Origin of the sequence: Pseudomonas sp. D2002 (assembly GCF_013385735.1) — a bacterium.
Lineage (GTDB): Bacteria > Pseudomonadota > Gammaproteobacteria > Pseudomonadales > Pseudomonadaceae > Aquipseudomonas.
In genome coordinates, this window is the sequence record NZ_JACAPL010000009.1 from 218,164 (window position 1) to 275,834 (window position 57,671).

Sequence of the window (57,671 nt, forward strand, 5' to 3'; positions counted from 1 at the left end):
GGGAGCGGGCCGGCTGCTTAGTAGCGGTAAGCGTGCGGCTTGAACGGACCTTCAACCGTCACGCCGATGTAGTCGGCCTGGGTCTTGGTCAGTTGAGTCACTACGCCGCCGAAGCCGCGGACCATTTCCAGGGCCACTTCTTCGTCGAGTTTCTTCGGCAGTACTTCTACGGTCAGGCGCTCGGCTTTCTGGGCTGGCGACAGGTCGGCGTATTTCTGGCCGAACAGGAAGATCTGCGCCAGTACCTGGTTGGCGAACGAGCCATCCATGATGCGGCTTGGGTGGCCGGTGGCGTTGCCCAGGTTAACCAAGCGGCCTTCGGCCAGCAGGATCAGGTAGTCATCGTTCTGCGGGTCGAATTCGCCAGCACCGGTACGGTGAACCTTGTGTACCTGTGGCTTCACTTCTTCCCATGCCCAGTTTTTGCGCATGAAAGCGGTGTCGATTTCGTTGTCGAAGTGACCGATGTTGCAGACCACGGCGCGCTTTTTCAGGGCTTTGAGCATGTTCGCGTCGCACACATTCACGTTACCGGTGGTGGTCACGATCAGGTCGATCTTGCCCAGCAGGGCTTTGTCGATGCTCGCTTCGGTGCCGTCATTGACGCCATCGATGAACGGCGAAACCACTTCGAAGCCGTCCATGCAGGCTTGCATGGCGCAGATCGGGTCAACTTCGGAAACTTTAACGATCATGCCTTCCTGACGCAGCGACTGGGACGAACCCTTGCCCACGTCACCATAGCCGATCACCAGGGCTTGCTTGCCCGACAGCAGGTGGTCGGTGCCGCGCTTGATCGCATCGTTCAGGCTGTGACGGCAGCCGTACTTGTTGTCGTTCTTGCTCTTGGTCACCGAGTCGTTGACGTTGATGGCCGGGATTTTCAGCTCGCCCTTGGCCAGCATGTCCAGCAGGCGGTGAACGCCAGTGGTGGTTTCTTCGGTCACGCCGTGAACGCGCTCGAGCACCTGCGGATAATCTTTGTGCAACAGTTCGGTCAAGTCGCCGCCATCGTCGAGAATCATGTTGGCGTCCCATGGCTTGCCATCCTTGAGGATGGTTTGCTTCAGGCACCACTCGTACTCTTCTTCGGTCTCGCCTTTCCAGGCGAATACCGGAATGCCGGCTGCAGCGATAGCGGCAGCGGCCTGGTCTTGAGTCGAGAAAATGTTGCAGGAGGACCAGCGTACTTCGGCGCCCAGGGCAACCAGGGTTTCGATCAGCACGGCAGTCTGGATGGTCATGTGGATGCAGCCGAGAATCTTCGCGCCCTTGAGCGGCTGCTCAGCGGCATACTTGCGACGCAGACCCATCAGGGCCGGCATTTCGGATTCGGCGATAAAGGTTTCGCGACGGCCCCATGCAGCGAGGGACATGTCGGCGACTTTGTAGTCGGTAAAATCTGCAGGCGTGATTACAGCGCTCATGAAGAGCCTCCATTCGTAGTGTGCGAATGGGCGCCGTTGTGCGTTTAGTATCCAGCTGGCTAACCAGGCCGGACAACGCCCCATCCGAGCCTGACAGGTCGAGCCTGCTGCAGCGCCCCTCGGACAGGTGGCGGGAGAACGGTATCAATCAGAGATGACCGTTTTGAAGCGGTGGCGATTATAGCTGTGTGCGCCAGACTTCCCAAGCCTTTCTGTCAGCCATATGAAGATCGCTCATCGGCTTGATAGGCAATGGTTCATAGAGCTTGGGCCCGCGCTCTGCCATGATGTTGCCCATCATTCGGCAAGACGCTTTGGAGTGACCATGAACTTCCACACCCGCAAATGGGTAAAACCCGAAGACCTCAACCCCAACGGCACCCTGTTCGGCGGCAGCCTGCTGCGCTGGATCGACGAAGAAGCGGCCATCTACGCGATTGTCCAATTGGGCAACCAGCGCGTGGTGACCAAGTACATCTCCGAAATCAACTTCGTCAGCGCCTCGCGCCAGGGCGACATCATCGAACTGGGCATCACCGCCACCGAGTTCGGCCGCACCTCCATCACCCTGACCTGTGAAGTGCGCAACAAGATCACCCGCAAAAGTATCTTGACCGTGGAAAAAATGGTTTTCGTCAACCTGGGGGAAGACGGCCTGCCGGCACCTCACGGCCGTACCGAGATCAAGTACGTGAAGGACCAGTTTCAGGAAGACGGCATCAGCGAATAACCCCGCTTCGGTTTGATTCGTTTCGGGATCATTCCCGACGGATTCTTTTTGGGCTCTCTCGTCACTCAGGACTACAACCTGTAGAGAGAGCCATGTATGAAAGTTTCCAATTCGTCTGCACCGAATCAACCTTCATTGCCTCAAAGCACCGGCCAGGACGTGAAAACGCCTCTGGTAAAAGGCGTGGGCGAGCGCAACCTGAGTGTGTATCGCCATAGCGATGGTCGGGTGGAGGTGATGCTGTCGCCGCCCCCTCCGGCCCATCTTGTGCTCAGCGGCGGTGGCGCCAAGGGCATCGCCTTTCCAGGGGTGGTGCAGGCGCTTGAAGAGGCCAACAAACTCTCGGGCATCAAGGTGATTTCCGGCTCTTCAGCCGGTGCTATTTCCGCAACGTTGCTCGCCAGTGGCATGGGCGCCAAGGCGTTTGGCACGCTGTCGAACAGCATTGACTTGCCCAGCCTGCTCAACAGCAAAGACCCTTTGACTGCCAAGCTGCAAACGCTCAGCTCCGAGCTGGGCAAGCTCGCCGGTCGTCTGCCCGGCCCTCCCGGCAATATTTCCCAACTGCTGCTGACGATGCTGCCGCGCCTGCAGACCGAGGCGCAGCCCTTGGAAGAGATGATGCGCAACGAATCGCGCAAATCGATTCTTGCCCATATCGCGGGCATGCCCCAGGCCACCCGACCCGCCGACGTCATGAAAATCGCCGACCGGCTCAACGCGGGCGGGGCGCCGACGTTTCGCGACCTTGAGGTGCTGAGCCGTCACATCCCGGCGATCAAGCAGCTCAACATCACCGGTACGGGCATGTTCGATGGGCGACCGCAGTTGGTGGTGTTCAACGCCAGCCTCACCCCGGATATGGACATCGCCCACGCAGCACGTATCTCGGGTTCGCTGCCGGGGCTGTTCAAGAGCCCGGCCGAGCAGGGCCATGAGTTCCAGGCGGCGGCCGAAGTCACGGCCTTTCAGGACGGTGGGCTGCTCGTCAACACCCCGGCTCCCGGCGTCATTGAGCGTTCGTTTCCGGAGAGCTCGTTGGGCAAGGACGAATCGTTGATCGTCAAATTCGAGCCCGAAAAGGCGACGACGGCCCAAACAAGCGGCGGTTTTTTCAGTCATCTTGGCGACCTCTTTACCGGTACGCCGCACGCGGCGGCAGATGCCTACCAAGAGGAACGGCTCGAATCGTATGCCGATCAGTCCGTCACGTTGCCGCTGAACACGGACAAAGGCGACTTTCGCGGCCTGCTCAATGGCACCGTCAACTTCACCATGACCCCCGAGCAAAAACAGCGGCTGCAGACCCTGGCTCGTCAAACGGTGGAGGGGCACCTGGAAAAGCGCGCACTGGTGCGTGAGCAGCATCCGTTCGCCTCCTTGGAAGATGCCGTGTTGGCGATGGACGATAAAATGCTGGCCAGTGTGCAGGATCAACTGCAGAAGGACCCGGCAGGCGCTGCGGCGTTGTTGTTTCGAAAGAACGCGCAGCAGGCGCTGCAAACGTTGGACAGTGCGATCACGCAAGCGAATCAAACCGGTACGTCTCTGGTGTTCACGCCACAGGTGACCTCGGCACTCCGTAATCTGGATGCGCTCGCGCGTCGGCCCGAGCATATCGAGTGGTTGGGGCGGCGGCTTAATGCCGCGGGCCAGCACAATTTTCAGCAATTGCTGCAAGTGGCGGCTAAACAGAAATCGGGCACTGACTCTGCGCTGTCCAAGGTCATGGCCAGTGGCGTGGCGCACATGCGCCGACGCGATATTGCGGTGAAGGCTGAAAACTTTGTGCGAGAGGTCATTTACCCATCGCTGTACCGTCCCGGCCAGCCGAAGTCCAATGTCGAGCTGTTGCGGCGTGCGGCGCGTGACTTGGGTGACGCAACCACGCCGGCGGAGTTCAACAGTGTGCTTGACGGCATCATTAAGCACTATAAAGCACGCAATAAGCCCTGGAGTAAGCCGCACAGCTCTACCACCGTAGAAATGGCTAAAGCCTGGCGCATACCGGTTTAGTCGTCTGGCCACTGAACAGCCACCGCCGCGGCGTGTCGTAGCTAAAAGCACCCCTCGGACTCGGTAAATCATGGCCACTCAAGCAGACGGTAAAACCCCCAACCTGTCGCAGGAAGAACAGCAAGACGTTGACAAGAACCAGCCGCCCCGCGCGGCGGTTCTGCATGAAATCATCCGTACTCAGGGTGATCAGGAACTGGAGCGCAGTGTCGCCGCCTTGTGGTGGTCGGCACTGGCGGCCGGGCTGACCATGGGCCTTTCGCTGATGGCCATGGGGTTGCTCAATTCCCGACTGCCCCAGGGCGAGGCCTTTAAGGTGATCGCCAGCTTCGGCTACTGCGCGGGCTTCCTCGCGGTGATCCTTGCGCGCCAGCAGCTGTTCACTGAAAACACCCTGACCGCCGTATTGCCGGTGATGAGCAAACCTACATGGAGCAATGCCGGGCGATTGCTACGGTTGTGGACAGTGGTGCTGGTGGGCAACCTGTGCGGCACCTTGCTGGTGGCCTATGTGATGCTGCACCTGCCGATCTTCGACACCAAGACCGACATGGCCTTTCTCGAAATCGGCCGCAAGATCATGGAAAACGACGCCGGCCAGATGTTTGCCAAGGGCATCATTTCGGGCTGGATGATCGCCACCATGGTGTGGATGATCCCGTCGATGGAAAGCGCCAAGATGTGGATCATCATCCTGATCACTTACTTGATGGCGTTAGGGGATTTCACCCACATCGTCGTCGGCTCGGCGGAAGTGTCTTACCTGGTGTTTGCCGGTGAGTTGCCGTGGAAGGACTTCTGGCTGGTGTTCGCCGGGCCGACCCTGGCGGGCAATATCATCGGTGGCAGTTTTATCTTTGCCCTGATCAGCCACGCGCAGATTCGCAGCGAAAGCAGCCTGCCAGGGAAAAAGGCTGCGGACCCGAGGCATCCGCAGCAGATCAACAAGGATCAGTGATGCTCAGGCGTGGCTTGGGGCTCGTCCCGGGTCACGCGCTTGACCAGCTTGCCGATGCTCAAACCCTGCAACAGGATCGACGACAGCACCACGATGTAGGTGATGCTCAGCAGCAGGTCGCGTTCCGGGCCCAGCGGCAAGGCCAGCGCCAGCGCCACTGAAACCCCGCCGCGCAAACCACCCCAGGTGAGAATGCGGATAGTGCCGCGCGGCACCGTGCGCCAGCGGCGCAGCAGCAGGATCGCCGGGGCCACGGTCAGCAGGCGTGAAAGCAGGATCGCCACGGCCAGCAAACTGGCGGCCAACACGTGCAGCCAGTTGAACGGCAACAGCAACAGCTCCATGCCGATCAGCGCAAACAGCAGGGCGTTGAGCATGTCATCGAGCAGCTCCCAGAAGCCGTCCAGGTAGCGCCGGGTCATGTCGTTCATCGCCAGCTTGCGCCCCAGGTTGCCGATGATCAGCCCGGCCACCACCATCGCAATGGGCGCCGATACATGCAGTTCGGTGGCCATTGCCGAGCCGCCAATCACTAGCGCGAGGGTCAGCATCACTTCGATCTGGTGTTGCTCGATGCTCTTGATCATCAAGTACACCAGGTAGCCGATCAGCCCGCCGAACACCACGCCGCCAACCGCCTCATGGGCGAACAGCATGGCGGTGGCGCCCACGGTCGGTGTTTCGCCCAGTTGCGCAATCCCCAGCAGCACGGTGAACACCACCACCGCCGTACCGTCGTTGAACAGCGACTCGCCGACGATGGTGGTTTTCAGCGGTTTCGATGCGTTGGCGGTTCGCAGCACGCCCAATACGGCGATCGGGTCGGTGGGCGAAATCAGTGCGCCGAACAGCAGGCAGTAAAGGAAGCTCACATGCCAGCCGAACAGGGCGAAGATGTAGTACGCCAAGCTGCCGATCACCACGGTGGCAATCAACACGCCGAAGGTCGCGAGCAGGCCAATGGGCCAGCGATAACTGCGCAAGTCATTCAAGTTGACGTGCAAGGCGCCGGCGAACAGCAGGAACGACAGCATCCAGTTCATCAGCAGATCGCCGAAGTCGATCTGGCCGATCAATTGTTGAATGCGCTCTTCCAGGCCTGGATAGCCGATGAAGCTCAGGCCTTGCAGGATCAGCGAAAACAGCAGGGCCGTGACCATCACACCGATGGTGGGTGGCAGGCCGATAAAGCGGTAGTTCACATACGTGAGCAGCGTGGTGAGGCAAATGAAGGCGGCGACAAGTTCAAGCATCCGGGGTCCTTGGAAGGTGGAGTGAGCGTTGGTTAGTGGGTGGATGGACCGCAGCAGTGGCGGGATGTTGCAAGCCAAGGGGCAAAAGGCCGGCAGAACCTTTTGCGGTGGCGTGGTTCATAGCGGTTAAGTGCGGTGTGGCATTTTTAGTGCTAAAACTCTAACCGCTGGCTAAAACTACAAAAGGAATCAGTGATGACGGTGGCTTTCTGGTGTGTGTTGATCGCAATTTTCCTGCCTTACCTGTGCACGGGTGTGGCCAAGTTCAGCGGCGGCAAGTTCGGGCCACGCCAGAACCACGACCCGCGTGCTTTCCTGGACACGCTCGAAGGGTTCGCCAAACGCGCCCACAGTGCGCAACTCAACAGCTTTGAAGTGACGCCGGCATTTGCGGCGGCGGTGATCATTGCGCACTTGGCCGGCACGGCGTCGCTGGTGACTATCAATGTGCTGGCGGTGATGTTTATCACCAGCCGCTTGCTGTACATCATTTGCTACCTGGCGGACTGGGCGATGCTGCGCTCGCTGGTGTGGTTCGTGGGCATGGCGCTGATTGCGAGTTTCTTCTTTGTTTCGATCTAAGGCGTAACACGAACACTCTGTGGGAGCGGGCTTGCTCGCGAATACGGTATGTCAGTCACCCGTTATGTTGGCTGATGCACCGTATTCGCGAGCAAGCCCGCTCCCACATTTGATCTTCAGTGCTCCTCAGGTCCCGGCAGGCGCGTCCGGCACATGCGGCAGCGCCGCGCCTTTTGGCCACAGCATCCAGATCTGCCCTTGCTGTTTCATATTTCCGGCCAATTCACCCGCCGCCTCACCGGTGCCCCAGAACAAGTCTGCGCGCACTTCGCCGGTGATTGCCCCGCCGGTGTCTTGGGCCGCGACAGGTCGGGCGATCGGCGAACCGTCGGGTTTGGTAGTCGATAACCACAACAGGCTGCCCAGCGGAATCACCTTGCGATCCACTGCCACGCTGTAACCGGCGGTCAGCGGCACATTCAGCGAACCGCGCGGGCCTTCGTTGCTGTCCGGGCGCGCGCTGAAAAACACATAGCTGGGGTTGCTCGCCAACAGCTGCGGAATACGTTGCGGGTTAGCCTTCGCCCAGGCGCTGATGGCGCCCATGGTCACGTCTTCTTTTTTCAGCTCGCCTTGCTCCACCAGCCAGCGGCCGATAGGGCGGTAGGGGTAGCCGTTCTGGTCGCCGTAACCCACACGCAGTTGGCGCCCACCGGCCAGTTGAATGCGCCCGGAGCCCTGGATTTGCAGGAATTGCAGGTCCATCGGGTTGGTCAGCCAGGCAATCGGTTTAGCGGTGGAGCCTTGGCCGTTGATGGTGCTGGCATCGTCATAAGGCTTGAGCACGCGACCTTCGAGGCGACCGCGCAGGCGCTTGCCCTTGAGTTCCGGGTAGATGCTTTCCAGGTTGACGATGATCAGGTCATCCGGCACGCCATACACCGGCACATGGGCGGTGGCGGTTTCGGTCAGGCTGCCGGGGTACACCGGTTCGTAGTAGCCGGTGATCAAGCCATTCGGCGTGTTGTCAGCCGAGCGCAGGCCGAACACATCCAGGCGTTCCTTGAGAAAGCCGCGAACCGCCACGGCATTGCCCGGCACGGCGGCGGCGGCTGCACAGGTCGCGCCCCAGACCGGGTCAGCCTTGAGGCGTTGGCAGGCGCTACGCCAGGATTCAAACCCGGCCAGCAGGTCGCTGTCGGAAACGGTGGGTAGCGCCTCCCACGGTGCGCTCACGTAGGTGGCGACAGCGTGGGGCTTAACGGTTTCATCTTTGCCGGCGTCTTTGCCGCCATCGCAGCCGGCGAGCAACGCGATCATCGGCAGAGCCCATACCAGGCGGCGGCTCCAAGGTTTCGAGGTGACATTCATGCACGTAATTCCTGAAGCGATTGCCCGCGCTTCAACGGCGGCGGGCAACCCTTATTATTAATAGGGCTATTGGTCTTTGCGGGCGGGGCGAGGATACTGGCCGCCGTTTCCCGTGACCTTGAAGCCATGATGACTTTTAAAAAACTGACCCTGGTATTGCTGGCCTGCCTGACCTTGTCCGCCTGCGGCGGTGTCGATCCGAACTCGCCTTTGGGTCAGCGCAAGGCGATTTTCAAACAGATGCTCAAGACCGGTGAAGACCTGGGCGGCATGTTGCGTGGGCGTATCCCGTTCGACGGGGCTAAATTCGCCGAAGGCGCAGTCAAGCTCGATGCGTTGTCCCACGAACCGTGGAAGCATTTCCCAAGCGTACGCGAGGAAGATCACACCAGCGCCAAGGATGACGTGTGGCAGCAACAGGCACGCTTCCAGGAGCTGGCCCGAAACCTTGAAGCGGCCACCGGTGAATTGGTGGTCGCAAGCCAGGTGCAGCCTTACAAGGCCAGCAACCTGGGGCCTGCCGTGCAGAAAGTCGAAGATGCCTGCACGGCCTGCCATAAACAGTTCCGGGACCACTGACCGGGTTTACTGGTCGAGTTCTTCGACGGCGTTCTGCAGGTCTTTGCGCGACTGGGCGAGCTTGTCTTTGCGTTTGTTGATCTTGTCGGCGTCGCCTTTTTTCATCGCTTTGTCGAGGTCGGCCTGACGGCGGCTGACTTCGTGCTTGGCGTCGAGCACTTTGTTTTCACGCTCTTTGCGCAAGGATGCGTCGGTGCAGTTGGCGGTGACTTCGCTCAGGGCTTTTTCCAGGCCGGCTTGCTGTTCACTGTTGCCATGGGCCTTGGCTTGGTCGATCTGAGCACTGATGGCCTGGCGCTTGGCGGCGCAGCCTGTCAGTTGTGGCGCTTCTTCGGCAGCCAGCAGCGGGGCGCTCATGAGGCTTGCAAAGGTGAGCAGGGCAAACGGTGCGAGGAATTTCATGTAAGGCTCCAGAGTCGCAATCAAATGGCAGGATGAATTCTGCCGGGGGTTAAAGGTGGCGAGCCGGGTTCAAAACCCGTCGATTCCCGCCACACGTAATGTTTCAGCCAATGCTTGTACCTGCGGGTCGCGAAAAAAAGCGCTCAGTTGCGCCGCGCGGCCCGCGCCGATGCCGTCGGTAGCCAGCCAGGCCTGGGTGTCTTTGGCAGCCAGGGTTTGCCAGCCGCCATCCAGATCGTTGCGTGCTGAAGGCGGTAAGCCCAAGGCTTTGAGCCATTGTGCAAAAGGCCGTTGCCGTGCGCTTTGAATGCTCTCGAGCAATCGCGCACGGCTGCGATCACCGAAGCCATCAATGTTAGCAAGCTCTGCCGCATCCAGGGTCAACCAATCGAGAAAGCCTGCGATTAGACCGGCCTGGATCAATATGTTCCACGTTTCGCGCCCTACGTGCGGCAAGGCCAAACCCTGGTTACCGCTCAGCCAGGTCAGGCGAGCGAGCAGTTGCTCCTCGCAGCCGGGGGCCAGCTGAAAGCAGCTCAAGGAATGAAAGTCTCGAGGGTTGGGTACTTGCACCGGCACCCTTGTCTCGTTGCGCAGAATCACTTGGTCCAGTCGAGGAATCACTTGGCCGGCCAGGGTGATGGACACCTGGTCACCGGGCCGGATATCCAGCGCATGCCAGCGTTTCAGGGAGCCGACGCTGACACGACTGATGTGTCGATCGTCCAGTCGCACCGGCTCCAGCTCCAGGATCGGGGTAATGCGCCCTGTGCGGCCGATTTTGAATTGAACCTTGCGCACCAGCGCCAGTGCCTTGGCGGCCGGGTACTTCCAGGCGACCGCCCAGTAAGGCGCGCTGACTTGCCAGCGTTTGGCTGGCGCGCGCGACGCCTGGTGCAACACCACGCCATCGCTGGCGAAGGGCAAAGGTTGGTTGTACCAGTAGGTGCGCCAGTGTGCGACGTCAGCGATGTTTCGGATCGACTGGCTGTAGCGGCTGCTGTCGGTGAAGCCCCATCGTGCCAGTCTCGCCAGGCGCTCGGTAAAGTCAGCTGGGCCGTCAGGCCAGGCCCAGACAAACAAGCCGATGCCGGCCGCCTCGGCGTGGCTCAGCTGTCGGCGGTGCATCAGCCCGGCCACTTTGCTGCGTGCATTCACCCCGCCGTCGGTTGACTGCACATGCTCGTCGAGGCGCCAATAGAGTTCGCCTTGCAGCACCAGGTCGATGGGGTCAGGCAGTTGCTGGACGATGCCGGGGATTTGGCGCGCGGCAGTCGACCAATCCTGGCCGAGCAGGCCGTTGCCTCGGCTGATGAGTTGGCTCAACTTGCCCTTGCGATACACCAATGTCACCGCAACACCGTCGACTTTGGGTTGAATCCACACGTCTTGGCGGGTCTTGAGCCAGTCATCGACAGCCTGCTCGTCAAGCAGCTTTTCCAGGCCGGTATGAGCGATCGGGTGAGCCTGCGTGCCCCGCGCGGTGGCCAGGGGGTTATCCGCCGCTGGCGCGGGTTGGGCAAAGCATTCTCGCCAGTGCGCCAGGCGCAGTCGGGCCTGATCGTAGAGCTCATCACTGACGGGGGATTGGCCGAGTCGATGATAGCTGTCATCCCACAGCTTGATCTGTTCAGCGAGGGTGCTGACCTGTGATCGAGCGTCCTCGGGGCAAACTTCAGCCCACGCCGAAAAAGGCAGGGCGCTGAGTAAAAGAGCAATCAGTAACCGCATCATGAGCATCCTTGCTCGGAAAGGGTGCCCAGCCTAAATGATCCAGACAGCCACAAAAAAGCCCCGACGGCGCGGGGCTTTTTACCGGGTGTTTCTGCTTACTTGAACAGACCGCCCAAGGCTTTCACTGGATCGTTCTTGTCAGCCTTGGCTTCCTGCGTTTGCTGCTTGGCGTCGACTTTTGCCTGGGACTCAGCCAATTTGTTGCAACCTTTGTTGACCTGGTCCTGCGCCGCTTTAAAGGCTTTCACTTTCAGCGTGTCGTTGGCAGCCTCGGCAGCATCGATCTTGGCTTGCAGGTCTTTGGCTTGCTGCTGGCAATTGCCGGAAGTGCCGCTCAGTTGGGAGCTCAGGGCACCACCCAGGGCGCTCAGGTCGGCGGCGTGGGCAGGCAGGGCCAACAGGTTGAGCAGAAGGGCGGCAGGGGCGAGCGTGGAAATGCGCATGAAAACCTCAATGTTCGATTGCCTGCGCGCTTATGTATCCCGGGCTGGCGCAGGGCAATATCCAAGTAAGGTGAAGGGCCCGAGAGGGCGCGGATTCTAGAGGGCCATCATTTGGCCTGCAAGTATTGGATCCAAAAATGTAAGCGCCCTCCGCAAATCATTCGACAATAAAAAGCCCCGCCGGGCGAACCCGGCGGGGCTTTTGGTGTGACGCGTGCTTACAGGCCGGCAGCAGTGCGCAGGTCGTTGGCGCGGTCGGTTTTTTCCCAGGTGAACGTGGTGAAGGTGTCGTTACCGACGGTCTTCTGCGCAGGGGTACGACCGAAGTGGCCGTAGGCTGCGGTTTCCTGGTACATCGGGTGCAGCAGGTCGAGCATGGTGGTGATCGCGTAAGGGCGCAGGTCGAAGATCTCACGCACCAGCTTGACGATCTTGTCATCGCTGATCTTGCCGGTACCGAAGGTATTCAGCGAGATCGACGTAGGCTGGGCCACGCCGATAGCGTAGGACACCTGGATTTCGCAACGCTCGGCCAGGCCGGCCGCGACGATGTTCTTGGCCACGTAACGACCGGCGTAGGCGGCGGAACGGTCAACCTTGGACGGGTCTTTGCCGGAGAACGCGCCACCGCCGTGACGGGCCATGCCGCCGTAGCTGTCGACGATGATCTTGCGACCGGTCAGGCCGCAGTCGCCCACCGGGCCGCCGATGATGAACTGGCCGGTCGGGTTGATGTGGAACTGGGTGTCCTTGGTCAGCAGTTCGGCAGGCAGCACGTGCTTGACGATCAGCTCCATCACGCCTTCGCGCAGGTCGGCGTAGGACACATCCGGGTTGTGCTGGGTCGACAGCACGACAGCGTCGATACCGACGACTTTGCCGCCTTCGTAGCGGCAGGTCACCTGGGACTTGGCGTCCGGGCGCAGCCATGGCAAGGCCCCCGATTTACGCGCTTCGGCCTGACGCTGCACCAGTTGGTGCGAGAAAGTGATCGGTGCCGGCATCAGCACGTTGGTTTCGTTGCTGGCATAGCCGAACATCAAGCCTTGGTCGCCGGCGCCCTGATCTTCAGGCTTGGCACGGTCTACACCTTGGTTGATGTCGGGCGACTGCTTGCCGATGATGTTCATCACGCCGCAGGTCGCGCCGTCGAAGCCGACGTCGGAGCTGTTGTAGCCAATCTTGGTGATTACGTCACGGACGATCTGTTCCAGGTCGACCCAGGCCGTGGTGGTCACTTCGCCGGCGATGATCGCCACGCCCGTTTTCACCAGAGTCTCGCACGCCACACGGGCGAACTTGTCTTCAGCAATGATGGCGTCCAGCACCGCATCAGAAATCTGGTCGGCGATTTTGTCCGGATGCCCTTCAGACACGGACTCGGAGGTGAAAAGGGAGTATTCGCTCATCTCGATGTTTTCCTGATATTTACCGATGGTGAGTGTCGCCAGCCGGCCGCTGAAAGTGGCGGACCTGAATCTGGAAACCATTACGTAAACCTACATAGAGGCTTTCCCCGGGAACGAGTCCCGCAGCGGTGGCCCAACGGGCCAGATCGTCCTGTTCAAACCCCAACCAGAGATCACCGCAGGCCTCCTTGGCCCAACTCTGGTTGTGGCTGCATAAATCTGTGACCAGCAGGCTACCGCCGGGTTGCAGCAAATTTGCCATCTGCTTCAGGGCGTCGGCGGGGGCGGCAAAATGGTGCAAGACCATGTTCAGCACCACGCAGTCGGCCCGCAGGTTTGTGTCATTCAACGCGTCGGCCAGCTGCAGGCTGACGTTGCTCAACGCTTCGCGCTCGCAGAGCTGGCGCGCCAATTCAAGCATCGCCGGGCTGTTGTCCAGCGCCGTGACCTGGGCAAAGCGGCGCGCCAGTTCCGGCAGGAAACCGCCGTCGCCAGGGCCGACTTCCAACGCCGTCGCCTCATCACTGAAGACCAGCTTGTCCAACAGCGCCAGTACGCTTTCACGGTATTGGGGCAAGCCGGCGATCAGGTCCTGTTGGGCGCGAAACTTCTCGGCAACCCGTGAGAAAAAGTCCTGGCTGGCCGCAGCGCGTTGCCCGTGGACCTGGGCGATGCGCGACTGCACATCGCTGGGCAACCCCAACCCGTCCACCTCTTCAAGCAGCGCGGCGTGCAGCTTGCCGCCAAGCAACTCGGTGTGGGGCAGGGCGCGGCGGTAAAAAATCGCGTTGCCTTCACGGCGTGTGGCCACCAGGTCGGCCTGGGACAGGACCTTGAGGTGGTGGCTCATCCCGGACTGGCCGATGGCGAAGATTTGCGCCAGCTCCAGCACGCCGAAAGAATCGTTGGAGAGCGCGCGTAATACGTTCAGGCGCAACGGATCACCCGCGGCCTTGCACAAGGCTGCCAGTTCATCGCCGTCGTCGGGACGCAAGGTGGGCGCAGATAGGTTCATAAGGCCAGCAGTCTAGTGACGGGTGGAAATCACCGCAAGGCCAATATCAAAAAGTTTTGATATTGGTCGATAATCGGTGGTTATAAGCAGCCGCTATAACCTTTAGACGAAGCAGTGGCGCTTTTCTGCAAGCGATTGCCGGCCAAACCGCAGGAAAAACACCGTCAAGTGACTATCTGTCATTGCCCGCAGGCGGTGGCTGAGGGAAAATGCCGGTCCTTTTTTCCGTTTCTTTTTCTCAAACCCCAGGAGATCAGCGATGCCCAGCCGTCGTGAGCGTGCCAACGCCATTCGTGCCCTCAGCATGGATGCCGTGCAAAAAGCCAACAGCGGCCATCCCGGTGCCCCGATGGGCATGGCGGATATCGCCGAGGTACTTTGGCGTGACTACCTGAAACACAACCCTAGCAACCCGTCGTTCGCCGACCGTGACCGCTTCGTGCTGTCCAACGGCCACGGCTCGATGCTGATCTACTCGCTGCTGCACCTGACCGGCTACGACGTCACCATTGATGACCTCAAGAGCTTCCGCCAGCTGCACAGCCGCACGCCGGGCCACCCTGAATTCGGCTACACCCCAGGCGTCGAGACCACCACCGGTCCCCTGGGCCAAGGCCTGGCCAACGCTGTCGGCTTCGCGCTGGCTGAAAAAGTGCTGGGCGCGCAGTTCAACCGTCCTGGCCACAACATCGTCGACCACCACACCTACGTGTTCCTGGGTGATGGCTGCATGATGGAAGGCATTTCCCACGAAGTCGCTTCCCTGGCCGGTACCCTGGGCCTGGGCAAGCTGATCGCCTTCTACGATGACAACGGCATCTCCATCGACGGCGAAGTCGAAGGCTGGTTCACCGACGACACCCCGAAGCGTTTTGAAGCCTACAACTGGCAAGTCATCCGCAACGTCGACGGCCACGATCCGGAAGAGATCAAGACCGCCATCGACACTGCCCGCAAGAGCGAGCAGCCGACCCTGATCTGCTGCAAGACCACCATCGGTTTCGGTTCGCCGAACAAGCAAGGTAAAGAAGACTGCCACGGCGCCCCATTGGGTGACGCGGAAATCGCCTTGACCCGCGAAGCGCTGAAGTGGAACCACGGCCCGTTCGAAATCCCTGCCGACATCTACGCCGAGTGGAGCGCCAAGGAAAAAGGCCTGGCGACCGAAGCCGAGTGGGACCAGCGTTTCGCTGCCTACTCCGCCGAATTCCCGGAGCTGGCCAACGAATTGGTTCGCCGCCTCGCCGGTGACCTGCCTGCCGACTTCTCGGAAAAAGCCTCGGCCTACATCGCCGAAGTCGCGGCCAAGGGCGAGACCATCGCCAGCCGTAAAGCCAGCCAGAACACCCTGAACGCCTTCGGCCCGTTGCTGCCGGAAATTCTCGGCGGTTCGGCTGACCTGGCCGGTTCCAACCTGACCCTGTGGAAAGGTTGCAAAGGTGTCTCGGCTGAAGACGCCAGCGGCAACTACATGTACTACGGCGTGCGCGAATTCGGCATGAGCGCGATCATGAACGGCGTGTCCCTGCACGGCGGCCTGGTGCCTTACGGCGCGACCTTCCTGATGTTCATGGAATACGCACGTAACGCGGTACGTATGGCTGCGCTGATGAAGAAGCGTGTGATTCATGTGTACACCCACGACTCCATCGGCCTGGGCGAAGACGGCCCGACGCACCAGCCGGTCGAGCAACTGACCAGCCTGCGTACCACGCCGAACCTGGATTGCTGGCGCCCAGCCGACGCGGTCGAATCCGCAGTGGCCTGGAAGCACGCCATCGAGCGTAAGGACGGCCCTTCGGCGCTGATCTTCTCGCGTCAGAACCTGCAGCACCAAGTGCGTACCGACGCGCAGATCGCCGACATCAGCCGTGGCGGTTATGTGCTGAAAGACTGCATTGGCGAGCCGGAGCTGATCCTGATCTCCACCGGTTCCGAAGTGGGCCTGACTGTTCAGGCGTACGACAAACTGACTGCCCAAGGCCGCAACGTCCGTGTTGTGTCCATGCCGTGCACCAGCGTGTTCGAAGCCCAGGACGCCGGCTACAAGCAATCGGTTCTGCCTTTGCAGGTCAGCGCGCGTATCGCCATCGAAGCGGCTCACGCCGACTACTGGTACAAGTACGTGGGCCTGGAAGGCCGCGTGATCGGCATGACCACCTACGGTGAGTCGGCGCCGGCGCCAGCGTTGTTCGAAGAGTTCGGTTTCACCCTGGAAAACATCCTGGGTCAGGCTGAAGAGCTGCTGGAAGACTAAGGCTGTAAATTGAGGTGGCTGTACTGGCCCCTTCGCGAGCAAGCCCGCTCCCACATTAGATCGGGTTCACATAGTTTCAATTGTGAACCCATTCCAAATGTGGGAGCGGGCTTGCTCGCGAAAGCGGTCTAACAGCCACCCCATTACCCAAGGTAATCGAGAACCCCATGCCCCAACCGCGTCCCTACAAAGTTGCACTCAACGGCTACGGCCGCATTGGTCGTTGCGTCTTGCGTGCTCTGTTCGAGCGAGGGGCGGCGGCCGGGTTTGAAATTGTCGCGATCAATGATTTGGCCGACATGGCCAGCATCGAATACCTGACACGCTTTGACTCCACCCACGGCCGCTTCCCTGGCGAAGTGCGGGTTGAAGGCGATTGTCTGCATATCAATGGCAACTGCGTGCAGGTCTTGCGCAGTGCCACCCCCGAAGGCATCGACTGGAAAGCACTGGGCGTCGACCTGGTGCTGGAATGTTCGGGTGTCTACCACACCCGTGCCGATGGCCAGCGTTTTCTCGACGCCGGCGCGCCGCGTGTGCTTTTTTCCCAGCCGATGGCCAGCGAGGCGGATGTCGACGCCACCATCGTCTACGGCATCAACCAGGACTGCCTGACCGGCAACGAGCTGCTGGTGTCCAACGCGTCCTGCACCACCAACTGCAGCGTGCCGCTGTTGCGCCTGCTGGATCAGGCGATTGGCCTGGATTACGTGTCGATCACCACGATTCACTCGGCGATGAACGACCAGCCGGTGATCGACGCCTATCACCATGAAGACCTGCGCCGCACCCGCTCGGCGTTCCAGTCGGTGATTCCGGTGTCTACCGGCCTGGCGCGTGGCATCGAAAGATTGTTACCGGAACTTGCCGGGCGAATTCAGGCCAAAGCCGTACGGGTGCCGACGGTGAACGTGTCCTGCCTGGACATCACCATGCAAACCGTCAGCGACACCGATGCCACTGAGGTCAACCGGATATTGCGCGACGCCGCCACCAGCGGCCCGCTCAAGGGCCTTTTGGCCTACACCGAGTTGCCGCACGCCAGTTGTGATTTCAACCATGACCCGCATTCGGCGATTGTCGATGCCAGCCAGACCCGCGTTTCCGGCCCACGGCTGGTGAACATCCTGGCTTGGTTCGACAACGAATGGGGGTTTGCCAACCGAATGCTGGATGTTGCGGAACATTATCTGCACATCGCCTCTAAACAACCTCAACAGTAACTCAGGAACTGCGACCCATGACCGTGTTGAAGATGACCGACCTCGATCTGCAAGGTAAGCGCGTGCTGATCCGCGAAGACCTCAACGTCCCAGTCAAGGACGGTGTTGTCACCAGCGATGCGCGAATCCTGGCTTCGCTGCCGACCATCAAGCTGGCCCTGGAAAAAGGTGCGGCCGTGATGGTCTGCTCCCACCTGGGTCGCCCGACCGAAGGTGAGTTCTCCGCCGAAAACAGCCTCAAGCCTGTAGCCGAATACCTCAGCAAAGCCCTGGGCCGCGATGTGCCGCTGGTGGCTGACTACCTGGATGGCGTTGACGTAAAAGCCGGCGACATCGTGCTGTTCGAAAACGTGCGCTTCAACAAGGGCGAGAAAAAGAACAGCGACGAGCTGGCCCAGCAATACGCGGCCCTGTGCGATGTGTTCGTGATGGACGCTTTCGGTACTGCGCACCGCGCCGAAGGTTCGACCCACGGCGTGGCCAAGTTCGCCAAAGTCGCCGCAGCCGGCCCATTGCTGGCCGCTGAACTGGATGCACTGGGCAAGGCCCTGGGCGCTCCGGCCCAGCCTATGGCTGCCATCGTTGCCGGCTCCAAGGTTTCCACCAAGCTGGACGTGCTCAACAGCCTCAGCCAGATCTGCAACCAGTTGATCGTCGGCGGCGGCATTGCCAACACTTTCCTGGCCGCAGCCGGGCACCCAGTGGGCAAGTCGCTGTACGAGCCGGACCTGCTCGACACAGCCCGCGCCATCGCTGCCAAAGTCAGCGTGCCGCTGCCGGTGGACGTGGTAGTTGCCAAGGAATTCGCTGAAAGCGCCGAAGCCACCGTCAAGCTCATCGCTGATGTGGCGGCTGACGACATGATCCTGGACATCGGCCCGCAAACCGCAGCCAACTTCGCCGAGCTGCTGAAGTCGTCCAAGACCATTCTGTGGAACGGCCCGGTTGGCGTGTTCGAGTTCGACCAGTTCGGCAACGGCACCAAAGTACTGGCCCACGCCATCGCTGAAAGCTCGGCATTCTCCATCGCCGGCGGTGGCGATACCTTGGCGGCCATCGATAAATATGGCGTTGCTGACCAGATCTCCTACATTTCTACCGGTGGCGGCGCATTCCTCGAATTCGTCGAGGGCAAAGTGCTGCCGGCTGTTGAAGTGCTGGAAACCCGGGCCAAAGGCTAAGGCTCGTGATCCGGAAAAGGAGTATTCCCATGATCAAGTCGTTGGCACTGGTGATCGCAGCGGGCCTGTTGGCCGGCTGCGGCAGCACGCCAAGCGCTAAGCCTGTGGCCGCAGAGCCTGCGCCAGGGCAAAAAAAGAGCTGCTACCAGGCTGACTGGCAAGCTGAAACCATGCCGGTGATCAACAAGCGCATCGGCAATGAGCGGTTGGAGAAATACGACGCCGCGCCCAACGGTCAGGAACAGGGTTGCCCCTGACGGGTCTGATCAACTAACCGACAGCAGTGGCGGCCCTTGGGCCGTCGTTCGAGGATTGGCAATGAAAGGCGTTTTCGCCCTGGCAGCCCTGGCTCTATTGGCCGGTTGCAGCAGCATGAACATGTTCAACAAGGCAGAGCCTGCCGACAAGTGGACCACCTGGACCTGCGACAGCAAGGCCGAGGTCAACTGGCGCTTTGCCAACCAGGCCCGCTCCGAAGTGGATGTACGCCTCGGCGGTTCGGACCAGGTTTATCGCCTTAAACAGGACGTCGCTGCCTCGGGCGTGCTGTACAGCAATGACCAGCTGGCGTTTCATCAAAAAGGTGAGGAAGGCCTGATCTACTGGGTAGCCACCGATGATTTGATCGGGCGAGGCTGCAAAGCCCAGTAAGACGAACACGATCTCGAATGTGATGAGATCAAAATGTGGGAGCGGGCTTGCTCGCGAATGCGGTGGGTCTGTAATGAATGTGTTTGCTGATACAGCGCTTTCGCGAGCAAGCCCGCTCCCACAGTAGATCCGGTTCAAAAGTGAGATGGATTTTGAATCGGACGCAGCAATAACGATTCAGCAAGCCAGGCATGCAAACCCTGGCCTGCAATAACTTGAATAGCAGCCGCCGCTACGGCAGGCTTGCACGATTAACGACCCACGATCGGGAGAGACAACACAATGGCACTTATCAGCATGCGTCAAATGCTGGACCACGCAGCCGAGTTCGGCTACGGCGTCCCAGCCTTTAACGTCAACAACCTTGAGCAGATGCGCGCCATCATGGAAGCCGCTGACAAGACCGACTCCCCAGTGATCGTCCAGGCTTCGGCCGGTGCCCGCAAATACGCCGGCGCGCCATTCCTGCGTCACCTGATCCTCGCTGCGATCGAAGAATTCCCGCACATCCCGGTGTGCATGCACCAGGACCACGGCACCAGCCCTGACGTGTGCCAGCGCTCCATCCAACTGGGCTTCAGCTCGGTGATGATGGACGGCTCCCTCGGCGAAGACGGCAAGACCCCAACCGACTACGAGTACAACGTACGCGTGACCCAACAAACCGTGGCCATGGCTCACGCCTGCGGCGTTTCGGTTGAAGGCGAGCTGGGCTGCCTGGGCTCGCTGGAAACCGGTATGGCCGGCGAAGAAGACGGCATCGGCGCCGAAGGCGTGCTGGATCACAGCCAAATGCTGACCGACCCGGAAGAAGCCGCCGACTTCGTCAAGAAGACCCAAGTTGACGCCCTGGCCATCGCCATCGGCACCAGCCACGGCGCCTACAAGTTCACCAAGCCGCCTACCGGCGACGTGCTGGCCATCGACCGCATCAAGGAAATCCACAAACGCATCCCGAACACCCACCTGGTGATGCACGGTTCTTCCTCGGTGCCACAAGAGTGGCTGGCGATCATCAACCAATACGGCGGCGACATCAAAGAAACCTACGGCGTGCCGGTTGAAGAAATCGTCGAAGGCATCAAGTACGGCGTGCGCAAGGTCAACATCGACACCGACCTGCGTTTGGCATCCACCGGCGCCATGCGTCGCCTGATGGCCACCAACCCGAGCGAATTTGACCCACGTAAATTCTTCGGCGCCACCGTAACCGCCATGCGTGACGTGTGCATCGCACGTTACGAAGCCTTTGGTACTGCCGGTAATGCTTCGAAGATCAAGCCGATCTCGTTGGAAGCGATGTATCAGCGTTACCTGAAAGGCGAGTTGAACGCTAAGGTGAACTGAACCTCAGGCGTTTAAACAAAAGCCCGCAGCGATGCGGGCTTTTTTGTGGCTGTGAATGAGTCGACGTAAGGTTATTTTAAATGTCCGTCATAGCGGACATAATCGAATAAATTTGTTAAAAAGTCCTATATGGGTGACATTTTGCTGATCACCAATCCCCCTTCATTTGGCGAGCGGCTCAAACAGCTGCGCCGAGCCAAGAAATTTAGCCAGCAACAGCTCGCGGAAAAAGCTCGATGCAGTCGCAAGACGATCATTGATCTTGAGGCGGGGGAAAACGTCGCTATGTATACCGTCTTCAGGGTTATCAGCGCCCTTGGCATGGCGCTGGAAGTCGTTGACCGGCGAATCGACCTTAAATCCCTTGCCGAACTGGTCGAGCACGATGAGTAAAATCAAGTTACTCAACATCACTACGCCTCAAGGCATGGCCGGCGAACTGTCCAGGGGCTCACAGTTTTCGTTTGCTTACGCCTCTGCGCAGGCTTCCCGCGAAGTGTCACTGGTGATTCCATATGACCCGACGCCAGTGGTCAGCAACGTATTGCATCCGATTTTTGATATGAATGTGCCGGAGGGCTTCCTGGCTGATCAGATTAAGCGTCGTATGGCCAAGCACATGCAAGTGGACGAAATGCGCTTGCTGTCGATCATCGGCGGCAACCAGATTGGTCGACTGAGTTACGCGAACCCCATTGAGGCTTCTGCGCCAGTGAGGGCGCAGGTCGGGTTACAGGAAATTCTGTCTGCGGATACCTCACAGGGCGTGTTCGATTTCCTCGTTGAGACCTATTTCGAGTCAGGTATTTCCGGGGTACAGCCGAAGGTGTTGGTGCCTGATCTGGATAAGCTGACAGGCAATCGTAAAACGATGCTCAGTTCCGACTTGATCGTGAAGTCCGGCGCTGATGAATATGCTCACTTGGCTCAGAATGAATTTCTCTGTTTGGAAGCTGCTCGCCTCGCCGGCTTGGAAACGCCGCGTTTCTGGCTGTCGGAAGGGGGCGATCTCTTTGTCATGGAGCGCTTTGATCTGACTGAATCTGGCAGGTTGGGTTTTGAGGATATGGCGGTGTTGTTGGGGCTGAACAAAGACCCTCACGATAACTACAAATACTCCCAAAGCTACGAAACGCTTGCTGCGGTGATCAACGAAGTTTGCCGGCACGGCGATGTGCTGCGTGAGCTTGAACGTTTTTTCTCATACGTTTGCTTGTCGGTCATGGTGCGCAATGGCGATGCCCACCTGAAAAATTTCGGTGTGCTCTATACCCACCCTGGAGCCCCTGAAACCGTGCAGTTGGCCCCTGTATTCGACGTGACGACCACTACCGTGTACGAGAATTACAATCCCAAGTCTGGTCAGTCACTGGTCGACCGCACCTTGGCTATCAAGATGAACAAGGTGAAGGCCTATCCGGATCGTCAGCAACTGATCGAATTTGGCCGCAAGCACTGCGGTGTGGCAAACCCAGGGATGATTATTGAGCGAATCAGCGACGCCATGTCTGAGGCACTACGCGCTCATCAAGTAAGAATTGACGTTGAACTGTTTACAACGATGCAGAAAGAATGGGACGCAGGCCGTACGATGGCACTGCATGACTCTGTTGCGTCGGGTATGCGGCGAAAGCCAGTGGTAACACGTGCGCCTTAAGAGCCTACGAAAAGCCCGCAGCGATGCGGGCTTTTTTGTGGCTTGGATTTAATCAGGCCGCGTCAGGCTTATCGAAACCACGGTGTTCGATGACACGAAACACATCGCTCACGTCCTGCACCAGAATGCGCGCGGTGTTGGCTATGTTATTCAAGTCGCGCTCGGCGAAGTCCGGCAAGCTGGAGCAGGCGATCAGGTTGAGGTGCTCAAGAGCTGCGTTTAGGCGTTCGCGCAGGCAGGCGTGGAGGTCGAGCAGTGGGGCGTCGCTGTCAATTAATAGCACGGGGTAATCGGTTGCGGTTTCGGTGCATGGGGTGAAGCGGCGGGGTGGTAGTTGTTGGGTCATGGCAAATATTCCTCGTATCTAAAAGGACTACCGCCGTTCGCTGCGAAACGAATGGGTGGTAGCTGTGTGCGGGTTCGCAGACCGAGGATACGAGGAACCCGGCAGACCCGAAGGTCTCCCACACACAGCCACCATAAAGTAAACGCCGAACGCAGAAGCGCCGTCGTTGCATTCATGATGCTTGGTTACACACGTATCGTTAGGGCTGCGAAACCCTATCGCCGGTCAATGCCAGCGACGGGGCGAACTATAAGCGCCGATCTGGCCGGCCGCAACGGCTGCGTAGGACGACCACTGGACCTTCTGCCAAAGCCTAACCCCTGTGGGAGCCGGGCTTGCCCGCGATAGCGGTGTGTCAGTTAACGCAAATAATGGCTGAACCACCGCCATCGCGGGCAAGCCCGGCTCCCACAGGGAATAGTGAGGGGGGTGAGTATTTGGATTAACCGGTGAATTGTCCTTTAGCTAATCGGACATTGCCTACAAATCGAGAGGTCCCCGAATTCACAATCGGAAGTTTCCGGGAAGGGATATGTTGTTTTCTCTTTGTTTCTCCAGTTTTTCTGTTTTAGTCGTGCGTCATTGAAAGTGCGCTTTTATCGTAATCGAATCATTTAAGGTTCGGGCCTTGATGCTATTCAATGATGGAGAATTGATGATGAATTTTATTAAAGTCGTTAGCGCTGTTCTGGTGTTGGCGGCAACGGGGTCTTTTGCCTACGCGGATAGCCGGATATTCACCGCGTCTGTTGATAATAAAGGCCAGGTCCTTGCGCAATCGCCCCAGTGGCTGAAAGAGGTGAAATTAACGGCGCAGCCTGATTACTTCTCGGAGTACAAAGTCCGCTTTGTGCCCGGCGTCTTTGAACAGCCGCCGCGTTTCTGCAATGTCTCGGTAACCGATGTAAGCTCCAATGATCATATTTTCTATGGTCATGCGAAGTTGGGCAGTCTGCCGGCAATTAACTATGTGAATGTCTTGACACTTAAGGTGGGCGACAATAAACCGGCGGGTGATTCGTCGATGGGTTTCATGTTGATGTGTGTTGAATAAATACTACTACTCAGAAGCCCCGGTATTGCCGGGGCTTCTTTCAAGCATTACTCGTGATCAATATCCAACTTCGCAAACGTCACCCGCGCGCCTTCCTTGCTATTGCCGCTGTTGTCCTGCACATACGCCCCCGCCTTGAAGTACAACGGCTTGGCGCCCCACGCGGCACCAATGCGCTCATTCCACTGCCCGTCAGCCGCCTCGACACTCAGCAGCCCAGCCTTGTTGAGGTTGATCACGTACGTAAAGCTCTTTTCCAGCGGCACATTGGAGGCGACGATAATCACGCGGCCTTCATCTTCATCCGGGCGCATGCGCACCTTGGCGACGATGTTGCCGGTCTGGGTCTTTTCCTTGAATTGGTACTCGAGTTTGATCAGCGGTTTCTGGCTGTCATAGGCGTGAATCTGGCCGATGACCACTTTGCCGCTGGAAGGCACTTGGTTGACGGCCAGCGTGGCACGCAGAAAGTTGTCGGCGTCGGTATAGGTCCAGTTGCGCAAACGCCCGTCGGCGTAGGTTTCGCGCAATTCGCTGCGCGGGTAGACGGCGTTTTCGGTGCGGGTGCCGGTCACCGGTGTCCAGAATTGCACGTTGCTGCCTTCGGCCTGGAAATATTGGTCCTTGAAGCCGCTAAGCAGTTTCGGCGTGTCGATGGTCGCGGGCGGCGAGCCGACCGGAATGCTCAGGTTCCAGGTGGAAAGGTCGATCATGGTGTTGGCCTTTTACAGAGGGTGAAAGCGTTGGCCTGTGGGCCTCACAGGTTCTTTATAGGCGGTGATCGTCGGGTTGTTAAACAATTGCTGGCGATTTATTGGCGTCAGAGGAATGCCAAAAAGCCATGTTTCCCATGAACCGTGGGTTGTAGGGCTTGACCGTTAGTCGGCTTCCTGGGCTTTGGCGCAATGATGGCACCCACGTCACTTCTGCTTTTTTAGAACCGGGGCTAGAGTGAGGCCTCAGTGTTTGTCCGGGTTTTTTATCAGAAGTGACCGGTACAGCCCCTCAAGGAAGAGACGTAGCATGGATTGCGCTCCACACCACGGCGATGGCAGTTCGGTTCTTCTGGTGGTCGACGACTACCCGGAAAACCTCATCAGCATGCGCGCGCTTTTACAGCGCGAAGACTGGCATGTGATGACCGCAGCGTCCGGGCTGGAGGCCTTGGAATTGCTGTTGGCGCACGATGTCGACCTGGTCTTGCTGGATGTGCGCATGCCCGGCATGGACGGCTTTGAGGTCGCGCGCCTGATGCGTGGCAGCCAACGCACGCGCATGACGCCGATTATTTTCCTGAGTGCCCACGCCCAATCGGCCGCCTCCGTGCTGGAAGGCTACGCCAGCGGCGCCATTGATTACCTGTTCAAACCCTTTGACCCGCACATTCTCAAGCCCAAGGTGCAGGCGCTGCTGGAGCACCAGCGCAATCGCCGGGCCTTGCAGCGCCTGAGCCATGACCTGGAGTCCGCCCGCGCCTTTAACGCCTCAATACTCGACAACGCCGCCGAGGGCATCCTGGTGGTGGGCGAGGGCAGCGTGATCCAGTACGCCAACCCGGCCATTTCGCGGCTGCTGAATGCGACGATGGCCGAGTTGCAAGGCGAGAGTTTCCTGAGTTTCCTGCAAAAGCCCCATGTGCCCACCTGGTTGGGCTTCCCCATGTACGAGGCGTATCGCAAGGGCGAGACGTGGCGCCAGCACGACGCGATTTTGCGCACCAGTCGCGGCCAGCAGGTGCCGGTGGCCTTGTCCTGCGCGCCGTTGCCCGCCGAGCAGAACGCCATGGTGGTGACGGTGCTGGACATGTCCGAGGTGCGCCACCTGCATCAGCAACTCGAGTTCCAGGCGGTGACCGACCCGCTGACCGGGCTGTTGAACCGGCGTGGCTTCCACCAGGCGGTGGAGAACACGTTATTGCGCAGCGAACGTAACGAGCTGTCGCTGGTGCTGCTGTACTTGGATCTCGACGGCTTCAAGCGGGTCAACGACTCGTTGGGCCACGACGCCGGGGACCGGGTGTTGCGCTGGGTCTCGGAGCAAATGCAGGCGTGTTTGCGCTCCTACGACATTCTTGGGCGCATGGGCGGTGACGAATTCACCGCCTTACTGGAGTTGGAGTTCCCGGAACAGGCGGCCAAGATTTCGGAAAAACTGATCGAACGCGTGTCCGTGTGCCAGCAGGTCGACGGTTTGGATGTGATGCTCGGTGTCAGCATTGGCATAGCGACCTTCCCCGACTGCGGCTCGGACCTGAACGGCCTGCTGCGCGCAGCCGACATCGCCATGTACGAAGCCAAGCGCGCCGGGCGTCAGCAATATCGCTATTACGATCAAGAAATGAACGGCCGCGCCCGCTCGCGGCTGATGCTCGAAGACAGCGTGCGCACCGCGATTCAAAACAAGGATTTCACCCTGGTGTACCAGCCACAGGTGTCGCTGGAGGACGGGCGGTTACGCGGCGTCGAAGCATTGCTGCGCTGGCAGCACCCGAGTGTCGGCGATGTGCCGCCGGGCTTGTTTTTACCGTTGCTGGAAGAGGCGCGGCTGATCAGCCAATTGAGCGCCTGGATCTATCAGCAGGTCGCCGCCCAACGCCAGGCCTGGCAAACCACCTTCGATGACGCGCTGGTGTTGAGCGTGAGCTTGAGCAGCAGCCAGTTCAATATGCCCAACCTGGCCGGCCAACTGCAGCAGGTACTTGAGCGACATGGGTTGCAGGGGCGGCAGTTGGAGGTGGAAATCAGTGAAGACAGCCTGATGAGTAACCTTGAGGAAACCAACAAGCAGCTCAAATTATTGCGTCAGCTCGGGGTGCGTATTGCTTTGGATGACTTCGGTCTCGGCCAGTGTTCCCTGGCCCACTTGCGTGACCTGGAGTTCGACACGCTCAAGCTCGACCCGCAATTGGTGGCGCGCCTGCCGGGCTCGGTGCGGGACGCTGCGATGGCGTGCAGCATCATCCAGCTGTGCGGGCATTTTGATGTGCTGGTGGTCGCCGAGGGCGTGGAAACCCTCGAACAGGCCCAGTGGCTCAAGGCCAATGGGTGCTCATTTGTCCAGGGCGCATGGGCGGCGCAGCCCTTGGTGGCCGAGGAAGTGGCCGACTGGTCCCACCCGCGGTTGCTTTGAATTCGCTACACTGGCGCCCATTCGAACCCTGTTGCTGAACTCATGACCGCGCTGAAATACCTCCAGGCTTACCCCGCAGCGCTCCAGGAGCAAGTACGCCAACTGATCGCCAAGGACCAGTTGGGTGCCTACCTGGAGCAGCGTTACCCCGAGCGTCATGCGGTGCAGAGTGACAAGGCGCTGTACAGCTACGCCCTGGCCTTGAAACAGGAACACCTGCGCAACGCGCCGGCCATCGACAAGGTGCTGTTCGACAACCGCCTCGACCTGACCCATCGCGCCTTGGGCCTGCACACCACGATTTCACGGGTGCAGGGCGGTAATCTCAAATCCAAGAAAGAGATTCGCATTGCCGCGCTGTTCAAAGAGGCCGCGCCGGAATTTCTGCGCATGATCGTGGTGCACGAGCTGGCGCACTTCAAGGAATCGGACCACAACAAGGCGTTCTACAAACTCTGTGAATACATGATGCCGGGCTACCATCAGGTGGAATTCGACCTGCGGGTGTACCTCACGTATCGCGATTTGCAGGGCAAGCCCTAACCTCACCAGGCGACTGAGCATGGACGTGAGCAAGACCAAAAGCAGTTTCTACCGCCGCCTGTACGTGGCGTATTTGATCGACAGCGGGCAGGCCAGCAGCGTCCCGGCACTGACCGACGCCACCGGCATGCCCCGGCGCACGGCGCAGGACACGATTGCGGCGCTGGCCGACCTGGATATCGTGTGCGAGTTCGAGCAGGAAGATGGCGCGCGCAACCATGCGGGGCACTATCGGATTCGGAGTTGGGGGGCGATTGATCGCGGGTGGATCGAGGCTAATCTGGCGGGGATCAAGCAGGTGTTGGGTTATCCCTGAATGTGGCGGTGATTTGGGCTGGCTTCATCGCAGGCAAGCCAGCTCCCACATGTTGAGTTGTGAACGCTGTTAAATGTGGGAGCGGGCTTGCTCGCGAAGGGGCCCGCAAAAACACTACAAACCTACATCCCATGCGCCTTCATCAACCGCGCATAACTGCCATCAACCTTCATCTTGGCAATCTCCCGATCAAAACTGGCGACGATCTGCTCGTGCTCAGGGTTCTTCAGGCTGACCAGAATATGCAGGCTGTTTTCACTCAACGGCTTGGGTAAAAACTCCACCGCATTGCGCACCCGCGGCGACTCACGCGCCAGGTAATAGCGGGCGACATACTCATCTTCCAACGTCAGCCTTACCCGCTGCGCCGCGAGCATGCGCACGGCCATGGCAAAGTTATGCACAGGCACTTTCTGCAACTGCGCATCCTGGTCGAAGGCCGCCGAATAGGCATAGCCGCGCACCACAGCGATGGACTGATCATGCAGTTGTTCGAGGCTTTGATAATCGATGGGGTCGTCGCGGCGCTTGATAAAGCGCACGCGGTTCAGCAGGTACTCAGCGGAAAACTGCCCCAGTTGCGTGCGAGCATCGTCGTACCAGGCATTGACCAGCACGTCATACCGGCCATCGCCCACGCCCATCAACGCCCGCGCCCAAGGCACCTGTTCGAAATCACTGGCGTAGCCGGCACGGGCCAAGGCCGTGCTGACAATATCAGTCGCCAACCCGCCGTTGATCAAGGTGGAATCGGTAAACGGTGGCCAGGCATCCGCAACCAGGCGCAGACGTTGTGCGACCGCAGGCTGGGCCAGCAATAACACTCCTATCAAAGCAACGGCACGAGAAAATCGCGGCATGCTTAAAGTCCTTGGCGGGCAGGCAGTGGCCTGATAACAGTAGCTCATCAATGAGCCTGCATTGCAGATTACACAAAGAACTCAGCGGCGATTGCTCTGAATGATGGCAAATTGACGCCATTCACAAAAATGCTCAATTTAGACAGGGCTGTCCGTCGCGCTTACTATCGACAACGGTCATTAATAAGGGAATACACCATGACGGTTGATTGGGTCTGCAAACACCACGATGACTTGGGCAAGGAGCAGCTGTACGCCATATTGCGCCTGCGCGCCGAGGTTTTCGTCGTTGAACAGCAATGCGTTTATCAGGATCTCGACGGACAGGATCTTTCGGGCGACACCCACCACCTGATGGCTTGGCAAAATAATGAGTTGGTGGCTTACCTGCGCCTGATGGACCCCGAGTCCAAGGGCGGTGATGTGGTGATTGGCCGGGTGATCGTGGCGCCAGTCGCGCGTGGCACTGGGCTTGGCCATCAGATGATGGAAGAAGCCCTCAAGCGCATTGAAGATATCTGGCCTGAAACGCCGATTTTTCTGTCAGCCCAGGCGCATTTGCAGGGGTATTACGGGCGGTATGGGTTTGTGGTGGAGGGTGAGGAATACCTGGAAGATGATATTCCGCATATCGGTATGCGGCGTGCCTGATGGCCTCTTCGCGAGCAAGCCCGCTCCCACATTCGACCGCATTCCAATGTGGGAGCGGGCTTGCCCGCGAAGGCGATCTAAGCCGCGCGGGTATCTTTGATCAGATGCGCCGCCAACGTGCGCAACGGCCCCAACTGCCGACAAATCAACGCCAGCTGCGTCTGCACCAGCCGCTGCCCCTCATCGATCTCATCCGGCATCTGCTCCAGGTCCGCGGCCAACGCTTCTTCGGCATCGCTCTGAATCGCGATCGGCTCCTTGTTGGCCAACCCTGTAGCGATTTCGTCGATGCTCGCCGCCAGGCTGTTGCCGGCGCCGTCAATCAAGTGCTCACGCACTTCGGCCGGTAACTGGGTTTCCCGGTGCGCGCCCAGCCCTGACAGGTAGCTGAGCAAGGTGTGTGACAGCACCAAAAAGCGGAAGCCCACATCGGCTTCTTTGCGAAAGTGCCCAGGCTCCATCAGCATGTTCGCCAGCGTGGTGGACAGCGCCGCATCGGCGTTGTGCGCATTGCGCCGGGCCAGGCGGTAAGCCAGGTCGTCGCTCTTGCCCGCAGCGTATTGCTGCATGATCTGGCGCAGGTAGATGCTGTTGCAGGTCAGGGTGTTGGCCAGCACTTTGTTCAAGCGACGGCCTTGCCAGTCCGGCAGGAACAGGAACACCGCCAGGCCCGCGATCAGGCTGCCAATCAGCGTATCGAACAGCCGTGGCAGGAACAGCCCGTAGCCATCGCCCACCTGGTTGAAGCAGAACAGCACCATCAAGGTGATCGCCGCCGTGGCCAGGGTGTAGCGCGTGGTGCGGTTGATAAAGAACACCAGGCCGGCGGCGATGGCGAACAGCGATTGCACCAGCGGGCTGGGGAACAGGTCGAACAGCGCCCAGGCCACGGTCAGGCCGATGGCGGTGCCGATAATCCGCTGGCCGAGCTTGCGCCGGGTGGCGCCGTAGTTGGGCTGGCAGACGAACAGCGTGGTGAGGATGATCCAGTAGCCCTGGGAGGCGTGAATCGCATGCAGGGTGCCGTAGCCGATGGTCAGCGCCAGGGCCAGGCGCAAGGCGTGGCGAAACAGCAGCGACGTCGGCGTCAGCTGCGTGCGCAGGCGCGTCCACATTTCCTTGAGGTTGCGCGGCGCGCGGTCGAGCAGGTTGCTGTCGGTGGCGTCGGCGAGTGAGTCGGGGTTACTGGCGTCGCCCAGCAGGCGGTCGAGCGTGGACAGGTTGGCTGCCAGGGCGCGCAACGAGCGCAACAGGCCGCGCCACGCGGGGTTGCTCTGGATGCGCAGGTGTTCCAGCGAGGCATTCAGGTCGCCGAGGGCTTCGGCGAAGCTGTCGTCATAAATGAACGGCTGGCGCAGTTGGATCGATTCGCCCAGCGCCTGGCAGGCTTTGCCTTGCTGGCGCAGCAGGCGCTGGCAGCGGAACAGCACGTCGCTGTGGAAGAAGGCTTCGGCCAGCGCGTTATACGGGTAGTGGGACGAGCTGGCGCGCTCGTGGATGTCCTGGGCCAGGAAGTACAGCTTCAGGTAGCGGCTGACTTTCGAGCCCGGCCGACCATTGCCCACGCGGTGCAGGATGATCTCCTTCGCCGCATTCAGCGCCGCCACGACCCGCCCGTTTTGCTGGGCCAATTCCAGGCGGCGCGCTTCTACATCCAGCTGGCGGATGGGTTCGAACAAGGATGATTTGAGCTTGAGGTAGCGCCCCAATTCGCGAAACAACCGCGCCAGGCTCTGCTGCACCGGCTGGTTGGAAAACAGCGCCTGCCACAGCACCGAGAGCACGCCATACCAGGCGGCACCGGCCACCAGCAGCAGCGGTTCGTGCCAGAAATCAGAGACGGCGCCACCGCGCTGGTCCACGCCGATCATGGTGTAGACCGACAGAATCAGCGTCGCCGAAGCAATCGCGCCATAACGTTCGCCCAAGGCGCCGAGCATGGTCAGGCAGAAACTGGCCAGGGCCAGGGCAATCGCGAAAATCCACGGGTAGGGAAACAGCAGCTCCACCGACAGCGCGGCGACGCTGAAACACACCAGCGTCACCGCCAGGGCGTTGAGGCGGCCTTGCCAACTGTCGTCGGTCTCGGCCAGGGCACTGGCGATAATCCCCAGGAACAGCGGGATCAGCAGCGTCATTTCATCCTGATACCAGCACAGCGCCATGCTGCCGGTGAGGGCGATGAATACCCGTACGCTGTAACTGAATTTATCCAGCGCCCACAGGCGCCGCATGGACTGCTTGAACGAGGTCGATGACATGAAGTCTGGAGTCTTCCGGGACGATGCCGCTAAATTGAGCTATCAAGGACGCCACGGCAAGCGTAGCGATCACATCAATTGCGCAAAATGTTCAGGATCACTACAAAACTAATGTGGGAGCGGGCTTGCTCGCGAAAGCGGTGGGTCAGTTAACTATTCCATCAACTGACACACCGCATTCGCGAGCAAGCCCGCTCCCACATTTTTTACCGCGTTGAATCAGGCGTATTGCGCTGCCGCGTAGCCCGAGGCCCAGGCCCACTGGAAGTTGAAACCGCCCAAGTGACCGGTCACATCCAGCACTTCACCGATGAAGTACAAGCCTGGGCTTTTCAGCGATTCCATGGTCTTGGACGAGACTTCGCGCGTATCCACACCCCCCAACGTCACCTCAGCCGTGCGATAACCTTCAGTGCCTGCGGGCACCAGTTGCCAGCTGCCCAGTTTCTGCGCGATGTCGGCGATTTCAGCGTGGGTGTACTGCTTCATCGGCTTGGACACAAACCAGGTTTCCGCCAGCAGGTTGGCCATCTTCTTGGTGAAGATCTCACCCAGCAGGGTTTTCAGCTCGCTGTTGGGGCGCTCCACCTGTTGCTGTTGCAGCCAGGTGTGGGCGTCGTGGTCGGGCAGCAGGTTGATTTCTACGGTGTCGCCGGTTTCCCAGTACGAGGAAATCTGCAAGATCGCCGGCCCACTGAGGCCACGGTGGGTAAACAGGATGTTCTCGCGAAAGCTCTGGCCGTTGCAGCTGACCAGGCAGTCCACCGAGGTGCCGGACAACTCGCCGCACAAGTCCTTGAGCTGATCGGTGATGGTAAACGGCACTAACCCCGCGCGGGTCGGCAGCAGTTCATGGCCAAACTGCTTGGCCACTTGGTAACCAAAACCGGTGGCGCCCAGGGTCGGGATCGACAGGCCGCCGGTGGCGATCACCAGGGATTCGCAGCGCAGCTCACCCAAGGTGGTTTGCAGCTGATAACCGGCGTCCAGCTTGGCAATCTCCTGGACGGACGTGTCCAGGTGCATGCTTACGCCGACCTGAATGCACTCATCGAGCAGCATGCCGAGGATGTCGCTGGACTTGTTGTCGCAGAACAGCTGGCCGAGTTTCTTCTCGTGGTACGGCACGCCATGCTTGGCCACCAGCCCGATGAAATCCCACTGGGTATAGCGGGCCAGGGCGGACTTGCAGAAGTGCGCGTTGTGCGAGAGGAAGTTGGCCGGCTCGGTGTACATATTGGTGAAATTGCAGCGGCCACCACCGGACATCAGGATCTTCTTGCCGGCCTTGTTCGCGTGGTCTATCAACATCACCTCGCGCCCACGCCCGGCGGCGGTCAGCGCGCACATCAAGCCTGCGGCGCCGGCGCCAATGATCACAACTTCGGTCGAGCGCAAAACGATGTCCTCTTGTTCATCAGATCGTTCCCACGCTCTGCGTGGGAATGCCGCACTGGACGCTCTGCGTCCGCTTTGTGACGCGGAGCGTCACGGGATGCATTCTCACGCAGAGCGTGGGAATGATCAGGTGCGTGTTGTTACAGGATCCGCACGCGCAACGAACGGCCTTTGATCTTGCCGTCATTCAAACGCTGCAACGCCTGCTTGGCGATGCCACGCTCCACCGCCACAAACGCCTGGAAATCAAAGATCGCGATCTTGCCAACCTGGGCACCCGGAATGCCGGCTTCACCGGTCAGTGCGCCAAGGATGTCGCCCGGGCGAACCTTGTCTTTACGGCCGGCCGCGATGCACAGCGTGCTCATCTGCGGCAACAGCGGGCCACCGCTTTGCGGCTTGAGGTTGTCCAACTGGTCCCAGTTCAGCGGCGATTTCTGCAACTGCTCGATGGCCTGGGCGCGGTGCGCTTCGGACGGCGCCACCAGGCTGATCGCGATACCGGTCTCACCGGCGCGGCCGGTACGGCCTACGCGGTGGATGTGGATTTCCGAGTCGCGGGCCAGTTCGACGTTGATCACCATGTCCAGCGAGTCAATGTCCAGGCCACGGGCGGCCACGTCGGTGGCAACGAGAACCGAAGTGCTGCGGTTAGCGAACATCGCCAGCACCTGGTCACGGTCGCGCTGTTCCAGGTCGCCATGCAGGCCGACGGCGGAAATGCCTTTGGAGGTCAGGTGATCCACGGTTTCCTGCACTTGCTGCTTGGTAAAGCAGAACGCCACGCAGGACGCTGGGCGGAAGTGCGCCAGCACCTTGGTCACGGCGTCCATGCGCTCTTCCGGCGAGATCTCGTAGAAACGCTGCTCGATCTGGTCGTCGGAGTGGAACGCTTCGGCCTTCACTTGCTGCGGCGCGCGCATGAACTTGGAGGCCAACTGCTTGATGCTCACCGGGTAGGTGGCCGAGAACAGCAGGGTCTGGCGGCGCGGCGGGGTCTTGCTGATGATGTCTTCGATGGCGTCGTAGAAGCCCATGTCGAGCATGCGGTCGGCTTCGTCGAGGATCAGCGTGTTCAAGCCGTCCAGCACCAGCGAACCTTTGCGCAGGTGCTGCTGGATGCGGCCCGGCGTGCCGACGATGACGTGGGCGCCGTGTTCCAGCGAGGCGATCTGCGGGCCGAGGGACACGCCGCCACACAGGGTCAGCACCTTGATGTTGTCTTCGGCGCGCGCCAGGCGACGGATTTCCTTGGCGACCTGGTCGGCCAGCTCACGGGTCGGGCACATCACCAAAGCCTGGCAGCCGAAGTAACGCGGGTTGATCGGGTTCAACAGGCCGATGCCGAAGGCGGCAGTTTTGCCGCTGCCGGTCTTGGCCTGGGCAATCAGGTCCAGCCCTTTGAGGATCACCGGCAAGCTTTGCGCCTGGATCTGCGTCATCTCGACATAACCCAGCGAGTCGAGGTTAGCCAGCATGGCGGCGGACAGGGGCAAAGTATTAAAAGCGGTGGCGATGGTAGTCACGGGACTGGCTCTGCAAAACAAAATGTTGCGCAGTGTACCAGTCCCACAGAATTTTCCCTGCAAGTTCTAGACGGGAAGCCTGTTAATGCTCGATGTCATGCTCGCGGCTGACCACGCGTTTGCCGTCGGTGGGCGACAGTTGCAGGAAGATCGCCGCCGCCAGCATGGCCATGATGCCCACGGTGAGGAAGGTCAGTTGGAACGCGCCGAGGACGCTTTCCACACCGTCATTGCCGGTTTCAGCGGTAAAGCCGCCGAGCAGCGCACCGGCACAGGCCACGCCCAGGCTCAGGGACAATTGCGCCACCACCGAGAGCAAACTGTTGCCGCTGCTGGCCTGGGCGTCGTCGAGGTCGATCAGGGTGACGGTGTTCATCGCGGTGAACTGCAGGGAGTTGATCGCCCCCAGAATCGCCAGCATGCACAGCAGCAGCGGGTAAGGCGTGTGCTCGCTGACCAGGCCCATGCTGGCCAGCATGATGCCGAGGAACAAGGTATTGCCGGTCAGCACCACGCGGTAGCCAAGGCGCTCGATCAAGGTGCGGGCGATGGACTTGGCAAACATCGCCGCCGCCGCCAGCGGCAACATGCTCATGCCGGCTTCCGAGGGCGAGTAGCCCAGCGCCACCTGCAACAGCAGCGGCACCAGGAACGGCAGGGCGCCGCTGCCCAGGCGCGCAAACAGGTTGCCGAGAATGCCCACGGCAAACGTGCGGGTCTTGAACAGCACCGGCGAGAACAACGGGTTATCGATGTGTCCGGCGCGCAGCCAGTATGCCGCCAGGCACGCCAGCCCGCCGAACAGCAGCAACATCACCCGCAGGTGCGGCAGGTGCAGTTCGCCCAGGCCTTCCATGGCGATGGTGATCAGCACCATCGCCGCGCCAAACAGTACAAAGCCCATGCTGTCGAACCGCGTGCGCTCGCTGCCGCGCAGGTCGGGGATGAGTTTCCACACGGCCCAGCAACCGATCATGCCCACCGGCAGGTTGATCAGGAAGATCCAGTGCCAGGTCAGGTATTGCACCATCCAGCCGCCCATGGTCGGGCCGAGCAACGGGCCGAGCAGGCCGGGGATGGTAATGAAGCCCATGATCCGCACCAGCTCGGAGCGCGGGTAAGCGCGCAGCACGACGAGTCGCCCGACCGGCAGCATCAACGCGCCGCCCAAGCCCTGGATCACACGCGCGCCCACCAGCATGGTCAAGCTGCTCGACAGGGCGCACAACAGTGAGCCAATGCTGAACAGCATGATCGCGCCGAAGAAAATTTTCTTGGTGCCGAAGCGGTCGGCCACCCAGCCCGAGGCCGGGATCAGCAAGGCGACGGTGAGCATGTAGGCGATCACCACCCCTTGCATGCGCAGCGGGTTTTCCGCGAGGTCCCGGGCCATGGCCGGCAGTGCCGTGTTGAGAATCGTCCCATCCAGCGACTGCATGAAGAAGGCAATCGCCACCACCCAGGGGAGCCAGCGGGCGGTCTTGGCATCGAGTGGGGCGCGATTGGGCATGAGCTACCTTTTTGTTAGCAGGCTATGTGTTGGCGATTATGCGCCATCCATCGCTCCTTTTCCCACTGGCGGTTCGTCTAAATCTGACAATGTCGCGTGCTCGCCGACGAGGAAATCCAACAGCGCACGGTGCACCGCCAACGCGGCCTCGCGGGACTCAAGGTCGAGCAAGTGGCCGGTGTGTTCGGCGACGGCAAAGGTGCTGCGGCCCACGTATTTTTTGAACAGTTGGGCCTCTGCTGCCGGGGTGTACTCGTCCAGCGCGCCGTTGATGAAATGCACCGGGGTTTCGATCTGGGTGAGCGCCGGCAGGTAGTTGCCATCGCCCAGGCCCAGCACCTGGTGGATATGAAAGCGCGCCTGGCGGTACTCGGTGGTGGCCATGCTCGACAAATGCCGATGGTTATTGCGCTTGAGCCTTGGCGAGAGGTATTTGCCGACCGTCTCGTTGAGCAAGTGGCCGACCGCCGACTTGTCATCGGCCTCGATCAGCACACGCACGCGCTCTACATAATCGAGCATGGCCTGGTTGAGATTGGGCGCCAGGGCCATTACCACCGAGCTTTCGATGGAAGGCGGGTTGTGCGCCAGGGTGAGCAGTGTGGAGATGCCGCCCCAGGAGGCCGAGACCAGATGGTTGACCTGGAAGCGCTCCACCAGCGCCCGCAGGATTTGCACTTCGTCGTCCTTGGTCACCAGGTCCAGGTCGGTGTTGTGCTCGCGCGAATAGCCGGAGAACGGCAGGTCGAACAGCAGCACATTGAAGTGTTCCGCCAGGCATTTGCTGGTGCGGGCAAATGAGCGGGTGGTAGACAGCGCTCCGTTGACCAGCAGTACTGTTTTCTTTTCCGAATCGTTACCGAGCTGCTCAACGTGAACGTTGTAGTGTTTGAACAGCCCTTCTATGACAAAACTTCCATGGTCCATGTCAACGCTCCAGCTTGCCCAATCCAGGCAAGGTCATGCATCACGTGCAGGCACGTGGGGTTGGTGGCGGGATGCCACTAACCGTTATAACGAGGTTTTTTGTGGGCGACAACCGGCCGTGTTCGCGGGCAGCGAAGAACAGAAACGACGGTAGGAGAGGGTGGAAAAGTGATGTATGAAATCGGCGAGAACCCCTGTGGGAGCGGGCTTGCTCGCGAATGCGGAGTGTCAGTTAACAGGTTGGTCGACTGATACACCGCATTCGCGAGCAAGCCCGCTACCACAGGAGATTGGTGGTGTTTAGAGGGTGAGGGTCAGGCGTTTGACCAAGGCGCCTGGGAGCAAGTTGGAGGCGGTATTGCGCTGGCTGTACGTACTCGCCGACAACAACAGCTCCCGCTCAGCAGTCAGCGCTTCCAGCTGCGAACCGAGCAGGTTGTAGACGCTGTCATCAAAACGCATGGTGCTGACCGGCGCCTTGATTTCGCCGTCTTCCACCCAGAACGTGGCGAAGCGCGTCATGCCGGTCAGGCGTGCGGCCGGCAAGTCCGAGTAGTTCAAATACCACAAGTTGCTGATGTACAGCCCGGTGCCCAATTGCTTGAGGATATCGGCCTGGGCCAGGCTGCCCGCCGCCATCTGCAAGGCACTCGGCGACTCATCGCTGCTGGCGCCGTTGGTGCTCAGGCCGTATTCGGCAGCACTGCGCGAGTTGATCAACTGGCCCTCGGCTTTGCCGGCATTGACCAGCGTGACATCGCCGCGCGGGTAGCCTTCGGTGGAAAACGCCTGGCTCAGTGAACCGCTGATCTGCTCATCGACCTTCACCAGCGGGCTCAGCGACTGTTCACCGGCATACAGCTTCTGCAACGAGCTGCTTTTGCTGGCGATGGCCTGCGCCGAAAACCCGCCCCAGGTGATGATGCTGATGATCTCTTCCAGCGCTGCCGGCGCGAGGTAGGCGCGGTATTGGCCGGGCGCCAGCTTGTGCAGCGGGCGCCCGAGGAATTCCAGCTGCTCGCGGGCCTGCTGGAAGCGTGCGGCGAACTCGGCGCTGTCCCAGGTGTGCCCGGCGTAGCTGGCTTTGACCGCTTCGCCGTTGGCGTGGAACAGGCTGAAGTCGAAGTTGAAGCTGTTGGCCTGGTGCCAGCCGAATGCCCCATCCGAACTGGCGAAACCCCGGCTGATCGGGCCAGCAGCATAGAAGCCGACCAAGTCCACGCCTTGCGCTGCCTGGCTGATTTCCTCCAGCACCTGGGCCAGTTCCGGCAGCGGTCGCAACTGTTCGTTATGGCTTTGCCAGGCGGTGTGATTGAGCAGCAGGTACGGGTCCTGCGGCAGCAGCGGCAAGGTTTCGCGCAACTGCTGCAGGCCATCGGCGAGGCGTTGGCGATCCAACTCCGGCGAACCCGCGAGGGTGATACCGAGGTCGGCATGGCGCCCGTCGTTGATCAGCTTGAGGTTCAGGCTGGCCTGTTGCACTTGCCCGGCCTGGCGCACTTGCGCGTGGTTGAAGCGCACGAACTCGGACGATTCGTCCGCATAACCCAGGTGAAACTGTTCCTTGTCGGTGATGGCCTGCTTGAGCCATTCCACCAGTGCCTTGAAGTTGTTCATCAGGCATCTCCCCCAAACACGTCGACATCACTGAACACACACGCAGGCGACGCATGGCCTACGCGGATCACCTGGTTGGGTTCGCCTTTGCCGCAGTTCGGCGTGCCCAATACCTTGAAGGTGCTGGCGTCGCCGACGGCGCTGAGCTTGCGCCAGAACTGCGCGGAAATCGCACGGTAGTTGGGGTTTTTCACCACGCCCTTGAGCTCGCCGTTTTCGATCAGTTGGCCCCACTCGCAGCCGAATTGGAACTTGTTGCGCGCATCGTCGATGGACCAGGAACGGTTGGTGCTCATCAAAATGCCGTGCTCGATGCCGCTGATCAGTTCGGCCTGGGTTTTGTCGCCAGCCTCGATGTTCAGGTTGGCCATGCGGTCGATGGGCGCGCGGTTCCAGCTGCAGGCGCGGCTGTTGGCGACGCCTTGCATGCCGGCGCGAAATTGCGACAGCGCGCCGCCCAGCGGCTTGAGCAGCAGGCCGTCGCGAATCAGGAACTGCTTGGTGGCGCGGGTGCCGTCGTCGTCATGGCTGTAGCTGGCGAGCTGCTCGGGGATGTCCGGGTCGAAGGTCACGTTGAGCAAGGGCGAGCCGTATTGCAGGTGGCCGAAGTCGCTGACCTTCACAAAGCTGGTGCCGGCGTAGTTGCGCTCATCGCCGAGGATGCGGTCCAGCTCCAGCGGGTGGCCGATGGACTCGTGGATCTGCAGGATCATCTGGTCGGGCATCAGCAGCAAGTCGCGCGGGCCGTGGGGCGTGTTCGGCGCGAGCAGCAATTGCAGCGCTTGGTCGGCGACGGTGCGGGCGGCGCCGGCCAGGCCGAAGCGGCGAATCACGTTGGCACTGCCTTGCTGGCCGAAGTTGGTGCCGCCCAGGGTGCGGGTCTGGCTGTCGTTGCCGTCAAACGCGGTGACGCTCAGGCCGGGGTAGACGAAGCGCTGGGCCTGGCGCAGTTCGGCGCCGGCACTGTTGAGGTAAATCTGTTCAACCCGAGTGGTGCCCAGGCTGACTTCCCAACTGACCAGGCGCTCGTCCTTGGGCACGCTGGCCGATTCGTCGCCGAGCAGTTGGTAGCAGTCGCTCAGGGACGGGAAGGGCTGGTCGAGCTCAGGCGACAGGTAGTCGGCGACATCGCTGGCCACCGGCTGCGTGTGCAGGTCGAGCAGGGCGTGGGGCAAGATGCGCCGGGCTTGCTGTTCAGCACGCTCAAGGGCGGCTTGCAGGCCGGCAAGGGAGATGTCGTTGGTGGCGGCGTAGGCTTCCACGCCCTTGAGACGCACGGTGAGCATGGCGCCCTCGTCGTGGTTCAAGTGCGGCGGCTCGGCGACGTTCTTGCGGACCGACAGGTATTGGCCGGATTCGCGCACGTAACGCAGCGAGAAAAATTCGGCAGTGGTGCGCAGGGCACTGAAATGCTTTTTGAGTGTGGCGTGGTGGTCGAACATGGGGCCTCCTGAGGGCAACGCAGCCTCTGAGGCTAGCACTTCTCAGGTGATCGTTCCCACGCTCTGCGTGGGAATGCCGCCCTGGACGCTTTGCGTCCGCTTTTGAGGTCGTGACGCGGAGCGTCACAGGATGCATTCCCACGCGGAGCGTGGGAACGATCAGTTACAGGGTATTGCAGTTACTGAGCCAACGGGCCTACTTCACGCATCGGCTTGCCACGCACCGGCGCATCGCCGGCGACGTAGTAGTCGGCGGTGCTGCGCGGCAGCGGCTGGCGGCCACGGATCTTGTCGGCGATTTTCTCGGCGATCATGATCGTCGGCGCGTTCAGGTTGCCGGTGGTGATGATCGGCATGATCGACGCATCCACAACGCGCAGGCCTTGCATGCCATGCACGCGGCCTTCGCCATCCACTACAGCCATCTCGTCGGTGCCCATCTTGCACGAGCAGGACGGGTGGAACGCGGTCTCGGCGTGCTCACGGATGAACTTGTCGAGCTGTTCATCGGTTTGCACTTCAATACCTGGGCTGATTTCGCGGCCACGGTATTGATCCAGTGCCGGCTGCTGCATGATTTCACGGGTCAGGCGGATGCCGTCGCGGAATTCCTGCCAGTCCTGCTCGGTGGCCATGTAGTTGAAGAGGATGCTCGGGTAGTCCCGTGGGTTCTTCGACTTCAATTGCACGCGGCCACGGCTTGGCGAACGCATGGAACCCATGTGCGCCTGGAAACCGTGCTCTTTCACACCGTTGCTGCCGTTGTAGTTAATCGCGACTGGCAGGAAGTGGTACTGGATGTTCGGCCAATCGAATTCTTCACGGGTACGGATAAAACCGCCCGCTTCGAACTGGTTGCTGGCGCCGATGCCGGTGCCGTTGAACAGCCATTCGGCACCGATGGCCGGCTGGTTGTACCAGAGCAGCGACGGGTACAGCGAGACTGGCTGGGTGCAAGCGTATTGCAGGTACAGCTCAAGGTGGTCCTGCAGGTTTTCGCCGACGCCTGGCAGGTCGTGGACCACCGGGATGTCGAGGCTTTCCAGCAGTTTGGCCGGGCCAACACCGGAGCGTTGCAGCAGTTGCGGCGAAGCGATTGCGCCGCTGCACACCAATACTTCTTTGCGCGCGCGGGCTTCAACGCGCTCTTCGGCGGCGCCGATCAGGTAACGCACGCCAACGGCACGCTTGCCTTCAAACAACACTTTGTCGGTAAGGGCGTGGGTGACGATGGTCAGGGTCGAACGCTTTTTAGCCGTGTCCAGGTAACCGCGTGCGGTGCTGGCGCGACGGCCTTTAGGCGTGACGGTGCGGTCCATCGGGCCGAAGCCTTCTTGCTGGTAGCCGTTCAGGTCGTCGGTACGCGGGTAACCGGCTTGTACACCGGCTTCAACCATGGCGTGGAACAGCGGGTTGTTGCCGGCTTTAGGCGTGGTCACGCTGACCGGGCCGTCGCCACCGTGGTAGTCGTTCGGGCCGATGTCGCGGGTTTCGGCTTTACGGAAATACGGCAGGCAGTCGAGGTAAGTCCAGTCTTCCAGACCTGGCAGTTTCGACCAGTTGTCGTAGTCCATGGCGTTGCCACGGATGTAGCACATGCCGTTGATCAGCGAGGAACCGCCGAGGCCCTTGCCGCGACCGCATTCCATCCGGCGGCCGTCCATGTGTGGCTCCGGGTCGGTCTCGTAGGCCCAGTTGTAGCGGCGGCCTTGCAGCGGGAATGCCAGCGCGGCCGGCATCTGGGTACGGAAATCCAGACGGTAGTCCGGGCCGCCGGCTTCCAGCAGCAGGACGGTGACGCCTTCGTCTTCGGTCAGACGGGTCGCCAGGGTGTTACCGGCGGAGCCGGCACCCACAATGATGTAATCGTATTCTTGGGACATTGGATGCACCCTCTTTTGAGATGGTCAGGTCGGGCCTCATCGCGGGCAAGCCCGGCTCCCACAGGGAAATGCATTCCAAATGTGGGAGCTGGCTTGCCTGCGATAGCGGCCTCGCAGGCAACACAACACTCGGGTGTTAGAACACCGAGGCGTAGTCGCCCAGCTCAACCTGTACCGATTTGATGCGGGTGAAGTTGTTCAGCGAGCTGATGCCGTTCTCACGGCCAACGCCCGACTGCTTGTAGCCACCCACCGGCATCTTCGCGTCGGACTCGCCCCACGCGTTGATCCAGCAGATACCCGCTTCCAGCTGATGAATCACGCGGTGGGCGCGGTTCAGGTCCTTGGTCACAAGGCCTGCGGCCAGGCCGAAGTCGGTGTCGTTGGCGCGGCGGATCACTTCTTCTTCGGTCTCGTAAGTGAGGATGCTCATCACTGGGCCGAAGATTTCTTCACGGACGATGGTCATTTCGTCGGTGCAGTCGGTGAACACGGTTGGGGCAACAAAGGCGCCTTTGGCGAAGTCGCCGTCGGTCAGACGGTCGCCGCCGCACAGTACGCGGGCGCCTTCTTCCTTACCTTTGGCGATGTAACCCAGCACGCTTTCCATGTGGGCGAAGCTGACCAGCGGACCGAAGTTGGTGTTTTCGTCTTGCGGGTTGCCGACGCGAATGCGCGCAACACGTTCAACGATCTTGGCTTCGAAGGCTGCTTGCAGGTGCTTGGGTACGAACACGCGAGTGCCGTTGGTGCAGACCTGGCCGGAGCTGTAGAAGTTGGCCATCATCGCGATGTCGGCCGCGCGATCCAGGTCGGCGTCTTCGAACACGATCAGCGGCGACTTGCCGCCCAGTTCCATGGTCACTTCTTTAAGCGAAGAGCTCGAAGCGCTGGCCATTACCTTCTTGCCGGTGTCGGTGCCGCCGGTGAACGAGACTTTCTCGATGCGCGGGTGCTCGGTCAGCCAGGTGCCGACTTCACGGCCGCTGCCGGTCAGCACGTTGAACACGCCAGCCGGAACGCCGGCTTCGGTGTAGATCTCGGCCAGTTTCAGGGTGGTCAGCGAGGTGACTTCGCTTGGTTTGAAGATCATCGCGTTACCAGCAGCCAGGGCCGGTGCGGATTTCCACAGGGCGATCTGGATCGGGTAGTTCCACGCGCCGATACCGGCCACCACGCCCAGCGGCTCGCGGCGGGTGTAGACGAACGAGGTGTCGCGCAGTGGGATCTGCTCGCCTTCGATGGCTGGCACCAGGCCTGCGTAGTATTCCAGCACGTCTGCACCGGTGACGATGTCGACGTATTGGGTTTCGGAGAAGGCTTTACCGGTGTCCAGGGTTTCCAGCGCGGCCAGCTCATCGTTGCGCTCACGCAGGATGTCGACGGCACGACGCAGGATGCGCGAACGCTCCATGGCGGTCATGGCGGCCCAGATTTTCTGGCCTTTTTCGGCGCTGACCACGGCACGTTCAACGTCATCTTTGGTAGCACGTTGCACTTGGGCGAGAACTTCACCGTTAGCCGGGTTGATGGCTTCGAAGGTGGCATCGCTGCCAGCGTCGCTGTAGCCGCCGTCAATGTAGAGTTTTTGCAGTTCGAAACGGGCCATAAAGTCCTCGCAAGTGCATAAGTGGTTGGCGTTACCCGCCGAAAGTGGGCCATGGGGTTTCTGGCAACACTGAGCGGCAGACGTTCAGGGGTTGAGCGTTTATGTGTGCTCTAACTCACCTGCTTGGCCAATTGGAAATCCATGTATTCGTAAGCGATCCGTTGCGCCTGCTCCGTGTCGAAAGCGTCTCCCGACAGGGCGCCGCGCAACCACAAACCGTCGATCAGGGCCGCCAGGCCTCTGGCTGCTTTGCGTGCGTGCGGCAGCGGTAGCACTCGGCGGAACTGGCAGCACAGGTTGGAATACAGACGTTGATCGTTGATCCGCTGCAACCTGTGCAATGACGGGTGATGCATGCTGGTGGCCCAGAAGGCCAGCCAGGTTTTCATTGCCGGTCCGTTGACCTGGCTGGCGTCGAAGTTGCCCTCGATGATCACCCGAAGGTGCGCCCGTGGGCTGTCGTCCTTCAGCGCAAGCCTGCGTTCGTGGACGTTCTCGATCAGCACATTCATCAAGTACCGCATCGTTGCGGCGATCAGGCCGTTCTTGTCCTGAAAGTAGTGACTGATGATGCCGTTCGAGACGCCGGCCAAACGGGCGATCAGCGCAATGCTGGCATCTCCCATTCCGACCTGATCGATGGCCGTCAAGGTGGCTTCGATCAACTGCTGGCGGCGTATGGGTTGCATACCGACCTTGGGCATGTAGCACCTCTCCTTAGGCCTGCCGATGGGCGATAAACGTCCGTCGGCTTGATGGCCAGTCTATTTTGTTTTGATTGAACGTTCAATCAACAAAGAATAAGATCTGCGACAAATGGTCGCTACCTACAGATATTTCCTACCTGTGAGCGGCAACCACTGACACCTGCAAAAACCCTTGAAACAGGCCGTAACAGGGCCTGGCCACTGCTTCGGCGCGGCTCAAGAATTTTCGGGGTGTCTTTATAACACCCGTCCGTCGACTGCCGAAAAATCGATGTCCCGGGATAACCGTTGCCTTGTGTTTCTCTCTCGCACTGCCCGGAGCATCTGCGCCATGAGTTCTGCCTCTCTTATAAAGACCCCGCCGGAAAAGGTTCGGGTCAACGGTTGGGTGTTCTACACCTCCACCGCGCTCATTCTGTTGTTGACCGCCATTCTGATCATCGCCCCGCAGGAGGCCGGGCGCATGCTTGGCGTAGCACAAGCCTGGCTGTCGAAAAGTTTCGGCTGGTACTACATGGTGGTCATCGCCGCTTACCTGGTGTTTGTGGTCGGCCTGGCGTTTTCGTCCTACGGTAAATTGAAACTGGGCAGCAAGGACGACACCCCGGACTTCAGCTACGGCGCCTGGGCCGGCATGTTGTTCTCGTCGGGCATCGGCATCTCGCTGCTGTACTTCGGCGCGTCGGAGCCTTTGGACCACTACTTCAACCCGCCCGAAGGCGCGGCCGCCAGCAACATGGCTGCACGCCAGGCGCTGCAACTGACCTTCCTGCACTGGGGCCTGCACGGCTGGGCGATCTACGCCCTGGTCGGCCTGGCCGTGGCGTACTTCGCCTACCGGCATAACCAGCCGCTGGCCTTGCGTTCGGCGCTGTACCCATTGGTGGGTGAGCGTTGGGTCAAAGGCGCGGCCGGCCACGCGGTGGACGGTTTCGGCATGTTCGTGACCTTGCTCGGCCTGGTGACGAACCTGGGGATTGGCGCGATGCAAGTGTCGTCGGGGCTTGAAAACCTGTTCGGCATGCAGCACAGCAACACCAACCTGCTGATCGTGATCATCGTGATGAGCACCGTGGCGACCATCGCCGCCGTGTCGGGTGTGGAAAACGGCATTCGCCGCCTGTCCAACCTCAACATCGTGCTGTTCAGCGGCTTGCTGATCTTCGTGCTGTTGTTCGGCCCGACCCTGCACTTGCTCAACGGCTTTGTGCAGAACATCGGCGACTACATGAATGGTCTGGTGCTGAAAACCTTCGACCTCTATGTGTACGAAGGCGACGCCGACAAGACCGAGCGCTGGATGGGCCTGTGGACTCTGTTCTACTGGGCCTGGTGGATTTCCTGGGCGCCATTCGTGGGCATGTTCATCGCGCGTATTTCCCGTGGTCGCACCGTGCGTGAACTGGTGGCCGGCGTGCTGCTGATCCCGCTGGGCTTCACCTTGGCGTGGTTGTCGATCTTCGGTAACTCGGCGCTGGACCTGGTGCTGAACCACGGTGCGGTGGAGCTGGGCAAGACGGCGCTGGAACAACCGTCGATGGCCATCTACCAATTGCTGGAGCATTACCCGGCGTCGAAAATCGTGATCGGCGTGTCGATCTTCGTGGGCTTTGTGCTGTTCCTGACCCCGGCGGATTCCGGCGCGGTGATGATGGCCAACCTTTCCTGCAAAGGCGGCAACGTCGATGAAGATGCGCCGCACTGGTTGCGAATCTTCTGGTCGGCGGTGATCACCCTGGTGACCATCGGCCTGCTGTTCGCCGGTAACTTCGAAGCCATGCAAACCATGGTGGTGCTGGCGGGGCTGCCGTTCTCGGTGGTGCTGATTTTCTTTATGTTCGGTTTGCACAAGGCCATGCGCCAGGACGTCGCCATCGAACAGGAGCAGGCGCAATTGGCCGAGCGTGGCCGTCGTGGTTTCAGCGAGCGCCTGACCGCGCTGGACCTGCAACCGAGCCAGGGCACCGTGCAACGCTTTATGGACAAGCACGTCACGCCTGCGCTGGAAGAAGCGGCGACGGCGCTGCGTGACCAGGGGCTGGAGGTGCAGACCCTGCTGGGCAAATCCAAGCGCTGCATCGGTGTGCGTATCGAGATGGAAGAGGGCAACCCGTTTGTCTATGAAGTGAGCCTGGATGCTTACTCGTCGGCACCGAGCGACTTGCCCGAAGAAGAGCGCACACGTTACTACCGGGCCGAGGTCTACCTGCACAACGGGCCTCAGGAATACGACCTGATGGGCTTTGCCCAGGAACAGATCACCCGGGACGTGCTCGATCAGTTTGAAAGCCATCGGCAGCTCCTTGGCCGTGTCTATAGCTGATAGTCGGGCTTGAATGATCATTCCCACGCTCCGGCGTGGGAATGCATCCTGTGACGCTCCGCGTCACGACTCAAGAGCGGACGCAGAGCGTCCAGTGCGGCATTCCCACGCAGAGCGTGGGAACGATCAAGATCAAATGTGGGAGCCTTAGCCCAGGTTCTTGCCCAGCAGCGCGTGGTAAAGCTCACTGTCGCCCAAGATCCCCACCACCTTATTGTTGCTGTCATGCAGCACCAACTTGTTCCCGGTGTGATAACGAATCTGCAATGCATCGCGCATGCCGATATTCGAATCCACCAGCGTCGGCACCCGGCCCAGGCCTTCTACCGCTTGCCCTGGCGCCCAGTTCTGCAGGTTCAGCACCGCGCCATTCTGGCGAGCGCCCTGGATGGTGTTGCCTTCGGCCAGGTCCAGCCACGAATCGCCACCAGGATCGAGGCACACTGAACCGTTGATGCGTTTGCAGTTGTCCAGGGTGCGCATCAGGCTGCGACCGCACAGTACGTTCAGCGGGTTGGTGTGGGCGACGAAGGTGCGCACATAGTCGTCCGCCGGGTTCAGCACGATCTCTTCCGGCACGCTGTACTGGATGATCTTGCCGTCTTTCATGATCGCAATGCGGCTACCCAATTTGAGCGCCTCATCCAGGTCGTGGCTCACGAACACAATGGTCTTGCTCAGCTTGCGTTGCAGCTCCAGCAATTCATCTTGCAGGCCTTGGCGGATCAGCGGGTCGAGGGCGGAGAAAGGTTCGTCCATCAGCAGGATATCGGCGTCCATCGCCAACGCGCGGGCCAGGCCGACGCGCTGCTGCATGCCGCCGGACAGCTCGTCCGGCTTCTTGTTACGCCATTGGGCCAGGCCCACCAGTTCAAGTTTCTCGTCCACCAGCTTGCGCCGTTCTTTCTCCGGGCGGCCCTGCATTTCCAGGCCGAAGCTGATGTTCTCGCGCACCGTCAGCCAAGGCATCAGGGCGAACTTCTGGAACACCATGGCGATACGCTTGGTGCGCATCATTTTCAGCTCGGCAGGCGTGCACGACGCGATGTCGATCTGGCGCCCTTCGTGCTCCACAAACAGCTGGCCACGGCTGACGGTGTTGAGGCCGTTGATGCAGCGCAGCAAGCTCGACTTGCCCGAGCCCGACAGGCCCATGAGCACGCAGATCTCGCCTTTTTCGATGTCCAGGCTGGCTTTTTCAACGCCGACAATCTGCCCGGTCTTTTTCAGGATCTCGTTGCGGTGCATGCCCTGGTCGAGCAGCTTGAGCGCCTCGCGCGGGTCTTTGGAGAAGATCACATCGACATTGTCGAATCGGATAATGCTCATGCATCACCCCCTACTTTGGCGTCGGGTTGTTTGCAGATGCGGTCGAGCATGATGGCCAGCAACACGATTGCCAGGCCGGCTTCAAAGCCCAAGGCGATGTCAGCGGTGTTCAGCGCGTTGACCACCGGCTTGCCGAGGCCGTCGGCGCCCACCAGGGCCGCGATCACCACCATCGACAACGACAGCATGATGCATTGGGTAATGCCGGCGGCAATGCTCGGCATGGCGTGGGGCAGTTCAATCCGCGAGAGCAACTGACGGCGCGAGCAGCCAAAGGCCTTGCCGGCGTCCATCAACTCTTGCGGCACATCACGGATACCCAGGTAAGTCAGGCGGATGGGCGCGGCAATCGCGAACACCACCGTAGAGATCAACCCAGGCACCACACCCAGCCCGAAGAGGGTCAGGGTAGGGATGAGGTAGACGAAGGTCGGCACGGTCTGCATCAGATCGAGCACCGGCCGCATCAGGGTGTAGAACATCGGTTTGTGCGCGGCAACAATGCCCAGCGGCACGCCGATGACCACGCAGACCAGGGTGGCGAACAACACCTGCGCGAGGGTTTCCATGGTTTCCTGCCAGTACCCCAGGTTCAGGATCAGCAGGAAGGAGGCGATGACAAAAACAGTCAGGCCCCATTTGCGTTGAATAAAGTGAGCGAGTAGCGCAATCAGACCGATCAATGCCAGCGGATTGAACCAGGTCAGCGCAAACGTCACGCCGTGGATCATCGTTTCCAGGGTCGATGCGATTGCGTCGAAATAGTTGGCACCGTGTTTGGTCAACCATTCGACGAAGGCAGCGATGTACTGGCCTAGTGGGATTTTCTGTTCAGTCAGCATGGTAGTGAATGTCCACATGCGAAGGGGAAAACATCCCAGGCCAGCGCACCGGCCTGGGGTCAGCACTTACTTAGCGAGGTATTCCTTGACGGCCTCCAACCCTGGTTTGCCATCGACGGTGGTCACACCGGCCAGCCAGGTGTCGAGCACTTGCGGGTTCTTCTTCAGCCAGGCTTTCGCCGCGGCGTCGGGCTTCATCTTGTCGTCCAGGACGTTGCCCATCAGGGTGCTTTCCATGTTCAAGGTGAACGACAGGTTTTTCAGCAACTGACCCACGTTGCTGCATTCCTGGGTGTAGCCCTTGCGAACGTTGGTGTAGATGGTGGCCTGGCCGTAGTTGGGGCCGAACGAGTCGTCACCACCGGTCAGGTACTTCATCTTGAAGCGGGTGTTCATCGGGTGCGGTTCCCAGCCGAGGAACACGATGGCCTGGTCGCGTTTGGTGGCGCGTTCCACCTGCGAGAGCATCCCGGCTTCGCTGGACTCGACCACTTTGAAACCTGCGGTTTTCAGGCCGAAGGCGTCTTTGTCGATGAGGGTCTGGATGGTGCGGTTGCCGTCGTTGCCCGGCTCGATGCCGTAGATCTTGCCGCCCAGTTCATCCTTGAATTTGACGATGTCGGCGAAGTCTTTCAGGCCCTTGTTGTACAGCGCTTCCGGGACGGCCAGGGTGTACTTGGCGTTTTCCAGGTTGGCGCGCACGGTTTCCACGGTGCCGGCATCACGGTACTGCTTGATGTCGTTTTCCATGGTCGGCATCCAGTTGCCGAGGAAGATGTCCATGTTCTTGCCGTCGGCCAGCGACTTGTACGTCACCGGCACCGAAATCATCGTGGTGCGTGGCTTGTAGCCGAGGCCCTTGAGGACTTCGCTGGTGGTTGCGGTAGTGACGGTGATGTCGGTCCAGCCGACATCGGAGAAGTTAACGGTCTTGCACTGTTCCGGTTCTGCAGCGTGTGCCAGGACTGGCAGACTCAGCATGGCGGCCAACAACAACGAGGGTGAACCTTTCATCGGGGTAGACTCCTGTGTCTTTTTTCTGGCGGCATTCGCCGCGCTTTATAAGTGTTGCGGTTGGGGCGTGCGACAAAGCGGCGGCGCGGTGCCTTGCAAACGAGTCGAGACTGATCATGTACCAGTGAAAATCTGACGCCTACAGGGGGCGTCGTATCCAGTACAGGGATGGTCGTATCCAGTGTCGGTGACGTCGCTTACAGGTTTTTCCAAAGGCAAAACCGCTGTTTTTACCGATCTGCACCGCTAAAAACGGCCAAAACGCTTGATCGCACAGGAGCGACGCTGGTGAGCATGGATGCGTCGGTGTGAGACGCCGTGAGGGCGGATAAAAGCTTGATGATGCCGCCATCTGGGCGATCTGAGCGTAGCAGCTCCTTGGTGTCCGGCCTGCTCACCTGCGGAGTTACACGTTAATGGCTATCAGCGTTTTCGACCTGTTCAAGATCGGCATCGGGCCTTCTAGTTCTCACACCGTCGGCCCCATGCGCGCCGCGGCGTTGTTCGTCCAGGCATTACGTGAACGTGAATTGTTGGAACAAGTCAGGCGCGTCGAAGTTCAGCTGTACGGCTCTTTGTCGGCCACCGGCATCGGCCACGGCAGCGACACCGCCACCATCATGGGCCTGATGGGCGAGTGGCCCGACGCAATCGACCCCTCGCAAATCGGCCTGCGTATTCACACCCTGCGCGAGACCGACACACTGCTGCTCGACGGCCGTTTGCCGGTGCCGTTTATCTGGGCGCGCGACATGCGCCTGCTCGACGAAAACCTGCCGTTTCACCCCAACGCCATGACCCTTGTCGTGTTCGGCGATAACGGCGAGCTGCACCGCGACACTTACTATTCGGTGGGTGGCGGTTTTGTGGTGGATCAAGCCCAGGCGCAAAGCGGCGTGGCCGATATGGACCGCACCGAACTGCCGTATGATTTTTCCAGCGCGGTAGAGCTGTTGCAGCTGTGCAAGACCCACAACCTGCGCGTCGCCGAATTGATGCTGGCGAATGAAAAGACCTGGCGCAGCGAAGAGGAAATCCGCAGCGGCCTGATGAAGCTGTGGCGCGCCATGCAGGATTGCGTGGAGCAGGGCCTCAAGCATGAAGGCATCCTGCCGGGCGGGCTCAATGTGCGTCGCCGCGCTGCCAAGTTGCATCGCAGCTTGCAGGAGTTGAACAAGCCCAATGTGATCGGTTCGACCTTGAGCGCCATGGAATGGGTCAACCTGTTCGCCCTGGCGGTGAATGAAGAAAACGCCGCCGGTGGGCGCATGGTCACCGCGCCCACCAATGGCGCGGCAGGCATCATCCCGGCGGTGCTGCACTACTTTATGAAGTTCAGCGAAGAGGTCACTGAAGCCAACGTCGTCGACTACCTGCTCGGCGCGGCGGCGGTGGGCATTCTGTGCAAAAAGAACGCCTCGATCTCCGGCGCCGAAGTCGGCTGCCAGGGTGAGGTGGGTTCGGCCTGCGCCATGGCCGCCGCCGGGTTGGCCGAGATTCTCGGCGCCACGCCGGAGCAGGTGTGCAACGCCGCCGAAATCGGCCTGGAACACAACCTCGGCCTGACCTGCGACCCGGTGGGCGGGCTGGTGCAAGTGCCGTGCATCGAGCGCAACGCGATTGCGGCAGTGAAAGCGATCAACGCGGCGCAAATGGCCCTGCGTGGCGACGGCCAGCACTTTATCTCCCTGGACCGCGTGATCCGCACCATGCGCGATACCGGCGCGGACATGCATGACAAGTACAAAGAAACCTCGCGGGGCGGGTTGGCGGTGAGTGCGGTTGAGTGCTGAGACCGAGTCGCCTGCATTCGCGAGCAAGCCCGCTCCCACATTCGACCGCGTTTCCTCAGGAGGAATACGGTCAAGTGTGGGAGCGGGCTTGCTCGCGAATGCGGTAGACCCGGCACCACTGCTCATAAAGTGAACACCCGGATCCAAAAGCGCCACCTTTTAGCGCGTCGCAAACAGACAAGTAGCCCTCAGACGATTCCTCGCCCGACCACCGGTCACCCGTGCGTGCGGTGACAGACTTTTCCCACGCGCTCAAAGCGCCTTCCCACAAGTGCTACCGATCTGCTCACACCCCGTGATCAGGCTCGCTCCAATGGCCTTTTCGGGGCATATCCCGCACTCGTTGCGCGGGCTTATATAGACGCGTCATCAGGTCGTTTTCAGGAGTTATTGAATGGCCATTCAATTTTAGGCATGGCATTTGCTCTATCAATTCAAAGCCTCTCCTTTCCAGGGCGAGCGCAATAACAAGAGCCTCGCCTGAGGCCATCACCCGCTTTGTGTGAGGAGATACCGCGATGACGTCGTTCAACTCCGGGGCTCAACCCCAGAACCGTGCGCCTCAATCCATCGGCTTTTTGCTGCTGGACAATTTCACGCTGATTTCCCTGGCGTCCGCAGTGGAACCCCTGCGCATGGCCAACCAGCTGTCCGGCCGCGAGCTGTATCGCTGGACAACCCTGAGTGTCGACGGAAACCAGGTGTGGGCCAGCGACGGTCTGCAAATCACCCCCGATGCCTCCATGCACAAAGCCCCGGCCCTGGACACGGTAATTGTGTGCGGCGGCGTGGGTATCCAGCGCACCGTTACCCGTGAGCACGTGTCGTGGCTGCAAAGCCAGGCGCGCCAGTCGCGTCGCCTTGGCGCCGTGTGCACCGGCAGTTGGGCCTTGGCCTGCGCCGGCTTGCTCGACGGTTTTGATTGCAGCGTGCACTGGGAATGCCTGGCGTCGATGCAGGAAGCCTTCCCGCGTGTGGCCATGAGCACACGCCTGTTCACCCTCGACCGTAACCGCTTCACCAGCTCCGGCGGCACCGCGCCGCTGGACATGATGCTGCACCTGATCAGCCGCGACCACGGCCGTGAATTGTCCGCCGCGATTTCCGAAATGTTTGTGTACGAACGCATCCGCAACGAACAGGATCACCAGCGCGTGCCGCTCAAGCACATGCTCGGCACCAACCAGCCGAAGCTGCAGGAAATCGTTGCGTTGATGGAAGCCAACCTCGAAGAGCCGATCGACCTGGACGAGCTGGCGGTGTACGTCGCCGTGTCGCGTCGCCAGTTGGAGCGGCTGTTCCAGAAATACCTGCACTGCTCGCCGTCGCGCTACTACCTCAAGCTGCGCCTGATTCGTGCACGGCAATTGCTCAAGCAAACGCCAATGTCGATTATCGAAGTGGCCTCGGTGTGCGGGTTTGTGTCCACGCCGCACTTCTCCAAGTGCTACCGCGAATACTTCGGCATTCCACCACGGGATGAGCGCGTAGGGTCCAACACCACCCAGCAAGTGGCGATGATGCCGATTCCGCAGGCGCTGGTGTTGTCACCGTTGTCGGGGCCGATGTCGGCATTGAGCCAGGCTCGGAACGAGTCGACTTTCGCGAGTGTAAGGCTCTAACCCGAGTCGCCTGCATTCGCGAGCAAGCCCGCTCCCACATTCGACAGCATTTCAAAGATGGAACTCGGTCAAATGTGGTAGCGGGCTTGCTCGCGAATGCGATCTATCAGGCACCAGAACTCTGTCTGAACTGCACCAAAGCCGGCAACAACTGCTTGTCGATCGCCTGCCGCACCGCCGGCAGGATCGTCGCGCTGCCGGTGTACATCTGTTCCACCATGCCCTTGAGCGCCTTGGCCCGGGCCGCGCTCAAACCGCGCACCGCACACTCGCAGGCCTGCTCGGCGGTAGCACCGCTGGACACTTCAAAACCCAGCGAGCGCAGTTGGCCCAGCAGGTCATCCTGGTCAATCAAATCCGCGTGCATCATGACGTTCATCCTGGTGTAGGGAGCGGGGATTGACTTGGATTCTGGTAGGCCCTCGACCGGTCGGCAAGCGCAGATTCAACGAATGGCTCATATGGCTATGAGCAGGTCGTTTTCGGGTCATTTACCGACAGAAGTAATAGGCACACTGAATGCCAGGCACGCACCTTGAAGGTTTGGTCACCCTCGGGATGTCACGCTCACACCAAGCACTCTGCCCCGATCCGGTCACGGCTGATCGGGGCTTTTTTTGTCTGGGATTTGTGGTGGCTGTGCTGGCCTCTTCGCGAGCAAGCCCGCACCTCGGTCTACCTTTGCATCCAGCGCAATGATCGGCGCCAGCCGGCGATAGTCGCTGTGACGGTCTTTATTGCGAAACTCCACGGGGATTTCACACCGCGCGCGAAACGCCTCGGGGTCTTCCGTGCGCAGTGCATGGGCGATGGCAAACCCATCGACAAAAATACTCTCGCCGCCCGTGGCCTCGTTCACAGGCAATGCAGAAATTGCAGCCCCGGTTGCAGCTCGCGCGTGGGCAAGTCGCTGTGCAGCGGCAGGTTGAAGGCGGTGTAGGCGTTACTGTCGGCATCGGCCTTGGACTGCACGTTGAACAGCAAGCCGAAGTTGCTCTCGCGGATAAATGAAATGCGCTTGGCAATCAGCGCCAGGGAACCGGGTTCGGTGGGCACGCCACGGATTTGCGTGAGGCCCGAGTCGCGCAAGGCCAGCAACCATTGCAGCAGGCTTTTCGGGTCTTCCATCACGGCCGCATAGTCGAATAGGGGCAGTGCAAGTACGAAAATCGGCAACAGCGGCGGCGGTTTGCATGGCGATTCCTTAGTGTTTTTTGGGCGGCAATCCAATCACACGACCGAGCAGGGCAGGCCGGGGCAGGTCGGCCTGATCAGCGCTGATGGCGATGAGTTTTTCCAGGGTCGCTTCGGTAAAGGGCGCTGAGTGCGGGCCGGCGAGGTCGACGTGCAGCAGCATCTGCTCGTTGCCCGCCAGTTCCTTGTCGTCGCCCACCCCATGCAGGCTGTGATAGAGGTGCAGGCGCTTGGCATCGTGGGCGATCAATTGGGTGTGCACTTCTACCTCGGCACCCAGTTTTACCTCGTGCAGGTAGTTCAGGTGCAGTTCCAAAGTGAACAGTGAATGGCCGCTGGCCTCGCGGTTTTCACTGTCCAAACCCAGAGTGTCCATCAGCGCATCGGTGGCGTAGCTGAAGATCAGCAGGTAGAACGCATCGCGCAGGTGGCCGTTGTAATCCACCCATTCGGGCTTGATGTTGGTGGTGTAAGTCGTCAGTGCAGGCATGGCGTGGATTCCGAACAATGTACTCGGTCAAAATGTGGGAGCTGGCTTGCCTGCGATGGCGGCGGTGAGTCGTACATCGCTATCGCAGGCAAGCCAGCTCCCACAGGAAATCAACAGCGGTTATTCAGCGAAGCTCATGCCGTGTTTGGCTTTGGTGGTTTTTACCGCTTCCAGCACCGCCAACAGGCAATCATCACGATAGCGCTCCAGCGCCGAAATGCTGTGCTTGCCCAGCTGTTCACTGGTGCCATCCACCACATCATCAATCAACTTGTCGGTCAGTTCCGGTGCCGGCAAATACGTCCACGGCAACTGCAGCGCCGGGCCGAACTGCGCCATGAAATGCCGCATGCCGGCATCGCCTCCGGCCAGGGTGTAAGTGAGGAAGGTGCCCATGAACGACCAGCGCAGCCCGGCGCCAAAACGGATGGCATCGTCGATTTCGCCGGTGGTTGCCACGCCGTCGTTGACCAGGTGCAGCGCCTCACGCCACAGCGCTTCGAGCAAGCGGTCGGCGATAAACCCTGGCACTTCCTTGCGCACGTGCAGCGGGCGCATGCCGAGGGATTCATACACCTTGATCGCCGCTTGAATAGCCTCCGGCGCGGTGTTTTTTCCGCCCACCACTTCCACCAGCGGCAGCAGGTAAACCGGGTTGAACGGGTGGCCGACCACGCAGCGTTCCGGGTGAGTGGAACCCTCGTAGAACTCACTCGGCAACAGGCCTGAAGTGCTTGAACCAATCAACGCCGTCGGCTTGGCCGCCGCGCTGATTTTGCTGTGCAATTGCAGCTTGAGTTCCAGGCGTTCCGGGGCGCTTTCCTGGATGAAATCGGCGTCTTTCACGCACTCTTCGATAGTGGCGACAAAGCGCAGGCGGTCTTGGGAGGCGCCTGGCGCCAGGCCTTGTTTTTCCAAGGCGCCCCAGGCGTTGGCGACGCGTTTGCGCAGGGCCGCTTCGGCGCCGGGCGCCGGGTCCCAGGCGATTACATCCAGGCCGTGGGCGAGGGCGCGGGACACCCAGCCGCTGCCGATAACGCCACTGCCGAGGGCGGCGAAGGTTTTGATTTCGGTGATAAAGCTCATGGCAATTTCCTAAAGTATTCGCAAATTCTGTATGAGGAACCGGTTCAATGTGGGAGCGGGCTTGCTCGCGAATGCGGTATGTCGGTTGATGCATTCGGTGACTGATTCACCGCATTCGCGAGCAAGCCCGCTCCCACACAAGCCCGACTCCCACAGGGTGCAGTAGTGTTTGGAAAAATTAGCCGCGCTTGGTCAGGCCCATCTTGATTCGGCCTTCCGCCGGGGTCATGACCCGCGCGCCCAGGCGGCTGAGGATTTCACTCGCGCGCTCCACCAGCTGGCCGTTGGTGGCCAGCACGCCTTTGTCCAGCCACAGGTTGTCTTCCAGGCCGACCCGCACGTTGCCGCCCAGCAGCACCGCTTGCGCGGCCATCGGCATTTGCATGCGGCCGATGCCGAAACCGGCCCACACCGCGTCGGCGGGCAGGTTGTCGACCATGGCTTTCATGGTGGTGGTGTCGGCCGGTGCGCCCCAGGGGATGCCCAGGCACAGTTGGAACAGCGGGTTGTCGAGCAGGCCTTCCTTGATCATCTGCTTGGCGAACCACAGGTGGCCGGTGTCGAAAATTTCCAGCTCAGGCTTAACGCCCAGCTCTTGAATCCGTTTGGCGCCAGCGCGCAATTGCGCCGGGGTGGACACGTAAATGGTGTCGCCATCGCCGAAGTTCAGCGTGCCGCAATCGAGGGTGCAGATTTCCGGCAGCAGCTCTTCCACGTGCGCCAAGCGCGTCAGCGGGCCGACCAAGTCGGTGTTGGGGCCGAACTCCATGGGGTTCTCGCCGCCGCCGATTTCCAGGTCGCCGCCCATGCCGGCGGTGAGGTTGACGATGATGTCGATGTCGGCCTCGCGGATGCGCTCCATCACTTCGCGGTACAGCGCGACGTCGCGGCTGAACTTGCCGGTTTCGGGGTCACGCACGTGGCAGTGCACCACGGTCGCGCCGGCCTTGGCGGCTTCTACGGCAGCGGCGGCGATTTGTTTGGGCGTGACGGGCACGTGTGGGCTTCTGCCGGTCGTGTCGCCAGCACCGGTGAGTGCGCAGGTGATGATGACGTCGTGGTTCATGAGGCGGTTCCTTACAGGCGGGCGTAGTGATGCCGTTCGCAGCCCACAGCGGCTGCGACACGGTGATTCGAATCAGGTTATTTGCTGGTCAGTTGCAGGTTGACCGCGGCGGGCTTGCCGTCGAAGGTGGTCACGCCTTCGAGCCAGCGCTGCTGGTCTTGCGGGTGGTCCTTGAGCCACTGCTTGGCGGACTCGATGGCGTCCTTGTGATCCAGCAACGGCTGCATCATCCGGCTCTCGTCGGCGGCGGTGAAGGTCAGGTTGGTCAGCAACTTGTGCACGTTGGGGCACTGTTCGGCGTAGGTCGGCGAGGTGACGCTCCACACCGTGGCCATGCCTTCGTTCGGGCCCAGGGCGTCGTCGCTGCCGGTGAGGTAAGTCATGGCGACGTTGACGTTCATCGGGTGCGGCGCCCAGCCGAAGAACACCACGGCTTCCTTGCGGCGTACCGCGCGGTCGACGGCGGCGAGCATGCCGGCCTCGCTGGACTCCACCAGCTGGAACTTGCCCAGGCCGAACTGGTTCTTGGCGATCATCGCCTTGATCTGGGTGTTGGCGCCCGAGCCTGGCTCGATGCCGTAGATCTTGCCGCCCAGTTCTTTTTCGAACTTGGCGATGTCGGCGAAGGTTTTCAGGCCCTTGTCCGCCAGGTACGTCGGCACGGCGAGGGTGGCGCGGGCGTCTTCCAGGCTGGGTTTCTCGAGGACTTTGACTTGCTTGGCATCGACGAACGGCGTGATGGTCTGGGTCATCAGCGGGTTCCAGTAGCCCAGGAACATATCCAGGCGTTGGTCACGGATGCCGGCGAAGATGATTTGCTGGGAGGCGCTGGTCTGTTTGGTCTTGTAGCCGAGGCCGTCGAGCAACACTTGGGTCATGGCGCTGGTGGCGATTACGTCGGTCCAGTTCACCACGCCCATGCGCACGTTCCGGCAAGATTCTGCGTCGGCCGCGAATA

Annotated in this window: 50 protein-coding genes, 1 pseudogene and 1 riboswitch (1 of these 52 running past the window's edge); of the genes and pseudogenes, 21 read left to right on the forward strand and 30 right to left on the reverse strand. The window is 60.4% G+C overall.

Annotation, left to right across the window (positions count from 1 at the left end):
* Positions 1-17: 17 nt before the first annotated feature.
* A complete protein-coding gene (gene ahcY / locus HX783_RS18765; RefSeq protein ID WP_177017870.1) occupies positions 18-1,427 on the reverse strand; it encodes an adenosylhomocysteinase in 1,410 nt (469 codons plus the stop codon).
* Between the two features lie 21 nt (positions 1,428-1,448).
* A riboswitch (S-adenosyl-L-homocysteine riboswitch) is annotated at positions 1,449-1,554 on the reverse strand.
* Positions 1,555-1,752: 198 nt separating this feature from the next.
* Between ahcY and HX783_RS18770 the strand changes: the two genes are divergently transcribed.
* From HX783_RS18770 to HX783_RS18780, 3 genes are all read left to right on the forward strand, one after another.
* Positions 1,753-2,157 carry an acyl-CoA thioesterase gene (locus HX783_RS18770; protein ID WP_010167614.1) on the forward strand — a complete coding sequence of 135 codons (405 nt, stop codon included), beginning with the start codon at positions 1,753-1,755 and terminating at the stop codon, positions 2,155-2,157.
* A gap of 96 nt (positions 2,158-2,253) precedes the next feature.
* The gene (locus HX783_RS18775) at positions 2,254-4,173 is read left to right on the forward strand and encodes a patatin-like phospholipase family protein (RefSeq protein ID WP_177017871.1); all 1,920 of its coding nucleotides are present in this window, start codon (positions 2,254-2,256) and stop codon (positions 4,171-4,173) included.
* Positions 4,174-4,243: 70 nt separating this feature from the next.
* Positions 4,244-5,131 carry a formate/nitrite transporter family protein gene (locus tag HX783_RS18780; RefSeq protein WP_177017872.1) on the forward strand — a complete coding sequence of 296 codons (888 nt, stop codon included), beginning with the start codon at positions 4,244-4,246 and terminating at the stop codon, positions 5,129-5,131.
* Here HX783_RS18780 and HX783_RS18785 read toward each other — a convergent pair.
* Complete coding sequence (locus tag HX783_RS18785) at positions 5,125-6,384, reverse strand: sodium:proton antiporter (RefSeq protein ID WP_177017873.1); 1,260 nt, start codon at positions 6,382-6,384, stop codon at positions 5,125-5,127. The genes HX783_RS18780 and HX783_RS18785 overlap by 7 nt on opposite strands.
* Positions 6,385-6,579: 195 nt before the next feature.
* Here HX783_RS18785 and HX783_RS18790 point away from each other — a divergent pair, with 195 nt between their 5' ends.
* Entirely contained in the window at positions 6,580-6,966 is a 387-nt protein-coding gene (locus HX783_RS18790; protein WP_159960560.1) for an MAPEG family protein, read from the forward strand.
* A 126-nt stretch (positions 6,967-7,092) separates the two neighbouring features.
* Here the strand turns inward: HX783_RS18790 and HX783_RS18795 are convergent, their stop codons facing one another.
* Positions 7,093-8,277, reverse strand: a complete 1,185-nt coding sequence (locus tag HX783_RS18795) for a murein transglycosylase A (RefSeq protein WP_177017874.1) — start codon at positions 8,275-8,277, stop codon at positions 7,093-7,095.
* A gap of 129 nt (positions 8,278-8,406) precedes the next feature.
* Here HX783_RS18795 and HX783_RS18800 point away from each other — a divergent pair, with 129 nt between their 5' ends.
* The gene (locus HX783_RS18800; protein ID WP_177017875.1) at positions 8,407-8,856 is read left to right on the forward strand and encodes a cytochrome c; all 450 of its coding nucleotides are present in this window, start codon (positions 8,407-8,409) and stop codon (positions 8,854-8,856) included.
* A gap of 6 nt (positions 8,857-8,862) precedes the next feature.
* On the opposite strand, the gene HX783_RS18805 is transcribed toward HX783_RS18800, so the two are convergent.
* From HX783_RS18805 to HX783_RS18825, 5 genes are all read right to left on the reverse strand, one after another.
* Entirely contained in the window at positions 8,863-9,258 is a 396-nt protein-coding gene (locus HX783_RS18805; RefSeq protein WP_177017876.1) for a DUF1090 domain-containing protein, read from the reverse strand.
* Positions 9,259-9,327: 69 nt separating this feature from the next.
* Entirely contained in the window at positions 9,328-10,992 is a 1,665-nt protein-coding gene (gene ligB / locus HX783_RS18810; protein WP_177017877.1) for an NAD-dependent DNA ligase LigB, read from the reverse strand.
* Between the two features lie 95 nt (positions 10,993-11,087).
* Positions 11,088-11,435, reverse strand: coding sequence for a DUF1090 family protein (locus HX783_RS18815; protein ID WP_177017878.1), 348 nt, complete (start codon positions 11,433-11,435; stop codon positions 11,088-11,090).
* A gap of 218 nt (positions 11,436-11,653) precedes the next feature.
* Positions 11,654-12,844, reverse strand: coding sequence for a methionine adenosyltransferase (gene metK, locus HX783_RS18820; RefSeq protein ID WP_177017879.1), 1,191 nt, complete (start codon positions 12,842-12,844; stop codon positions 11,654-11,656).
* Positions 12,845-12,863: 19 nt separating this feature from the next.
* Complete coding sequence (locus HX783_RS18825) at positions 12,864-13,859, reverse strand: metalloregulator ArsR/SmtB family transcription factor (protein WP_159960546.1); 996 nt, start codon at positions 13,857-13,859, stop codon at positions 12,864-12,866.
* 259 nt (positions 13,860-14,118) lie between these two features.
* Here HX783_RS18825 and tkt point away from each other — a divergent pair, with 259 nt between their 5' ends.
* The 8 genes from tkt (at position 14,119) to HX783_RS18865 (ending at position 22,175) form a co-directional block, all read left to right on the forward strand.
* Positions 14,119-16,116, forward strand: a complete 1,998-nt coding sequence (gene tkt, locus HX783_RS18830; protein WP_177017880.1) for a transketolase — start codon at positions 14,119-14,121, stop codon at positions 16,114-16,116.
* A 167-nt stretch (positions 16,117-16,283) separates the two neighbouring features.
* Positions 16,284-17,339, forward strand: coding sequence for an erythrose-4-phosphate dehydrogenase (gene epd, locus HX783_RS18835; RefSeq protein WP_159960542.1), 1,056 nt, complete (start codon positions 16,284-16,286; stop codon positions 17,337-17,339).
* 17 nt (positions 17,340-17,356) lie between these two features.
* Entirely contained in the window at positions 17,357-18,520 is a 1,164-nt protein-coding gene (locus HX783_RS18840; protein WP_177017881.1) for a phosphoglycerate kinase, read from the forward strand.
* A gap of 29 nt (positions 18,521-18,549) precedes the next feature.
* Positions 18,550-18,777, forward strand: a complete 228-nt coding sequence (locus HX783_RS18845; protein WP_159960539.1) for a hypothetical protein — start codon at positions 18,550-18,552, stop codon at positions 18,775-18,777.
* 61 nt (positions 18,778-18,838) lie between these two features.
* Positions 18,839-19,171: an MliC family protein gene (locus HX783_RS18850; protein WP_119737525.1), complete on the forward strand. Its 333-nt coding sequence runs from the start codon at positions 18,839-18,841 to the stop codon at positions 19,169-19,171.
* Positions 19,172-19,453: 282 nt separating this feature from the next.
* Positions 19,454-20,518, forward strand: a complete 1,065-nt coding sequence (fba, locus tag HX783_RS18855; protein ID WP_003177554.1) for a class II fructose-bisphosphate aldolase — start codon at positions 19,454-19,456, stop codon at positions 20,516-20,518.
* 129 nt (positions 20,519-20,647) lie between these two features.
* On the forward strand, positions 20,648-20,911 hold the full coding sequence (locus tag HX783_RS18860; RefSeq protein ID WP_237235702.1) for a helix-turn-helix transcriptional regulator: 264 nt from the start codon (positions 20,648-20,650) through the stop codon (positions 20,909-20,911).
* Positions 20,904-22,175: a type II toxin-antitoxin system HipA family toxin gene (locus HX783_RS18865; protein ID WP_177017882.1), complete on the forward strand. Its 1,272-nt coding sequence runs from the start codon at positions 20,904-20,906 to the stop codon at positions 22,173-22,175. Before HX783_RS18860 ends, HX783_RS18865 begins: the two co-directional genes overlap by 8 nt.
* 52 nt (positions 22,176-22,227) lie before the next feature.
* Here HX783_RS18865 and HX783_RS18870 read toward each other — a convergent pair whose 3' ends face one another.
* A complete protein-coding gene (locus tag HX783_RS18870) occupies positions 22,228-22,521 on the reverse strand; it encodes a fructose-bisphosphate aldolase (RefSeq protein ID WP_159960535.1) in 294 nt (97 codons plus the stop codon).
* 655 nt (positions 22,522-23,176) lie between these two features.
* Between HX783_RS18870 and HX783_RS18880 the strand changes: the two genes are divergently transcribed.
* Entirely contained in the window at positions 23,177-23,575 is a 399-nt protein-coding gene (locus tag HX783_RS18880; RefSeq protein ID WP_371317698.1) for a hypothetical protein, read from the forward strand.
* A 47-nt stretch (positions 23,576-23,622) separates the two neighbouring features.
* Here the strand turns inward: HX783_RS18880 and HX783_RS18885 are convergent, their stop codons facing one another.
* A complete protein-coding gene (locus HX783_RS18885) occupies positions 23,623-24,288 on the reverse strand; it encodes a polysaccharide lyase family 7 protein (protein ID WP_159960533.1) in 666 nt (221 codons plus the stop codon).
* Between the two features lie 310 nt (positions 24,289-24,598).
* Here HX783_RS18885 and HX783_RS18890 point away from each other — a divergent pair, with 310 nt between their 5' ends.
* From HX783_RS18890 to HX783_RS18900, 3 genes are read left to right on the forward strand one after another with little or no spacing between them, the layout of a single operon-like run.
* Positions 24,599-26,704 carry a bifunctional diguanylate cyclase/phosphodiesterase gene (locus HX783_RS18890; RefSeq protein WP_177017884.1) on the forward strand — a complete coding sequence of 702 codons (2,106 nt, stop codon included), beginning with the start codon at positions 24,599-24,601 and terminating at the stop codon, positions 26,702-26,704.
* Between the two features lie 42 nt (positions 26,705-26,746).
* Positions 26,747-27,247 carry a M48 family metallopeptidase gene (locus HX783_RS18895; protein ID WP_064454485.1) on the forward strand — a complete coding sequence of 167 codons (501 nt, stop codon included), beginning with the start codon at positions 26,747-26,749 and terminating at the stop codon, positions 27,245-27,247.
* Between the two features lie 19 nt (positions 27,248-27,266).
* Positions 27,267-27,563, forward strand: a complete 297-nt coding sequence (locus HX783_RS18900; protein WP_159960529.1) for a helix-turn-helix domain-containing protein — start codon at positions 27,267-27,269, stop codon at positions 27,561-27,563.
* Between the two features lie 122 nt (positions 27,564-27,685).
* Here the strand turns inward: HX783_RS18900 and HX783_RS18905 are convergent, their stop codons facing one another.
* Complete coding sequence (locus HX783_RS18905; RefSeq protein ID WP_177017885.1) at positions 27,686-28,423, reverse strand: ABC transporter substrate-binding protein; 738 nt, start codon at positions 28,421-28,423, stop codon at positions 27,686-27,688.
* Between the two features lie 198 nt (positions 28,424-28,621).
* Between HX783_RS18905 and HX783_RS18910 the strand changes: the two genes are divergently transcribed.
* Entirely contained in the window at positions 28,622-29,074 is a 453-nt protein-coding gene (locus HX783_RS18910; RefSeq protein ID WP_177017886.1) for a GNAT family N-acetyltransferase, read from the forward strand.
* A 77-nt stretch (positions 29,075-29,151) separates the two neighbouring features.
* Here HX783_RS18910 and yccS read toward each other — a convergent pair whose 3' ends face one another.
* The 10 genes from yccS to betI form a co-directional block, all read right to left on the reverse strand.
* Positions 29,152-31,335, reverse strand: coding sequence for a YccS family putative transporter (gene yccS / locus HX783_RS18915; RefSeq protein ID WP_177017887.1), 2,184 nt, complete (start codon positions 31,333-31,335; stop codon positions 29,152-29,154).
* A gap of 219 nt (positions 31,336-31,554) precedes the next feature.
* Entirely contained in the window at positions 31,555-32,733 is a 1,179-nt protein-coding gene (locus HX783_RS18920; RefSeq protein ID WP_159960521.1) for an NAD(P)/FAD-dependent oxidoreductase, read from the reverse strand.
* A 140-nt stretch (positions 32,734-32,873) separates the two neighbouring features.
* Positions 32,874-34,211, reverse strand: coding sequence for an ATP-dependent RNA helicase DbpA (gene dbpA / locus HX783_RS18925; RefSeq protein ID WP_231501119.1), 1,338 nt, complete (start codon positions 34,209-34,211; stop codon positions 32,874-32,876).
* A gap of 130 nt (positions 34,212-34,341) precedes the next feature.
* Positions 34,342-35,769, reverse strand: a complete 1,428-nt coding sequence (gene mdtD, locus HX783_RS18930; RefSeq protein ID WP_177017888.1) for a multidrug transporter subunit MdtD — start codon at positions 35,767-35,769, stop codon at positions 34,342-34,344.
* Between the two features lie 36 nt (positions 35,770-35,805).
* The gene (locus HX783_RS18935; protein ID WP_177017889.1) at positions 35,806-36,696 is read right to left on the reverse strand and encodes an alpha/beta fold hydrolase; all 891 of its coding nucleotides are present in this window, start codon (positions 36,694-36,696) and stop codon (positions 35,806-35,808) included.
* A gap of 300 nt (positions 36,697-36,996) precedes the next feature.
* Positions 36,997-38,313 carry a TldD/PmbA family protein gene (locus HX783_RS18940; RefSeq protein WP_177017890.1) on the reverse strand — a complete coding sequence of 439 codons (1,317 nt, stop codon included), beginning with the start codon at positions 38,311-38,313 and terminating at the stop codon, positions 36,997-36,999.
* Positions 38,313-39,755, reverse strand: coding sequence for a TldD/PmbA family protein (locus HX783_RS18945; RefSeq protein ID WP_177017891.1), 1,443 nt, complete (start codon positions 39,753-39,755; stop codon positions 38,313-38,315). Before HX783_RS18945 ends, HX783_RS18940 begins: the two co-directional genes overlap by 1 nt.
* Before the next feature lie 179 nt (positions 39,756-39,934).
* Positions 39,935-41,638, reverse strand: coding sequence for a choline dehydrogenase (gene betA, locus HX783_RS18950; protein WP_177017892.1), 1,704 nt, complete (start codon positions 41,636-41,638; stop codon positions 39,935-39,937).
* A 136-nt stretch (positions 41,639-41,774) separates the two neighbouring features.
* A complete protein-coding gene (gene betB, locus HX783_RS18955; RefSeq protein WP_159960509.1) occupies positions 41,775-43,247 on the reverse strand; it encodes a betaine-aldehyde dehydrogenase in 1,473 nt (490 codons plus the stop codon).
* 110 nt (positions 43,248-43,357) lie between these two features.
* Positions 43,358-43,951, reverse strand: a complete 594-nt coding sequence (gene betI / locus HX783_RS18960) for a transcriptional regulator BetI (RefSeq protein ID WP_010207128.1) — start codon at positions 43,949-43,951, stop codon at positions 43,358-43,360.
* A 391-nt stretch (positions 43,952-44,342) separates the two neighbouring features.
* Here betI and HX783_RS18965 point away from each other — a divergent pair, with 391 nt between their 5' ends.
* Positions 44,343-46,277: a BCCT family transporter gene (locus HX783_RS18965; RefSeq protein WP_237235779.1), complete on the forward strand. Its 1,935-nt coding sequence runs from the start codon at positions 44,343-44,345 to the stop codon at positions 46,275-46,277.
* 147 nt (positions 46,278-46,424) lie between these two features.
* On the opposite strand, the gene choV is transcribed toward HX783_RS18965, so the two are convergent.
* The 3 genes from choV to HX783_RS18980 all read right to left on the reverse strand — a co-directional run bounded on the left by choV (position 46,425) and on the right by HX783_RS18980 (position 49,462).
* Positions 46,425-47,606 carry a choline ABC transporter ATP-binding protein gene (gene choV, locus HX783_RS18970; protein ID WP_159960503.1) on the reverse strand — a complete coding sequence of 394 codons (1,182 nt, stop codon included), beginning with the start codon at positions 47,604-47,606 and terminating at the stop codon, positions 46,425-46,427.
* Positions 47,603-48,448, reverse strand: a complete 846-nt coding sequence (choW, locus tag HX783_RS18975; RefSeq protein WP_150295675.1) for a choline ABC transporter permease subunit — start codon at positions 48,446-48,448, stop codon at positions 47,603-47,605. The genes choV and choW overlap by 4 nt, the downstream gene beginning before the upstream one ends.
* Before the next feature lie 66 nt (positions 48,449-48,514).
* Entirely contained in the window at positions 48,515-49,462 is a 948-nt protein-coding gene (locus HX783_RS18980; RefSeq protein ID WP_177017893.1) for a choline ABC transporter substrate-binding protein, read from the reverse strand.
* Positions 49,463-49,878: 416 nt separating this feature from the next.
* Here HX783_RS18980 and HX783_RS18985 point away from each other — a divergent pair, with 416 nt between their 5' ends.
* Positions 49,879-51,255: an L-serine ammonia-lyase gene (locus HX783_RS18985; protein ID WP_177017894.1), complete on the forward strand. Its 1,377-nt coding sequence runs from the start codon at positions 49,879-49,881 to the stop codon at positions 51,253-51,255.
* Positions 51,256-51,773: 518 nt separating this feature from the next.
* Positions 51,774-52,877: a GlxA family transcriptional regulator gene (locus HX783_RS18990; protein WP_005792167.1), complete on the forward strand. Its 1,104-nt coding sequence runs from the start codon at positions 51,774-51,776 to the stop codon at positions 52,875-52,877.
* A 106-nt stretch (positions 52,878-52,983) separates the two neighbouring features.
* Here HX783_RS18990 and HX783_RS18995 read toward each other — a convergent pair whose 3' ends face one another.
* From HX783_RS18995 to HX783_RS19020, 6 genes and pseudogenes are all read right to left on the reverse strand, one after another.
* A complete protein-coding gene (locus HX783_RS18995) occupies positions 52,984-53,247 on the reverse strand; it encodes a hypothetical protein (protein WP_177017895.1) in 264 nt (87 codons plus the stop codon).
* 312 nt (positions 53,248-53,559) lie between these two features.
* Positions 53,560-54,068 (reverse strand): annotated as a pseudogene (locus HX783_RS19000) (TauD/TfdA family dioxygenase); the annotation flags it as partial.
* 13 nt (positions 54,069-54,081) lie between these two features.
* Positions 54,082-54,561: a thioesterase family protein gene (locus HX783_RS19005; protein ID WP_177017896.1), complete on the reverse strand. Its 480-nt coding sequence runs from the start codon at positions 54,559-54,561 to the stop codon at positions 54,082-54,084.
* 120 nt (positions 54,562-54,681) lie between these two features.
* Complete coding sequence (locus tag HX783_RS19010; protein WP_177017897.1) at positions 54,682-55,647, reverse strand: L-carnitine dehydrogenase; 966 nt, start codon at positions 55,645-55,647, stop codon at positions 54,682-54,684.
* A gap of 178 nt (positions 55,648-55,825) precedes the next feature.
* On the reverse strand, positions 55,826-56,713 hold the full coding sequence (locus HX783_RS19015) for a 3-keto-5-aminohexanoate cleavage protein (RefSeq protein WP_159960491.1): 888 nt from the start codon (positions 56,711-56,713) through the stop codon (positions 55,826-55,828).
* Between the two features lie 77 nt (positions 56,714-56,790).
* On the reverse strand, positions 56,791-57,671 hold the 3' portion of the coding sequence (locus HX783_RS19020) for a choline ABC transporter substrate-binding protein (RefSeq protein WP_177017898.1). Its footprint extends 64 nt past the window's final position; only the last 881 of its 945 coding nucleotides appear in the window; the start codon falls outside the window, past its right edge; the stop codon is at positions 56,791-56,793.

Coding starts and splice junctions, on each gene's coding strand:
- ahcY (WP_177017870.1), bottom strand. CDS start 1,427: ATGAGCGCTGTAATCACGCCTGCAGATTTTACCGACTACAAAGTCGCC.
- HX783_RS18770 (WP_010167614.1), top strand. CDS start 1,753: ATGAACTTCCACACCCGCAAATGGGTAAAACCCGAAGACCTCAACCCC.
- HX783_RS18775 (WP_177017871.1), top strand. CDS start 2,254: ATGAAAGTTTCCAATTCGTCTGCACCGAATCAACCTTCATTGCCTCAA.
- HX783_RS18780 (WP_177017872.1), top strand. CDS start 4,244: ATGGCCACTCAAGCAGACGGTAAAACCCCCAACCTGTCGCAGGAAGAA.
- HX783_RS18785 (WP_177017873.1), bottom strand. CDS start 6,384: ATGCTTGAACTTGTCGCCGCCTTCATTTGCCTCACCACGCTGCTCACG.
- HX783_RS18790 (WP_159960560.1), top strand. CDS start 6,580: ATGACGGTGGCTTTCTGGTGTGTGTTGATCGCAATTTTCCTGCCTTAC.
- HX783_RS18795 (WP_177017874.1), bottom strand. CDS start 8,277: ATGAATGTCACCTCGAAACCTTGGAGCCGCCGCCTGGTATGGGCTCTG.
- HX783_RS18800 (WP_177017875.1), top strand. CDS start 8,407: ATGACTTTTAAAAAACTGACCCTGGTATTGCTGGCCTGCCTGACCTTG.
- HX783_RS18805 (WP_177017876.1), bottom strand. CDS start 9,258: ATGAAATTCCTCGCACCGTTTGCCCTGCTCACCTTTGCAAGCCTCATG.
- ligB (WP_177017877.1), bottom strand. CDS start 10,992: ATGATGCGGTTACTGATTGCTCTTTTACTCAGCGCCCTGCCTTTTTCG.
- HX783_RS18815 (WP_177017878.1), bottom strand. CDS start 11,435: ATGCGCATTTCCACGCTCGCCCCTGCCGCCCTTCTGCTCAACCTGTTG.
- metK (WP_177017879.1), bottom strand. CDS start 12,844: ATGAGCGAATACTCCCTTTTCACCTCCGAGTCCGTGTCTGAAGGGCAT.
- HX783_RS18825 (WP_159960546.1), bottom strand. CDS start 13,859: ATGAACCTATCTGCGCCCACCTTGCGTCCCGACGACGGCGATGAACTG.
- tkt (WP_177017880.1), top strand. CDS start 14,119: ATGCCCAGCCGTCGTGAGCGTGCCAACGCCATTCGTGCCCTCAGCATG.
- epd (WP_159960542.1), top strand. CDS start 16,284: ATGCCCCAACCGCGTCCCTACAAAGTTGCACTCAACGGCTACGGCCGC.
- HX783_RS18840 (WP_177017881.1), top strand. CDS start 17,357: ATGACCGTGTTGAAGATGACCGACCTCGATCTGCAAGGTAAGCGCGTG.
- HX783_RS18845 (WP_159960539.1), top strand. CDS start 18,550: ATGATCAAGTCGTTGGCACTGGTGATCGCAGCGGGCCTGTTGGCCGGC.
- HX783_RS18850 (WP_119737525.1), top strand. CDS start 18,839: ATGAAAGGCGTTTTCGCCCTGGCAGCCCTGGCTCTATTGGCCGGTTGC.
- fba (WP_003177554.1), top strand. CDS start 19,454: ATGGCACTTATCAGCATGCGTCAAATGCTGGACCACGCAGCCGAGTTC.
- HX783_RS18860 (WP_237235702.1), top strand. CDS start 20,648: ATGGGTGACATTTTGCTGATCACCAATCCCCCTTCATTTGGCGAGCGG.
- HX783_RS18865 (WP_177017882.1), top strand. CDS start 20,904: ATGAGTAAAATCAAGTTACTCAACATCACTACGCCTCAAGGCATGGCC.
- HX783_RS18870 (WP_159960535.1), bottom strand. CDS start 22,521: ATGACCCAACAACTACCACCCCGCCGCTTCACCCCATGCACCGAAACC.
- HX783_RS18880 (WP_371317698.1), top strand. CDS start 23,177: ATGATGAATTTTATTAAAGTCGTTAGCGCTGTTCTGGTGTTGGCGGCA.
- HX783_RS18885 (WP_159960533.1), bottom strand. CDS start 24,288: ATGATCGACCTTTCCACCTGGAACCTGAGCATTCCGGTCGGCTCGCCG.
- HX783_RS18890 (WP_177017884.1), top strand. CDS start 24,599: ATGGATTGCGCTCCACACCACGGCGATGGCAGTTCGGTTCTTCTGGTG.
- HX783_RS18895 (WP_064454485.1), top strand. CDS start 26,747: ATGACCGCGCTGAAATACCTCCAGGCTTACCCCGCAGCGCTCCAGGAG.
- HX783_RS18900 (WP_159960529.1), top strand. CDS start 27,267: ATGGACGTGAGCAAGACCAAAAGCAGTTTCTACCGCCGCCTGTACGTG.
- HX783_RS18905 (WP_177017885.1), bottom strand. CDS start 28,423: ATGCCGCGATTTTCTCGTGCCGTTGCTTTGATAGGAGTGTTATTGCTG.
- HX783_RS18910 (WP_177017886.1), top strand. CDS start 28,622: ATGACGGTTGATTGGGTCTGCAAACACCACGATGACTTGGGCAAGGAG.
- yccS (WP_177017887.1), bottom strand. CDS start 31,335: ATGTCATCGACCTCGTTCAAGCAGTCCATGCGGCGCCTGTGGGCGCTG.
- dbpA (WP_231501119.1), bottom strand. CDS start 34,211: ATGCTGGCTAACCTCGACTCGCTGGGTTATGTCGAGATGACGCAGATC.
- mdtD (WP_177017888.1), bottom strand. CDS start 35,769: ATGCCCAATCGCGCCCCACTCGATGCCAAGACCGCCCGCTGGCTCCCC.
- HX783_RS18935 (WP_177017889.1), bottom strand. CDS start 36,696: ATGGACCATGGAAGTTTTGTCATAGAAGGGCTGTTCAAACACTACAAC.
- HX783_RS18940 (WP_177017890.1), bottom strand. CDS start 38,313: ATGAACAACTTCAAGGCACTGGTGGAATGGCTCAAGCAGGCCATCACC.
- HX783_RS18945 (WP_177017891.1), bottom strand. CDS start 39,755: ATGTTCGACCACCACGCCACACTCAAAAAGCATTTCAGTGCCCTGCGC.
- betA (WP_177017892.1), bottom strand. CDS start 41,638: ATGTCCCAAGAATACGATTACATCATTGTGGGTGCCGGCTCCGCCGGT.
- betB (WP_159960509.1), bottom strand. CDS start 43,247: ATGGCCCGTTTCGAACTGCAAAAACTCTACATTGACGGCGGCTACAGC.
- betI (WP_010207128.1), bottom strand. CDS start 43,951: ATGCCCAAGGTCGGTATGCAACCCATACGCCGCCAGCAGTTGATCGAA.
- choV (WP_159960503.1), bottom strand. CDS start 47,606: ATGAGCATTATCCGATTCGACAATGTCGATGTGATCTTCTCCAAAGAC.
- choW (WP_150295675.1), bottom strand. CDS start 48,448: ATGCTGACTGAACAGAAAATCCCACTAGGCCAGTACATCGCTGCCTTC.
- HX783_RS18980 (WP_177017893.1), bottom strand. CDS start 49,462: ATGAAAGGTTCACCCTCGTTGTTGTTGGCCGCCATGCTGAGTCTGCCA.
- HX783_RS18985 (WP_177017894.1), top strand. CDS start 49,879: ATGGCTATCAGCGTTTTCGACCTGTTCAAGATCGGCATCGGGCCTTCT.
- HX783_RS18990 (WP_005792167.1), top strand. CDS start 51,774: ATGACGTCGTTCAACTCCGGGGCTCAACCCCAGAACCGTGCGCCTCAA.
- HX783_RS18995 (WP_177017895.1), bottom strand. CDS start 53,247: ATGATGCACGCGGATTTGATTGACCAGGATGACCTGCTGGGCCAACTG.
- HX783_RS19005 (WP_177017896.1), bottom strand. CDS start 54,561: ATGCCTGCACTGACGACTTACACCACCAACATCAAGCCCGAATGGGTG.
- HX783_RS19010 (WP_177017897.1), bottom strand. CDS start 55,647: ATGAGCTTTATCACCGAAATCAAAACCTTCGCCGCCCTCGGCAGTGGC.
- HX783_RS19015 (WP_159960491.1), bottom strand. CDS start 56,713: ATGAACCACGACGTCATCATCACCTGCGCACTCACCGGTGCTGGCGAC.